Source organism: Novosphingobium sp. BF6 (assembly GCF_058273105.1).
The window spans coordinates 506,598-560,000 of record NZ_CM177776.1 but is presented as its reverse complement, the minus strand read 5'-3'; the positions used below and the strand labels follow the sequence as shown (position 1 = coordinate 560,000).

At 66.4% G+C, this 53,403-nt stretch carries 46 protein-coding genes (1 of these 46 cut by a window edge); 36 read left to right on the top strand and 10 right to left on the bottom strand.

Translation table 11 applies throughout. The features are described 5' to 3' along the window. The first annotated feature begins 2 nt into the window (after positions 1 to 2). The 8 genes from AC4D6D_RS17865 to AC4D6D_RS17830 all read left to right on the top strand — a co-directional run bounded on the left by AC4D6D_RS17865 (position 3) and on the right by AC4D6D_RS17830 (position 9,822). Entirely contained in the window at positions 3 to 662 is a 660-nt protein-coding gene (locus AC4D6D_RS17865) for a hydrolase (RefSeq protein ID WP_491328401.1), read from the top strand. Between the two features lie 168 nt (positions 663 to 830). Next, positions 831 to 1,103 (top strand): DUF1427 family protein, encoded by a 273-nt coding sequence (locus AC4D6D_RS17860; RefSeq protein ID WP_491327993.1) that lies wholly within the window; start codon positions 831 to 833, stop codon positions 1,101 to 1,103. A 107-nt stretch (positions 1,104 to 1,210) separates the two neighbouring features. After that, complete coding sequence (locus AC4D6D_RS17855; RefSeq protein ID WP_491327994.1) at positions 1,211 to 3,058, top strand: amidohydrolase; 1,848 nt, start codon at positions 1,211 to 1,213, stop codon at positions 3,056 to 3,058. A gap of 207 nt (positions 3,059 to 3,265) precedes the next feature. Next, positions 3,266 to 4,174 carry a glyoxalase gene (locus tag AC4D6D_RS17850; RefSeq protein WP_491327995.1) on the top strand — a complete coding sequence of 303 codons (909 nt, stop codon included), beginning with the start codon at positions 3,266 to 3,268 and terminating at the stop codon, positions 4,172 to 4,174. A 3-nt stretch (positions 4,175 to 4,177) separates the two neighbouring features. Next, positions 4,178 to 4,606, top strand: coding sequence for a DoxX family protein (locus tag AC4D6D_RS17845; protein WP_491328400.1), 429 nt, complete (start codon positions 4,178 to 4,180; stop codon positions 4,604 to 4,606). Beyond that, complete coding sequence (locus AC4D6D_RS17840; RefSeq protein WP_491328399.1) at positions 4,599 to 5,975, top strand: alginate export family protein; 1,377 nt, start codon at positions 4,599 to 4,601, stop codon at positions 5,973 to 5,975. The genes AC4D6D_RS17845 and AC4D6D_RS17840 overlap by 8 nt, the downstream gene beginning before the upstream one ends. Positions 5,976 to 6,090: 115 nt before the next feature. After that, positions 6,091 to 6,798, top strand: coding sequence for a YoaK family protein (locus AC4D6D_RS17835; protein WP_491328759.1), 708 nt, complete (start codon positions 6,091 to 6,093; stop codon positions 6,796 to 6,798). 114 nt (positions 6,799 to 6,912) lie between these two features. Continuing rightward, positions 6,913 to 9,822, top strand: a complete 2,910-nt coding sequence (locus AC4D6D_RS17830; RefSeq protein WP_491328398.1) for a sensor histidine kinase — start codon at positions 6,913 to 6,915, stop codon at positions 9,820 to 9,822. 7 nt (positions 9,823 to 9,829) lie between these two features. Here AC4D6D_RS17830 and AC4D6D_RS17825 read toward each other — a convergent pair whose 3' ends face one another. Next, positions 9,830 to 10,462 (bottom strand): response regulator transcription factor, encoded by a 633-nt coding sequence (locus tag AC4D6D_RS17825; protein WP_491328397.1) that lies wholly within the window; start codon positions 10,460 to 10,462, stop codon positions 9,830 to 9,832. A gap of 108 nt (positions 10,463 to 10,570) precedes the next feature. Between AC4D6D_RS17825 and AC4D6D_RS17820 the strand changes: the two genes are divergently transcribed. The 17 genes from AC4D6D_RS17820 to AC4D6D_RS17740 all read left to right on the top strand — a co-directional run bounded on the left by AC4D6D_RS17820 (position 10,571) and on the right by AC4D6D_RS17740 (position 27,107). Then, a complete protein-coding gene (locus AC4D6D_RS17820; protein WP_491328396.1) occupies positions 10,571 to 11,224 on the top strand; it encodes a response regulator transcription factor in 654 nt (217 codons plus the stop codon). A 228-nt stretch (positions 11,225 to 11,452) separates the two neighbouring features. Further along, on the top strand, positions 11,453 to 12,850 hold the full coding sequence (locus AC4D6D_RS17815) for an aldehyde dehydrogenase (protein WP_491328395.1): 1,398 nt from the start codon (positions 11,453 to 11,455) through the stop codon (positions 12,848 to 12,850). A gap of 28 nt (positions 12,851 to 12,878) precedes the next feature. Then, positions 12,879 to 13,355, top strand: coding sequence for a DUF3237 domain-containing protein (locus tag AC4D6D_RS17810; protein ID WP_491328394.1), 477 nt, complete (start codon positions 12,879 to 12,881; stop codon positions 13,353 to 13,355). Positions 13,356 to 13,649: 294 nt separating this feature from the next. Then, complete coding sequence (gene chrA / locus AC4D6D_RS17805) at positions 13,650 to 14,846, top strand: chromate efflux transporter (RefSeq protein WP_491328393.1); 1,197 nt, start codon at positions 13,650 to 13,652, stop codon at positions 14,844 to 14,846. Positions 14,847 to 15,599: 753 nt separating this feature from the next. Further along, entirely contained in the window at positions 15,600 to 15,791 is a 192-nt protein-coding gene (locus AC4D6D_RS17800; protein ID WP_147218102.1) for a Flp family type IVb pilin, read from the top strand. Between the two features lie 73 nt (positions 15,792 to 15,864). After that, positions 15,865 to 16,770 carry a Flp pilus assembly protein CpaB gene (gene cpaB / locus AC4D6D_RS17795; protein WP_491328392.1) on the top strand — a complete coding sequence of 302 codons (906 nt, stop codon included), beginning with the start codon at positions 15,865 to 15,867 and terminating at the stop codon, positions 16,768 to 16,770. After that, the gene (locus AC4D6D_RS17790) at positions 16,760 to 18,277 is read left to right on the top strand and encodes a type II and III secretion system protein family protein (protein WP_491328391.1); all 1,518 of its coding nucleotides are present in this window, start codon (positions 16,760 to 16,762) and stop codon (positions 18,275 to 18,277) included. The genes cpaB and AC4D6D_RS17790 overlap by 11 nt, the downstream gene beginning before the upstream one ends. After that, positions 18,267 to 18,569, top strand: coding sequence for a hypothetical protein (locus tag AC4D6D_RS17785; protein ID WP_491328390.1), 303 nt, complete (start codon positions 18,267 to 18,269; stop codon positions 18,567 to 18,569). The genes AC4D6D_RS17790 and AC4D6D_RS17785 overlap by 11 nt, the downstream gene beginning before the upstream one ends. A 19-nt stretch (positions 18,570 to 18,588) precedes the next feature. Beyond that, entirely contained in the window at positions 18,589 to 20,148 is a 1,560-nt protein-coding gene (locus tag AC4D6D_RS17780) for a TadE/TadG family type IV pilus assembly protein (RefSeq protein WP_491328389.1), read from the top strand. Positions 20,149 to 20,150: 2 nt separating this feature from the next. Then, positions 20,151 to 20,636, top strand: coding sequence for a TadE/TadG family type IV pilus assembly protein (locus AC4D6D_RS17775; protein ID WP_491328388.1), 486 nt, complete (start codon positions 20,151 to 20,153; stop codon positions 20,634 to 20,636). After that, positions 20,633 to 21,265, top strand: coding sequence for a TadE/TadG family type IV pilus assembly protein (locus tag AC4D6D_RS17770; RefSeq protein ID WP_491328387.1), 633 nt, complete (start codon positions 20,633 to 20,635; stop codon positions 21,263 to 21,265). The genes AC4D6D_RS17775 and AC4D6D_RS17770 overlap by 4 nt, the downstream gene beginning before the upstream one ends. 9 nt (positions 21,266 to 21,274) lie before the next feature. Then, on the top strand, positions 21,275 to 22,474 hold the full coding sequence (locus AC4D6D_RS17765) for a CpaE/TadZ family protein (protein ID WP_491328386.1): 1,200 nt from the start codon (positions 21,275 to 21,277) through the stop codon (positions 22,472 to 22,474). Between the two features lies 1 nt (position 22,475). Then, on the top strand, positions 22,476 to 23,858 hold the full coding sequence (locus tag AC4D6D_RS17760) for a TadA family conjugal transfer-associated ATPase (protein ID WP_491328385.1): 1,383 nt from the start codon (positions 22,476 to 22,478) through the stop codon (positions 23,856 to 23,858). Continuing rightward, positions 23,855 to 24,856, top strand: coding sequence for a type II secretion system F family protein (locus AC4D6D_RS17755; RefSeq protein WP_491328384.1), 1,002 nt, complete (start codon positions 23,855 to 23,857; stop codon positions 24,854 to 24,856). The genes AC4D6D_RS17760 and AC4D6D_RS17755 overlap by 4 nt, the downstream gene beginning before the upstream one ends. Position 24,857: 1 nt before the next feature. Beyond that, complete coding sequence (locus AC4D6D_RS17750; protein WP_491328383.1) at positions 24,858 to 25,829, top strand: type II secretion system F family protein; 972 nt, start codon at positions 24,858 to 24,860, stop codon at positions 25,827 to 25,829. A 1-nt stretch (position 25,830) separates the two neighbouring features. Continuing rightward, positions 25,831 to 26,640 (top strand): tetratricopeptide repeat protein, encoded by an 810-nt coding sequence (locus tag AC4D6D_RS17745; RefSeq protein ID WP_491328382.1) that lies wholly within the window; start codon positions 25,831 to 25,833, stop codon positions 26,638 to 26,640. Further along, positions 26,640 to 27,107, top strand: coding sequence for an A24 family peptidase (locus AC4D6D_RS17740; RefSeq protein ID WP_491328381.1), 468 nt, complete (start codon positions 26,640 to 26,642; stop codon positions 27,105 to 27,107). The genes AC4D6D_RS17745 and AC4D6D_RS17740 overlap by 1 nt, the downstream gene beginning before the upstream one ends. An 11-nt stretch (positions 27,108 to 27,118) precedes the next feature. Here AC4D6D_RS17740 and AC4D6D_RS17735 read toward each other — a convergent pair whose 3' ends face one another. The 3 genes from AC4D6D_RS17735 to AC4D6D_RS17725 form a co-directional block, all read right to left on the bottom strand. Continuing rightward, positions 27,119 to 27,457 carry a M23 family metallopeptidase gene (locus tag AC4D6D_RS17735; RefSeq protein WP_222614057.1) on the bottom strand — a complete coding sequence of 113 codons (339 nt, stop codon included), beginning with the start codon at positions 27,455 to 27,457 and terminating at the stop codon, positions 27,119 to 27,121. A gap of 577 nt (positions 27,458 to 28,034) precedes the next feature. Continuing rightward, positions 28,035 to 30,092 carry a TonB-dependent receptor plug domain-containing protein gene (locus AC4D6D_RS17730; RefSeq protein WP_491328380.1) on the bottom strand — a complete coding sequence of 686 codons (2,058 nt, stop codon included), beginning with the start codon at positions 30,090 to 30,092 and terminating at the stop codon, positions 28,035 to 28,037. A gap of 47 nt (positions 30,093 to 30,139) precedes the next feature. After that, positions 30,140 to 32,401 (bottom strand): TonB-dependent siderophore receptor, encoded by a 2,262-nt coding sequence (locus AC4D6D_RS17725; protein WP_491328379.1) that lies wholly within the window; start codon positions 32,399 to 32,401, stop codon positions 30,140 to 30,142. A 282-nt stretch (positions 32,402 to 32,683) separates the two neighbouring features. Here AC4D6D_RS17725 and AC4D6D_RS17720 point away from each other — a divergent pair, with 282 nt between their 5' ends. Both AC4D6D_RS17720 and AC4D6D_RS17715 read left to right on the top strand, forming a co-directional pair. Continuing rightward, the gene (locus AC4D6D_RS17720) at positions 32,684 to 33,016 is read left to right on the top strand and encodes a carboxymuconolactone decarboxylase family protein (RefSeq protein ID WP_491328378.1); all 333 of its coding nucleotides are present in this window, start codon (positions 32,684 to 32,686) and stop codon (positions 33,014 to 33,016) included. A gap of 81 nt (positions 33,017 to 33,097) precedes the next feature. Next, positions 33,098 to 33,646, top strand: coding sequence for a hypothetical protein (locus AC4D6D_RS17715; RefSeq protein ID WP_491328377.1), 549 nt, complete (start codon positions 33,098 to 33,100; stop codon positions 33,644 to 33,646). A gap of 294 nt (positions 33,647 to 33,940) precedes the next feature. Here AC4D6D_RS17715 and AC4D6D_RS17710 read toward each other — a convergent pair whose 3' ends face one another. Then, on the bottom strand, positions 33,941 to 34,528 hold the full coding sequence (locus AC4D6D_RS17710) for a helix-turn-helix domain-containing protein (protein ID WP_491328376.1): 588 nt from the start codon (positions 34,526 to 34,528) through the stop codon (positions 33,941 to 33,943). Between the two features lie 169 nt (positions 34,529 to 34,697). Further along, a complete protein-coding gene (locus tag AC4D6D_RS17705; RefSeq protein WP_491328814.1) occupies positions 34,698 to 34,985 on the bottom strand; it encodes a hypothetical protein in 288 nt (95 codons plus the stop codon). Positions 34,986 to 35,303: 318 nt separating this feature from the next. Here AC4D6D_RS17705 and AC4D6D_RS17700 point away from each other — a divergent pair, with 318 nt between their 5' ends. From AC4D6D_RS17700 to ppdK, 8 genes are all read left to right on the top strand, one after another. Continuing rightward, positions 35,304 to 35,723, top strand: coding sequence for a hypothetical protein (locus AC4D6D_RS17700; RefSeq protein ID WP_491328375.1), 420 nt, complete (start codon positions 35,304 to 35,306; stop codon positions 35,721 to 35,723). 263 nt (positions 35,724 to 35,986) lie between these two features. Then, positions 35,987 to 36,859 carry a MipA/OmpV family protein gene (locus tag AC4D6D_RS17695; protein WP_491328374.1) on the top strand — a complete coding sequence of 291 codons (873 nt, stop codon included), beginning with the start codon at positions 35,987 to 35,989 and terminating at the stop codon, positions 36,857 to 36,859. After that, a complete protein-coding gene (locus AC4D6D_RS17690) occupies positions 36,856 to 37,638 on the top strand; it encodes an AcvB/VirJ family lysyl-phosphatidylglycerol hydrolase (RefSeq protein WP_491328373.1) in 783 nt (260 codons plus the stop codon). Before AC4D6D_RS17695 ends, AC4D6D_RS17690 begins: the two co-directional genes overlap by 4 nt. Beyond that, entirely contained in the window at positions 37,635 to 38,060 is a 426-nt protein-coding gene (locus AC4D6D_RS17685) for a DUF2147 domain-containing protein (protein ID WP_491328372.1), read from the top strand. Before AC4D6D_RS17690 ends, AC4D6D_RS17685 begins: the two co-directional genes overlap by 4 nt. 5 nt (positions 38,061 to 38,065) lie before the next feature. After that, positions 38,066 to 40,657, top strand: a complete 2,592-nt coding sequence (gene mprF, locus AC4D6D_RS17680) for a bifunctional lysylphosphatidylglycerol flippase/synthetase MprF (RefSeq protein ID WP_491328371.1) — start codon at positions 38,066 to 38,068, stop codon at positions 40,655 to 40,657. 127 nt (positions 40,658 to 40,784) lie between these two features. Further along, complete coding sequence (locus AC4D6D_RS17675; protein WP_491328370.1) at positions 40,785 to 42,902, top strand: TonB-dependent siderophore receptor; 2,118 nt, start codon at positions 40,785 to 40,787, stop codon at positions 42,900 to 42,902. 222 nt (positions 42,903 to 43,124) lie between these two features. After that, entirely contained in the window at positions 43,125 to 44,417 is a 1,293-nt protein-coding gene (locus tag AC4D6D_RS17670; RefSeq protein WP_491328369.1) for an MFS transporter, read from the top strand. A gap of 179 nt (positions 44,418 to 44,596) precedes the next feature. After that, complete coding sequence (ppdK, locus tag AC4D6D_RS17665; RefSeq protein ID WP_491328368.1) at positions 44,597 to 47,275, top strand: pyruvate, phosphate dikinase; 2,679 nt, start codon at positions 44,597 to 44,599, stop codon at positions 47,273 to 47,275. Positions 47,276 to 47,475: 200 nt separating this feature from the next. Here the strand turns inward: ppdK and AC4D6D_RS17660 are convergent, their stop codons facing one another. The 3 genes from AC4D6D_RS17660 to AC4D6D_RS17650 form a co-directional block, all read right to left on the bottom strand. Further along, positions 47,476 to 48,363 carry a LysR family transcriptional regulator gene (locus AC4D6D_RS17660; RefSeq protein ID WP_491328367.1) on the bottom strand — a complete coding sequence of 296 codons (888 nt, stop codon included), beginning with the start codon at positions 48,361 to 48,363 and terminating at the stop codon, positions 47,476 to 47,478. Between the two features lie 62 nt (positions 48,364 to 48,425). Further along, positions 48,426 to 49,598: an amidohydrolase family protein gene (locus AC4D6D_RS17655; protein WP_491328366.1), complete on the bottom strand. Its 1,173-nt coding sequence runs from the start codon at positions 49,596 to 49,598 to the stop codon at positions 48,426 to 48,428. Next, on the bottom strand, positions 49,595 to 51,052 hold the full coding sequence (locus AC4D6D_RS17650) for an amidohydrolase family protein (protein ID WP_491328365.1): 1,458 nt from the start codon (positions 51,050 to 51,052) through the stop codon (positions 49,595 to 49,597). The genes AC4D6D_RS17655 and AC4D6D_RS17650 overlap by 4 nt, the downstream gene beginning before the upstream one ends. Positions 51,053 to 51,146: 94 nt before the next feature. Here AC4D6D_RS17650 and AC4D6D_RS17645 point away from each other — a divergent pair, with 94 nt between their 5' ends. Further along, a complete protein-coding gene (locus tag AC4D6D_RS17645; RefSeq protein WP_491328364.1) occupies positions 51,147 to 51,983 on the top strand; it encodes a LysR family transcriptional regulator in 837 nt (278 codons plus the stop codon). Positions 51,984 to 51,987: 4 nt separating this feature from the next. Here AC4D6D_RS17645 and AC4D6D_RS17640 read toward each other — a convergent pair whose 3' ends face one another. After that, on the bottom strand, positions 51,988 to 53,403 hold the 3' portion of the coding sequence (locus AC4D6D_RS17640; protein WP_491328363.1) for a PKD domain-containing protein. It continues 651 nt past the right edge of the window; the window shows 1,416 of its 2,067 coding nt (coding positions 652-2,067); its start codon lies off the right edge, out of view; its stop codon occupies positions 51,988 to 51,990.

Sequence of the window (53,403 nt, the reverse complement as noted above, 5' to 3'; positions counted from 1 at the left end):
CAATGACGCTCACCGCTACCGCAACCCCTGGCAAGTCGCTGATCTCGCCTGACAATCACGCGCTTGTCCTGATCGACTTCCAGTCGCAGATGGCGTTTGCCACCAAGTCGATCTCCGCCGAGCTGCTGCGCAACAATGCCGCCCTGATCTCGCGCGGCGCCAAGTCCTTCAACGTTCCCACCATTCTTACCACGGTCGCCGAGAAGAGCTTCTCCGGCCCGATGTTCGAAGAGATCACCGATGCGTTTCCGGGACAGGAACTGCTCGATCGCACCAGCATGAACACCTGGGAAGACGAAGCGGTCATCTGCGAGATCAACCGCATCGCCAAGCCGCGTATCGTCTTCGCCGGTCTCTGGACCTCGGTCTGCATCGTCGGCCCGGTCGCCTCGGCCATCGACCAGGGCTTCGAGGCCTATGTCATCACCGATGCCTGCGGCGACATCTCGACCGAAGCGCATGAGCGCGCCGTGGAGCGCATGATCCAGCTCGGCGCCGTGCCGATGACCTCGCTCCAGTACCTGCTCGAGCTGCAGCGCGACTGGGCCCGCACCGAGACTTACGACAGCACCACCGGCATCGCCAGGAAGTGGGGCGGCGCATACGGTATCGGCATCAACTATGCGAAGACCATGTTCGGCGCCTCAGAAGGCGGTCACTGATCTGAAGTTCGGGACCGGGGGTCGATCTCTCATCCGGCCCTCACCGAAGGCCTCCGGTCCCATTCTTCAACAGCTGATCTCACGCCGCTTCCCCCGTCACACTGGAAGATACTGAATTGCTCCCAGGGCGGGGGACGAGGACAATGGAATTCCGAGGAGACCTCCATCATGAAAGCCTACCTTTTCTCGATTGCCGCCGGGTTGCTGGTGGGTGTGGTCTACAGTCTCCTCGGCGTTCGTTCGCCGGCGCCGCCGATGATTGCCCTGATCGGGCTGCTCGGTATCCTGCTCGGCGAGCAGATCGTTCCGCTGGCGAAGAAGATCATGGCGCACGAGGAAGTCGCCCACTTCGTCCAGACCGATTGCCGCAAGCATGTTCTCGGCCGCTTGCCGGGAGACAAGTTCCCCTGCCGCACCGCCGACCACAAGAGCGAGGCGTGATTACCCGCCGCCAGACAACGCAAATGCTTATGGGGGCCGGAGCCGCCGCCACCTCGCTCCTGCCCTCCCTGCTGACCAGCCAGACCGCACGTTCCAAGGAAGCCCCCATGACCGATACGATCATCGTCAACGCGAAAGTGACCACTCTCGACCGCGAGAACCCGCAGGCCGAGGCGGTCGTCATCCGTGACGGCAAGTTCCTGACCGTGGGCAGCGAACAGGAAGCGCGCGAGGCCGCGGCGCCCGGCGCCGCCGTGATCGACGCCAAGGGCCGCCGCCTGATCCCCGGCCTGATCGACAGCCACATGCACATCATCCGCGGCGGGCTGAACTTCAACATGGAGCTGCGCTGGGACGGCGTGACCTCGCTGGCCGAAGCGATGGCGATGCTGAAGAAGCAGGTCGACAACACCCCCGCCCCGCAGTGGGTCCGCGTGGTCGGCGGCTTCACCGAGCACCAGTTCGCCGAGAAGCGCCTGCCGACGATCGCGGAACTGAACGCCGTCGCCCCCGATACGCCGGTGTTCATCCTCCACCTCTACGACCGGGCGCTGCTCAATGCGGCGGCCCTGCGCGTCGTCGGCTATACCAAGGACACCCCGAACCCGCCGGGCGGCGAGATCGTGCGCGATGCCGCCGGCAACCCCACCGGCCTGCTGCTCGCCCAGCCCAACGCGACGATCCTCTATTCCACGCTGGCCAAGGGCCCCAAGCTGCCGCCCGACTACCAGCTCAACTCCACCCGCCACTTCATGCGCGAAGTCAACGCGCTGGGCGTAACCGGGGTGATCGACGCGGGCGGCGGCTTCCAGAACTATCCCGACGACTACGACATCATCGAGAAGCTCCACGCCGACGACCAGCTGACCGTGCGCATCAGCTACAACCTCTTCACGCAGAAGCCGAAGGAGGAACTGGCGGACTTCTCGGGCTGGGTGAAGCAGGTCAGCCCCGGACAGGGCGACGACACCTATCGCCACAACGGCGCGGGCGAGATGCTGGTCTACTCCGCCGCCGACTTCGAGGACTTCCGCGTCGAGCGTCCCGACATGCCGCCCAGCATGGAAGGCGATCTCGAACCGGTCATCCGCCTGCTCGCCGAGCACCGCTGGCCCTGGCGCCTGCACGCGACCTATGACGAGACGATCGGCCGCGCGCTCGACGTCTACGAGAAGGTCAACCGCGACATCCCGCTCGAAGGCATCAACTGGTTCTTCGACCACGCCGAGACCATTTCCGACCGCAATATCGACCGTATCGCCGCGCTTGGCGGCGGCATCGCGGTGCAGCACCGCATGGCCTATCAGGGTGAATACTTCGTCGAGCGCTACGGCGCCAAGGCCGCCGAACGCACCCCGCCGATCGCCCGGATGCTGGCTGCCGGTATCCCCGTGGGCGGCGGCACCGACGCCACCCGCGTCGCCAGCTACAACCCGTGGGTCTCGCTCTCGTGGCTGGTCACCGGACGCACCGTGGGCGGCCTCTCGCTCTATCGCGGCGACAACCGCGTCAGCCGCGAGAAGGCGCTGCGCATGTGGACGCACGAGAACACCTGGTTCTCGAACGAAGTGGGCAAGAAGGGCCAGATCAAGGCAGGCCAGCTGGCCGACCTCGCGCTGCTCTCCGACGACTACTTCAGCGTGCCGGACAACGAGATCGTCCACATCCGCTCGATCCTGACCCTGCTCGGCGGCAAGGTGGTCCACGGCGAGGGCGACTATCGCCCGCTCGCCCCGGAACTGCCGCGCCCGATGCCCGACTGGTCGCCGGTCGCCACCTTCGGCGGCTATTACCAGACGCCGGAAGCCAAGCAGAAGCTGGCCTCGGCCTGCGGCTGCGCCAGTTCCTGCGGCGTCCACGGCCACGACCATGCCGCCGCGCTCGGTGCCAATGTTCCCGCTGCCGATGTCCAGACCTTCTGGGGCTCGCTCGGCTGCGGCTGCTGGGCGGTCTGATCCGATGCGGCCCCTTCCGGTAGGGAGGGGCCGCATCACCTACATTTCCATAATCTCGAACATGTCGAACGATATTATTCGGATCGATAGCTGTTCGTCTGCGCCCTACACCGCTCCCGGAAAGCCCGCTCCCACCGATCCAGGCGGGGCCGGACCGTCCGGGACGACGATGAAACGCGCCCCCCAGAGCTTGCCAGGAGACTTTCGATGAAGCGCTTTGCCTTCCTCTTCGCCGCCGCCGTGATCGCCGCCACCCCGATCGCCGTTCCCGCCGCCATCGCCAAGCCTGCCGCCGCCGCCGCGGCCGACTATGCGGTCGGCGCCCAGTACGACACCACCCACGTCTACGTGCCGCAGGACCAGTTCGACACCTTCGTTGCCAGCTTCGTCGCCACCTTCGGCGGCACCACCAGCAAGCAAGGCGAATTCCAGGTGACGCCGACCACGAGCCTCACCAAGTCGCAGCTCGTGCTGACGCCGGTGGGCACCGTCTCGGTCTTCGGCTTCAAGACGCCGATCCCCTATCCCTTCGGCGACGAGCGCACCGGCTATCTGGTGACCGACCTCGACGCGGCGGTGAAGTCGGCCCGGAGCCACGGCGCGGTGCGCCGTCTGGAAACCTTCCCCGATCCGATCGGCCGGGATTCGGTGATCCAGTGGCCGGGCGGCGTGAACATGCAGCTCTACTGGCACACCGCCAAGCCCAGCTACGCGCCGCTTGAGACCGTGCCGGAAAACCGCGTCTACCTGACCGCCGATGCCGCCGACAGCTTCATCAAGGGCTGGACCGGCTTCGCCCACGCCAAAGTCACTGCCGACGACAAGGCCGCCGATGGCGCCGAGATCGGCGAACCCGGCAAGACCATCCGCCGCGTCGCGCTCACCAGCGGCTACGGCAAGATGGTGGTCTACGTCTCGGACGGCCAGCTGCCCTGGCCCTATGGCCGCGACATGACCGGCTATGCGGTCAGCGACCTTGCCGCGACGCTCGCCAAGGCTTCGGCGGCAGGCGTGGAAACGCTGGTCGCCCCTTACACCACCGGCAAGCGCCAGTCCGCCATCGTCCGCTTCCCCGGCGGCTACATCGCCGAAGTTCACTCGGGCGAGGTGAACTGAGCCATGTCCGGCACCGGTACGCCCAAATTCGTTGCATCGGTGCTGGACTTCGCGCCGACGGCATTCCTTGCCCGCCTCTTGCTGGTGGGCGCCTACCTCGTCGGCGGGCTGACCAAGCTCACCGACTGGCAGGGCGCGGTCGCGGAACAGGCCCACTTCGGCCTGACCCCGCCCACGCTCTGGGCCGCCCTCACCATCGCGGTGGAGCTGGTCGGCCCGCTGCTGATCCTGACGGGCCGCCTCGTCTGGCTGGGCGCAGGCATGCTCGGCGTGTTCACCTTCTTCGCCGCGCTCCTCGCCAATGCCTTCTGGGCCATGCCCGCCGGACCCGAGCGCTTCGGCGCCACCAATGCCTTCTTCGAGCACATGGGCCTCGTCGGCGGGTTCATCCTCGTCGCGATCCTCGGCTACCGGGCGCAGCGCAGTGTCTAGGCTTCTTCCGCTTGCCGTTCTCGCGTCGGCCTTCCTGCCCACTCCGGCACAGGCCGAGCCTACCGAGGCCTGGCAGGCGCCGACCCTCTCGATCACCCGCTACGACGAGGACTGGTCCGACCTTGCCGACGCCGACACGCGCGCGCATCACTGGACCGGCCCGTTCAAGTACATTCCCATTACCGACGACGTCTGGCTCTCCACCGGCATCGAACTGCGCGTGCGCAACGAAAACCTCGAAAACAACCTCTGGGGCAGCGCCCAGGCTCCGAACGACAGCTATGTCTGGCTGCGCGCACTGCCCTATGCGGACCTGCATGTCGGCAAAGTGCGCGCCTTCGTGCAACCGATCGCCTCGACCTCGGCGAGCGTCGCGCCGTCCCCCGGTCCGGTCGACGGCACCGGCCTCGACCTGCTGCAAGGCTTCGTCGAGGCCGACCTCGGCCCGGTTACCTTGCGCGGCGGGCGGCAGATGCTCTCGCTCGGCACCGAGCGGCTGATCGGCACCCGCTACGGCCCCAACGTGCCGCTTGCCTTCGATGGCCTGCGCGCGAACGTAAAGCTGGGCGCGGCCACCGTCAGCCTGCTGGCGGTAAGGCCGGTGCAGGCGCGCAAGGGCGACTTCAACGACCGCACCTCGCCCGACAAGGCGCTGTGGGGCGCCTATGCCGCACTGCCGAGCCTCGACCTTTACTATCTCGGCTATCGCAACGAGGCCGCCCACTGGGGCACCCGCTCCGGCACCGAGACCCGCCACAGCCTCGGCGCGCGCTGGCACGGCACGCGGGATGACTGGCACTGGAACGTCGAGGGCGTCTACCAGTTCGGCCGCTTTGCAAATGGCCCGATCTCGGCCTGGACCTTGGGCACCGAACTCGGCCGCGCCTTCCCGGACGCCCCGCTGGCCCCCGATCTTACCGTCCGCGTCAATGTGGTGAGCGGCGACAAGGACAAGTCCGACGATAACAGCCAGAACAGGCGCCTCGGCACTTTCAACGCGCTGTTCCCCAAGGGCAAGTACTTCGGCGAACTCTCGCCGGTCGGCCCCTACAACATCGTCAACGCCTATTCCTCGCTGGGTCTGCAACTGGCGCCGGATGTCTCGGCCAGCTTCGCCGCCATGGCCTATTGGCGCTACTCCCGCGAAGACGGACTCTACGACATTCCCGGCAATCTGATCCGAGACGCCGGAGACAGCCGCGCCAAGTTCGTCGGCAAGGAAGTGGAAGCCACGCTCGCCTGGCAGGCGACGCCCGAACTCGAACTTTCCGCCTCGCTCTCCGCCTTCGCGCCGGGCGCCTTCATCAAGCAGACCGGTTCGGGCAAGACGATCCACATGCTCGGCCTCGAAAGCAATTTCCGGTTCTGAAGACAATTCAGGTTCATCGAACGAACCGAACGATCTTATTCGGATACCTGAGAAAGCAGCCGCCCCCTAGACCACCGGCATTCCCCCAATCCCCTCGGAGACCGACATGACCGTCATGCCCGCCAACGGCCCTGCCGCCCCCCTCAAGTCCAGCCTGCCGCACCTGCTGCTGCTGCTCTCCGCCACGACCGGCCTCGTCGATGCCGCCTCCGTCCTCGGCCTCGGCAAGGTCTTCACCGCCAACATGACCGGCAACGTCGTGTTCCTCGGCTTCGCCACAGCGGGAGCGCCCGGCTTCAAGGTCATCCCGGCGGTCATGGCGCTGCTGGCCTTCATGGTCGGTGCCTGGGGCGGTGGCCGCCTCGCCCGCGGGCACACCGACCTGCCGCTGCGCCGCTGGCTGCTCTGGGCCGCCGCGATCGAGACCGCGCTGCTATGGATCGCCGCCGCCATCTCGACGAAGATCGATATCGCCGCCCAGGCCCCCGAGATCGCCGTGCTCTCGGTGATCGTCCTCACCGGCTTCGCCATGGGCCTGCGCAACGCCACCGTCCGCTCGCTCAAGGTGCCGGACCTGACCACCACCGTGCTCACGCTCACCATCACCGGCATCGCCGCCGACATGACCGGCCGCGCCACTTCCCCCAACTTCCTGCGCCGCTTCGGTGCCGTGCTGTCGATCTTCCTCGGCGCCGTCGTGGGCGCGCTCCTGCTCCTCCACGCCGGCCTCGCGGTGCCCCTCGCCCTCGCCGGCGCCATGGTCCTCGCCGCCACTCTCTTCTTCACCCGCAATCCCGAAGCCGCACTGCCGCGTCGCGTCTGAGAGCTCCCATACAAACGTTTGCTTGTCGCGGGCGCATTGCCATGCAATGCGCCCGCGATGCGTTCGAACCGTGGCCTCCGTCGTGCTCTTTCCGGCCTTCCTTCCCTCGGGAAAATGTCTCTCGCCGCCGTTCTGGCGGCGGCGATCGCCGTGCCCGGCGCCCAGGCCTCGCCAGCAACGGAAATTCCCGGCTATGCCAGCCGTCACTGGTCGCTGGCGGACGGCGCCCCGCCCGACATCCGTGCCGTCGCCCGTACCCGCGACGGCTTTCTCTGGCTCGGCTCGGGCGACGGTCTCTATCGGTTCGACGGACTGAACTTCAAACGCATCGATCCCGAGGACTTCGACAATTTCCGCGCCCGCCAGATCACGGCGCTGGCGGCCGCACCGGACGGCAGCCTCTGGGTCGGCTACGCTTTCGGCGGTATCGCGCATCTCAAGGACGGCAGGCTGCGCGGCGCCAACCCGGAAAAGCCGCGCGGGCGCGTCACGGATATCATCGCGGCGCCGGACGGCAGCATCTGGGTGGCGGCTTGGAGCGGTTTCGGGTCGCAGATGCGCCATCTGGTGAACGGACGCTGGGATATCATCGATGTGGACGGCCCGCTGGTGCGCCTGTTCCGCCAGAGCAACGGGACCTTGTGGATCGCCTCCAATCCGGAACTGCGGCGCCTGCGCCCCGGCAGCCGCACGTTCGAGGTCGTGCCGGGACTGATGAATCTCGGCTCCGCCTTTCGCGAGGACCGCGCCGGAACCATGTGGTTCTTTTCCAGCGACGGTCTCCAGCGCCTCGGCCCACGCGGCTTCGTGCCGACCGGCGTGGCCTTCGGCGAGCCGCTGGGCGGCGGCGACGGCATCCGCAACCTGCTGTTCGATGACGACAACCTGCTGTGGATCGCGGGAAATGCTTCCGGACTGGCGACAGTGCCGGGCAGCGACCTCTCGATGAGCCGGGCGGAGACGTATCCCGTCCAGGTCTCTACCCTTCTGCGCGACGCCGAAGGCAACATCTGGGCCGGTGCGCCGGACGGCCTGCATCGCTTCGTGCGAACGCCGGTGGTTCGCTATACCGAGATCAAGGGCGTGCGTACCGGCATTGCAACGGGGCCGGACGGCTCGCTCTACATCGGCGGCGACGAGGGCCTGTACCGGATCGTCGACGGCAAGGCGAAGCTGATCCTGCGCTCCAGCCTCCTGGCGGAAGTCTGCTCGGTCACCGGCGTCGGCGCCTACGTCCTCACCTACCGGAACGAATATCTCGTGCGCGGGTCCACCGTTACCCGGATCATCGGCCCGCTCGAACGGGAGCGTCAGTTCGGCCAGGCCTGCGCCTCCGATCCGCAAGGGCATTTGTGGGAATCGGTTTCCGCCTCCGGCATGTTTCGACTGGAGGGGACGCGCTGGATCAAGGACGAGAGCATGCCGCCCGCCACCACGTTCGTCGCCACAGGCCCGAAGACCTTCATCGTCAACCAGCCGCTGCGTCTTCTCGCCCGCGTCCATGACGGCAGGACGACGCCGCTCTGGCCGGGAGACGACGAGGCAGGCAGCAAGAACGGCGTCGGCTTCGTGCGTATGCTCAAGCAGATGGACGGCAAGACCTGGATCGGCGGCGAGGCCGGCCTGGCCCGCTACGACGCCAGCTACGGCGGAGGCCGTGTCCAGCAGTTGAGTGCGCAGACCTACCCCTGGCTCGCGGGCGTCATGGGCATCGTGCGGGTTGCCGGGCATTACTGGCTGATCTCGGCCGGCGGCATCACCCGCGTCGCCGCGCGCGACCTCGACGCCGCCTTCGCACGCCCCGGCATGGCGATCCCCCGCGCCCGTTACGGCCAGAACGGCGTCATCCGGGCACGAACCGAGCCTTATTCCGCCAACGACGCCGCCGTCGATGCGCAAGGGCGCCTGTGGTTCGTGACCGGCACCGGGGTGGTGCAGGTCGATCCTGCCCGCATCCCCGCGCAGCAGCCGGACATGCCGGTTCACGTCTCCGGACCGGAAGTGGACGGGCACGCCTATCCGCTGACCGGCGCCCGCCTGCCTGCGGGCACCACGCGGGTCAGCCTGTCCTATGTCGGCCTCAGCCTCGCCGATGCGGAAGGGAACCGCTATCGCTACAGGCTGGACGGCGTCGACGAGGGCTGGGTCGATGCCGAAAGCCGCCGCCGCGTCGATTACGCCGGCCTCGGCCCCGGAACCTACCGCTTCCACGTCACCGCCGCGACCGCCGACGGGGCGTGGTCGAAGCGAGAGGCTGAAGTCTCGTTCGTCATCGCACCCTACTTCTGGCAGACCCTATGGTTTCGCCTCGCCGTGTTGGCCGGGGTGGCTCTCGGCATCTATGCGTTGTTCCGCTGGCGTATCCGCCTGGCCGTAAAGGCCCAGCGCGACCGTATCGAGGAACGCGTGGCCGAACGCGAACGCATCGCGCAGGACCTGCACGATACTCTGTTGCAAGGCTTCCAGGGCCTGATGTTGCGCTTCCAGACGGTGCTGCACCTGACGACGCCCGGCACCCCCGCCCATGTCGCTATCGAGGAAGCGCTGGAACGGGCCGACGACGTCCTTCTCCATGGCCGCGAGCGCGTGCGCGGCCTGCGCGAGGATGCCGAACCCAAGTGCATTGCCGATACCCTGCATGCCTGTGCCGAGCGCGTGGTGGGCGATGTACTGGCATGGGAAATCCGGGTCGATGGTCCTGCACAGCTTGTCGGCGCGCCCGTGGCCGAAGAGATCGAACTCGCGGTAGGCGAAGCCTTGGCCAATGCAGTCAAGCATGCAAGGGCGACGATAGTTAAAGTGGAGATCCACCACTCCCGCGACCGCCTGTCGCTGCGCGTGTTCGACGACGGCGTCGGCCTGCCCGAGGACATTCACGCCGCGGGCGGGCGCGAGGGACACTTCGGGCTTACCGGCATGCGCGAGCGCATCGAACGCCTCGGCGGTTCCTTCGCCATTGCCAATGCCGCCGGCAAGGGCACGTCGATCCGTATGACCCTGCCCGCAAAGATCGCCTATCGCTGAGCGCGTCTCAAAGTTCGATCAGCCCGTTACGCACGGCGATCGCCACCGCATGCGTGCGGTCCATGGCACCCAGACGTGCGAAGATCGCTTTCATGTAGCTCTTTATCGTCTCCTCCGAGAGCGACAGGCGCACCGCGATCTGCTTGTTCGAGTTGCCCCCCGCCGCCAGGTTCAGCACGTCGCTCTCCCGCGCGGTCAGCCGTTTTGCCTCGCGGTCGGCCGGTGCCATGACCTGCATGTCGAAATGGGTTCCGCCGCGATGGATAGACCGGATCGCGTCCAGCAGGTCCGTGCGCAGGCTGTTCTTGAGCAGATAGCCCGAAGCCCCCGCCTTGATCGCCTGGGTCGCGCGGCCGTCGCCTGAGTAAGTCGTCAGCACCAGGATGCGTGCTTCGGGAAACTCGCTCAGGATGCGTGTCATCGCCTCGATCCCGTCGACATTGGGCATCTGCAGGTCGAGCAGCATCACATCGGGCCGGACCTCGCGATAGAGCCGGACCGCAGCTTCTCCGTCATCGCCGACGCCGACCAGTTCCAGATCGGGCTGGGTCGCGAAAACCGCGATGATGCCGTCGCGCAGCAAGGGATGGTCGTCGACGACGGCGATGCGGGCGGGCGACGTGAAAGCCTGGGATTCCATGGCTCTCTGTAGGCCGGGCCGCCGGGCTTAGGCAATTCCCCTCAAAAGAGGGGATTGCCGGATGTGTTCACTCTCGACCATTTCCCTCCCCGTTACAGGAGCAGTGGAATGACCGATCCTACCCGCCGACCCAGGTTCGAATTCGCGAATGACAAGGCGCGACCGGGCCGCATCCTGATCGTCGATGCCGACGGCGACGCCCGTTCGCGGCTGCGCACCCTGTTAAACGACGAAGGCTATGCCGCAGAGAGTTTCGCCTGGGCCGGATCCCTGCTCGATGCCCCGTTGCCCGAAGCCCCGAGTTGCATCGTGGCGGACGTCGGCTCGCCTGCCGCCGAAGGCTTGGACTTGATCGAGCGGCTCAAGCGCCGGGGAGAGCCGCTGCCGGTCATATTCATCTCGGACTCCGCAGACGTCACGCTTTCCGTCCGCGCAATGAAGGCTGGTGCCGTGGACTTCTTGCCGCGTGCATTTGCGAGGCAAGACCTTCTTTCGGCCGTCCAGTGCGCACTGGAACTCGATACGAAGCGTCGTTCAAATGCGCAGCTTCGACTGGCAGTGACCCAACGCTTTGAAAAGCTCACGCCGCGGGAGCAGCAAGTCATGGACGGCGTCGTGCGCGGTCTGATGAACAAGCAGATCGCATGGGAACTGGAGATAAGCGAAATCACCGTCAAACTCCATCGCTCCAGCATGATGCGTAAAATGGAATTGCGGTCTGTACCGGATCTTGTTCGGGCTTCCCTGTCTCTGGCAGCCTGATCAAGCCTTATTCGTCTGACATATCCGATCAGGACTGGTCGCTGGTCGTACCTGACCTGACACTTCGGCACGATACGTTTCCGGGGTCGCGAGATGGTCGCCCATCATCGCGGCAACGGCAGCGCTTTGCCGGCAAGCAGTGCCGATTGTCGTTAACGCCGACCTTCCCCCTTGCATGGCATGATTTAATGCTACAATTGATAGCTAAATAATTGGAAAATCCATGCCATGAAGTTCGAGCGCATCAACCCGCTGACCGGAGATGTCGCGTCCAGCGCAGAGGCCATGACTGCCGGTCAGATGCCGGCCATCGCGGCGCGTGCGGGCGCCGCCCAGCCTGCCTGGGCCGCGCAGGGGCCGAACGCGCGGCGCGCCGTGCTGCTCCGGGCGGCAGATGCCCTGGAAGCGCGCAAGGACGCGTTCGTCGATGCCATGATGGGCGAGATCGGGGCGACGGCCGGCTGGGCCATGTTCAACCTCGGCCTCGCGGCCGGCATCGTGCGTGAAGCGGCTTCGCTCACGACCCAGATCGCGGGCGAAATCATTCCCTCGGACAAGCCGGGCTGCCTGGCGATGGCCATCCGCGAGCCGGTGGGCGTGATCCTGGGCATCGCTCCGTGGAATGCCCCGATCATCCTGGGCGTGCGCGCGATTGCCGTGCCGCTGGCCTGCGGCAATGCCGTGATCCTCAAGGCCAGTGAGCAGTGCCCGCGCACCCATGCCTTGATCATCGAGGCCTTCGCCGAAGCCGGTTTTCCCGAGGGCGTCGTCAATGTCGTCACCAACGCGCCTGCCGATGCGGGTGAAGTGGTCGGCGCGCTGATCGATGCGCCTGCAGTGAAGCGCATCAATTTCACCGGCTCCACCGCCGTCGGCAAGATCATCGCCAGACGCGCCGCCGAGCATCTCAAGCCCTGCCTGCTCGAACTGGGCGGCAAGGCGCCCTTCGTGGTGCTGCATGACGCCGATCTGGACGAGGCCGTGAAGGCAGCCGCCTTCGGAGCCTTCATGAACCAGGGCCAGATCTGCATGTCGACCGAGCGGATCATCGTCGTCGAGGCGGTGGCCGATGCCTTTGCGGAGAAGTTCGCCGCGAAAGTCGGCGCCATGGCGACGGGCGACCCGCGCGAGGGCAAGACCCCGCTCGGCGCGGTGGTCGATCGCAAGACCGTGGATCACGTCAACGCGCTGATCGCCGATGCGGCAGGCAAAGGCGCGCGGGTGCTGACCGGCGGCGAGGCGGACAGCGTGCTGATGCCCGCCACCGTGGTCGACGGCGTGACTGCGGCGATGAACCTCTACCGCGACGAAAGTTTCGGTCCGGTCGTCGCGATGATCCGCGCCCGCGACGAGGAACATGCGATCGAACTGGCCAACGACACCGATTACGGCCTCTCCGCCGCCGTCTTCACGCGGGACACCGCACGCGGGCTGGGCGTCGCACGGCGGATCAAGTCCGGCATCTGCCATGTCAACGGCCCGACCGTCCACGACGAGGCGCAAATGCCGTTCGGCGGCGTCGGCGCGTCCGGTTATGGCCGCTTCGGCGGCAGGCAGGGCATCGACAGCTTCACCGAAACCCGCTGGATCACCGTCGAGACCCAGCCCGGCCACTTCCCGATCTGACGGCGACGCAGGTATCAGGAGAGCAGGCATGGACAAACCGGCTTTTGCACGGCCGCCCGAACTGATCCCGGCTTTCACGGCCCATGTCGAGATCGGCCCGCCGGTCGATCTCGGCATGATCGAAGGCGGGCGAAGACGCTTCATCCCGATCCTCGGCGGGCGTGTGGAAGGGCCGCGACTGACGGCCGCGATCCTCCCGTCCGGCGGCGACTGGCAGACGATCCTGCCGCAAGGCATCACCCGCGTGGAGGCGCGCTACTTCCTCGAAGCGGAAGACGGCACGGCCATCGAATTGCACAACCCCGGTCTGCGGGTGGCCAGCGAAGATGTGACGGAACGGATCACGCGCGGCGAGCCGGTAGATGCCGGCGAGTACTACTTCCGAACCACGCCGCGCTTTACCGTCGCGCCCGGCAGGCATGAATGGCTTGCCGCCACCGTCTTCGTGGCACGGGGCACGCGCCTGCCGGACAAGGTGGTCGTCGAGTTCTTCGCTGTAGGGTGAGAGCGCCCTAACGCCGGAGACCACGATCCCTAAAACGGCTGACGGTTCCATGAAGCAGTCTCGTGCCATCGCGATCGCTGCCGTTGGCCAGCCTGCCGAGGGGGGCGACTTCAGCGTGCTGCCCCCACCGTGCTCTTCCGGCTGTAATCGGGGGTTCTGGCACGTAAGCAAAGCGTCATTGACGCTCCAGAGCGATGGATTACTATGCCAATGAACGGGCCTGATGCGGACGCCCGATCAGACGGCTTTCGTCCAAGTCCGCTCCATGGCTGCGCCAGCGGCGAAGGAGCGTTTATGGATGCCGGATTCGAAGCCGACCACTTTCCTCATATCACTCTGCCAGGTCTGTTCCTGAAATTCCTGCGCTTCGGATGCCTCGCTTATGGAGGGCCGGTTGCGCAGATCGCGATGTTGCGACAATCCCTCGTGGAGGACGAGCGCTGGCTCGATCGCGCACGGTTCAATCGGCTGTTGGCGGTCTTGCAGGTGTTGCCGGGACCGGAAGCCCATGAACTCTGCGTGCATCTCGGCATTATGGCACGCGGCCGCGTGGGCGGCGTGCTGGCCGGACTGGGGTTCATGCTCCCGGGATTCATTCTGATGCTCGTAGCCGGCTGGATCTATGTGACGCAGATTGCCGGGCATGTCGGATGGGCGGGCCCGCTCCTCGCCATTCAGATCGCCGTTCTGGCCATTATCCTGCGGGCCGTCGTGCGGATCGGACAGCATATCCTTGAGGATCGACTGACATGGATCGTGGCGGTCGCGAGCGGTGTGGCGACATTGGCGGGAGCGCCGTTCTGGCTGCCGCTCGTGGCGGGCGGCCTCGTCTATGGTCTTTCACACCGCCCCGTGGCGGCGTCCGTCATCGCGTTCTTCACGCTGATCGCTTCGGCCTGGCTAGTCCACGCTCCGCGCGTCCCGACGGTCGTCGCGATCCCTGACGCGGCCGCGTCGATCACTGTCGCTGCACTCTTCCTGGCAGGCCTGAAGGGGGGGCTGCTGACTTTTGGCGGCGCTTATACCGCCATCCCCTACGTCCGCGCCGACACCGTCGGGCGGGGTTGGCTGAGCGATGCGACATTTCTTGACGGCATTGCCGTAGCGGGCGTTCTTCCGGCACCCTTGGTCATCTTTGCAACGTTTGTCGGCTATGTTGCCGGCGGCCTGAATGGAGCGCTTGCCATCACGGCGGGCATGTTCCTGCCTGCCTTCGCCTTTTCCCTGATTTTCTTCGAGCGGCTGGAGGCGGTGATTGAGCACCCGGCCCTGCACAGAGCCTTGTCGGGCGTCGCGGCGGCCGTGGTCGGCATAATCGGAGCCACTTTCGTGCAACTCGGCATGGCGGCCTCGTCGCGCGTGTCGCAGCCGTTTCTTGCCATAGCCCTGTTCGGCGTGGCGCTCGTCGCGGTCTGGCGCTTCAAGGGCGCCTGGGTCATCCCGACGATCCTGGCGGTCTCCGCGCTGGCCGGGTTTTATCAGGCGCCGTGAAAACCACGTGCGGCGGCGCCCTGTCGGACTGACCGGAACGGCCTTTTCGCTCTTCGCGAGTCGCGCCGACCCGGCTCCTGAAACGGGGCCACTCCAGCCAGACGCAGCGGTTCTTCTGAATGGCTGGCGTCGTGACGGAAAGCAGGTGCGACTAAATTGGCAAATGCCGGTAATCCGAACGAACCCGCCTTATCGGCGGCAGAGATCGATGGCAGTTCGGAACAAAATCATCCTTGTTCAATACTTTGAAGTCTCGCGTCAGCCAAACTTCCGGACCTGCCGCCGGGATTTGAAAAATCATGCTCATGAGCGAAGTGCGAAAGTGCATGGCTCGGCTATCCGTTTGGCTTAGCAATCGCCTAATTTCCTGTCCGGTTTCGGGACGAATTGAGGCTCGCTAGCGCCGAAACGGGGAACTTTTCCTGTTTTTGATGAAATGTTGCCGGAATGGTACCGCTTACCTTCTGGTAACAAGTTGAATTTGTTTTTAAAAAATCAGTTCGGCTTTTCCCGTTGACGTTGGTCCGTTCACAAAGGATCATTGGTTCGTCTCTGGGGAGAGGCAAAAGACGATCGGGGCCAATCAGAACAAATACGGCATTGATCGCACAGAACCGCAGTTGCGGCTCGAAACATCTCTCGTCGAGACACGAGACGCCGCAGCGATTGCTTCGGACAACTGTACACCAACTTGAACCTTAAACCCTGTCGGCCTGTATCCGGCAGTGGAGGTCCTGTAACTGGGAGTCCGCCATGACCAAATTCATCCGCGATTTCGTTTCCGATCAGTCCGGCGCTTCGGCAGCCGAATATGCGCTCATCCTTGCCATCGTCGGGGCAGGTATCGGCACTGCCGCCTATGCGCTGGGTACTTCGATCAAGGGCGCCATGGACGGCGCGGCAACCAAGATCACCGCTTGCAGCAGCACCACCGGCTGCCCCTGATCCTTTCGCGTTCCCCGCCGCCCCGGCGGCGGGGGCTTCGCCATTCCTCTGGGGGCAACTTGGGAGAGGTGCCATGGCAAAAGGGCGCAATCTTTTACTCGTCGGCGCCGCGGTCACGATCGGCCTCGGAGCAACTTTCCTGGCGAATACCTACTTTTCCGGAGTAGAGCAGCGTCAGGCGCAAGTCGCACAGCAGCAACAACTGACCCGCATCGTCGTCGCCGCCACCGATCTTCCGTTCGGCACCGTGCTCAACGAGCAGAACCTGAAGCTGGTGGGCTGGCCCGCCATCTCGGTTCCCGCCGGAGCCTTCACGACCATCGCCGATGCCACCCGCGGCGGACAGGCCACCATACGGGCCGTCGTCCGGGGAGAGCCGGTGCTGGTCTCGAAACTGTCCGGCCGCCCGACCCTCTCCGCCAACCTGCCCAAGGGCCAGTTCGCGGTGGCCGTGCCGATCAGCGCCGCTACCGCCGCAGGCGGCTTCGTGCGGCCGGGCGACATCGTCGATGTCCTGCTCACCCGGCAGATGCCCGGTGACGGGGCAGGCAACCAGGACAAGATGACCGACGTGGTGCTTGCCGCGATCCCTGTCCTTGCCGTCGATATCGATGCCAACGACAAGAGCACCGATCCCGCAGTGGGCAAGACCGCGACGCTTCAGGTCGACACGCTCGGTGCGCAGAAGCTGGCGCTTTCGCAGCAGCTCGGCATTCTCAGCCTGGCGCTGCGCAATGCCGCCGATGCGACCGTGACGTCGTCCTCGACGGTGATCCCGCCGCAGCTGTCCGCTCGCAACTATCGGATCGGCGCGCCCCGTACGAGCGCGCCTGCCGTCCCCGCCGCCCGTATCGCCCCGATGCGCGTCAACCTGACGATGCCCCGGATCGACACGCCCGCGCCCCGCCGCGCCGGACTGCTGATGAGCGTGTTCCGCGGCAACGAACGCAGCGAATACGAGGTGCAAAGTGGTTATTGATCGCAACAGGGCCGCCGCCCGCGCCATGGCTTTCGCCATCGCCCTTGCCGCGCCCGTCTTCACCGCTTCCGGCGCCGGTGCGCAGACCGCCCGTTCCGCCGCGCTCGCGCCGTCCCTTCACGCCGGTACGCTCGCCGTGCCGCTCAACAAGAGCCAGGTCGTCAGTGCCGACCGCCCGATCGCCAAGGCCATGGTCGGCAGCGCGGATATCGCCGATATCCTGCCGGTCACCGATCGCTCGATCTATGTGCTTGGCAAGAAGATGGGCACGACAAGCCTGACGCTTTACGACGGCGGAGGGCGGGTGATCTCGATCCTTGACGTGGCCGTCGGCCCCGATGTCGAGGCGCTGGGCGACCAGCTCCGCCAGCTCGTTCCGGGCGATCCGATCGAGGCGAGGATATCCAACGACTCCGTGGTCCTGACCGGCATGGTCAGCAGCCCCGGCAATGCCGACCGCGCCATGCAGCTGGCCCGCGCCTTTGCCGGCGACAAAGTGGTCAACCTGCTGTCGGTCGGCTCCAGCCAGCAGGTCATGCTCGAAGTCCGCTTCGCCGAAGTGAACCGTTCGACCGGCAAGGAGATCGGCGTCAGCGCCTTCTTCCAGTCGCGCGGCGGATCGTTCTCGGGCGCGATCGGCAAGGGCGCACAACTGGTTCCGGGCGGTGCGACCACGACGACGACTGTTCCTCTACCGGGCGGCGGGTCGACGCAAGTGACCTCCACCAGCAATGCCGGTGTCCTTGGACTGGCGGCGATCACCGATACTTTCGGCATCTTCCGCAAGGTCTTTTCGCTGGGCGGGCTCGATATCGACGCGACGCTCAATGCCCTGGAATCGCGGGGGATGGCCAAGACCCTGGCCCAGCCTACGCTGATAGCCCTCTCGGGCGAGCGCGCCTCGTTCCTGGCGGGCGGCGAGTTCCCGGTGCCGGTGGCGCAGGCCAGCAGCAACTCCAGCAACGGCAACCAGGCGATCACCGTCGAGTTCAAGCCCTTTGGCGTCAGCCTGGGCTTCACGCCCACGGTGCTCAGCGACAAGACGATCAGCCTCGTCGTCGAGCCCGAAGTGAGCGCGCTCGATCCTTCCGCCTCGATCACCGTGGGCAACATCACCATCCCCGGCCTGCGCACGCGGCGGGCGAGCACCACGCTGGAACTGCGCGACGGGGAAAGCTTCGCGATCGCGGGCCTGCTCCAGAAGGACTTCCAGACGACAGTCAGCCAGGTGCCCATTCTCGGCTCGCTGCCGATCATCGGTTCGCTGTTCCGCTCCAGCGCTTTCCAGAAGGGTGAGACCGAACTGCTGATCGTGGTGACGCCGCATCTGGTGGCACCGATCAAGCCTTCGCAAGTGCGCTTGCCGACCGATCGTGTCGCCGATCCGGGCGAGCTGAACACCTTCCTCGCCGGGCAGGCCTATGCCCCGCAGCCGCTGGCGCCGACCGAGCATTCAGGCGCCCAACCTTCCACGACCCCGCCGAAGGGAGACGGCTATGACTTCTGACCGCAGGCTTCCCGCGCTCCTCTTGGCACTGCTCGTCACCGGGTGCGCCACGCCGGACGGCAAGTTCTACATGGGCGGCAAGGACAACTTCGGCGAGGCCAATCGCCAGACGATGGCCGCGCAGATCATCGATCCCGATCCGCACTACGACACCGCCGTGCCGGAGGGCAGCGCCGCCCACGCCGCCGCTGCCGTCGAGCGCTATCGCACCGACAAGGTGAAGCAGCCCGAACGCGTCCGCACCAGCCGCGATCTTGCCGGTTCCGCCGCCGGCGGGTCCGGCCCCAACTGAGTGCCCCGGAGCCCCGGCCATGATCAGCCCCGCGCCTTTCCACCGCTTCATCGCCGACCAGAGCGGCGCCGTTGCGGCCACATACGGACTGTCGCTTTTCGCGCTGATCATGGTCGGCGGCGTCGGCTTCGACTATGCCCGGCTTGCCGGGATGGACAGCGAGCTGCAGAACGGCGCCGATCAGGCCGCGCTGGCCGGAGCGACCCAGCTCGACGGCCGGAGCGGTGCCTGCTCGCGGGCCGCCGCTGCCGCGATCGGGCTGGTGACGAACGCCACCATCCTCGCCAGCACCCACACTATCGCGATCGCCAATGAAAGCGCCTGCGACGCCACCGGGACGGTACGCTTCTGGCAGAATCGTGCCGCCACCCAGGCCGCCACCAGCGACGCCAATGCGCGCTATATCGAACTCGATGTCGCCGCACGCAGTGTCGACTATGCGCTCACGCCCGTCGGCGGACTGCTCCACGGCACCGCGAAGGCCAGCGCGATGGCGGGAATCGGATCGTCGATCTGCAAGGTGCCGCCGGTCTTCATGTGCAATCCTGCCGAGGCGAGCGATGCCGCCTTCACCACCGCCAACTATATCGGCAAGGGCGTTCGCCTGATCGCCAACGACGGTGGCGGCAACTATGGGCCGGGGAACTTCGGATACCTTCAGTCCAACGCAGGCAACGGCGCCCAGGCCATTGCCCAGACGCTGGGTCGCAGCGAAATCCCCGGCGACTGCCTCGGCATCGACGGCGTCGATACCAAGCCCGGCGTGCAGGTCAGCGTGCTCGATGCGCTCAACACCCGCTTCGACGTCTATGCCAATGGCCTCAACCAGGCCTGCGGCAACGGCAACGGCCTTTGCCCGCCTTCCGCCAACACCCGCAAGGATCTGATGCACAAGGGCGGAACCGGCAACTGTGCGTTTCAGACCGGCAATGGCAACGGCTGGCACGAGGCGCCGCATCCCTATGCGCCCGGTTCGGCTTCGACCCCGCTGACTGCGGCGCAGATCACCGGACTCTCGCCGATGGGCTATCCGCGCGACATGTGCCACGCCGTCAGCCTGACCGGCAGCTGCGCCAAGGGGCAGATCGGCGACGGCAACTGGGATCGCAACGCCTACTTCAAGACCAACAGCGCCAATTACGCCGCGACTTTCGATATCGCCGGTGCTTTCGGCACCGCCACGCCGACCCGCTACCAGGTCTATCAGTACGAGGCGGCCAATGCCGGCTCCCGACTGCAGAACCAGGTCGACAGCGGCAATACCTCTCGCCCGCAGCCCTATTGCCAGGCCCCCGGCGTGCCGGTGGGCGGTACGGCGGCGGATCGGCGGGTGATCTCGGTAGCGGTGATCAACTGCCAGTCGCAGGGCATCGGCGGCGCGTCCTCGGGCGTACAGGTGCAGAAGTGGATCGACGTGTTCCTCGTCGAACCTTCGGTCGCCCGCAAGAACGGCTCCACCAAGCTGACCGAGCAGAGCGACGTCTATGTCGAAGTGATCCGCGAAACCTCGCTCGGCAGCGGCGGCGGCAGCACCGCCGCGCAGATGATCCGGCGCGACGTGCCGTACCTGGTGAAGTGACGATGCGCCCGCGCCCTTCCTTCCGCCGGGATCGCTCCGGTGCCGCCGCCGCCGAAATGGCGTTGCTGCTGCCGCTGGCGCTGATCCTCCTCTTCGCGGCGATCGAGGGCGGCTGGTACATGGTCTGCGAGCACCGCGTGGTGAAGGGGGTGCGCGACGCCGCGCGCTATGCCGCGCGCCTCGATTTCAGCAACTATGCCTGCCCCTCGACTTTCAGCGGCAACGGCACGGCGGTGAAGAACCTCGCGCGGACGGGGCAACTCACCGGCGGCTCGCCGACGGTACCGGGCTGGACCAACGCCCAGGTGACGATCGCTGTGACGTGTGCCTCGGGCACCGGCGGCCTCTATTCGGTGGTTTCCGGCAATGCGCCCAAAGTGAAGATCAGCGCGCAGGTACCCTATCCCTCGCTGTTCGGGACGCTGGGCTTCAGCGCGACTTCGCGCACGCTCAACGCTTCGGCGCAAAGCCCGGTGGCGGGCCTGTGAGCCGGGTTCGCGCCTCGATACGCGCCTTCGCACAGGATCGCAGGGCAGCGAGCGCGGCGGAATTCGCGCTGGTCCTGCCGCTGCTCGTGCTGCTGATCCTCGGCACGATCGATGCCGGTCTCTATGCCTGGCGCATCAACCAGGCGGAGAAGGCCACCCAGACAGGCGCGCGCTGGGCGGTGGCCACCGACATGATCGCCAGCGGCTTGCAGAGCTACAGCTTCGCCAGTTCCGGCGGAATCCCGCAAGGCACGACGGTGGGCGCGAGCGCCTTTCCCGGCGTTACCTGCCAGAGCAGCGGCACGAGCGCGAGCTGCACGTGCGCAGCCGGCGGCTCCTGCGCCTTCCCGCTGACTGCCAACAACACGGCCTTCACCACGCTGGTGAACCGCATGAAGCAGATCGACCCGCGCATCGCCGCCGGGAATGTCGTCGTGACCTACGGCTGGTCGGGCCTCGGCTTCGCGGGCGATCCCAACGGCCCGGACGTGGCGCCGCTCACCACCGTCAGCCTGCGCAATCTGAGCTACAAGCCGATCAGCACTGCGATCTTCGCGGTGCAGGTCCCCCTGCCAACCTTCGCCTACACGCTGACCATGGAAGATGGCAGCGGCACGGTCTCCAACTAGGCGCATCTCATGGGCAAGAACGTGCACCTCGACCAAGTGGACAGCCGGAGCAGAACCGGACGCGCCGCGATCCTCGTCGTCGCCTCGCAGTCCGCGATCGCGGCCTTCGAGGCCGACGGCAGGAATGAACGCGTGCTGGGCCTGCACCTGCTGGCGATGGCGCCGCACGCGCTTGTCCCGGCCCATGTCCTGAGCGACATGACGATGGCCGTAATCGAGGTCTGCCCCGAAGACCAGCGGTCCATCGCCCGTCTCACCCAAGTCTGCGAAGCGTTTCCCGATCTCCCGGTCGTCGCCGCGATCAGCGATGCCAGCGTGGCGCTGGTACGGACGCTGGTGCGCGAGGGGATCCGCGATGTCGTGGCGCTCCCGCTCGATCTCGACGAGATCCTCCAGATCTCGCTCGATACCGCCGCGCGCCAGCAGGTCCATGCCCCGCAGACGAGCACTTTGGCGCCGGTCGTCGCCGTGACCCGCGCCAGCGGCGGCTGCGGCGCGACCTCGATCGCCACCCATCTCGCAGCCGATCTGGCCGCGCACAAGGCTGGCGGCAGGGGCACGGTCATCGTCGATCTGGACCTCCAGTTCGGAGACGTCGGCCATTATCTGGGCGTCACCGCGCGGGGCGATCTCAACGATCTTCTGGCCGCGGGCGATCGCCTCGACGAGGAACTGCTGGCATCGGTCCTCGCCGCGGCGGGCGAGGGCCTCTCGGTGATCGCCGCGCCCGAGGCGATCATGCCGCTGGAGGCCGTCGATACCGACCAGCTCCTGCGCGTCGTCCACCTGCTGCGCCAGCGCTTCGACCATGTCGTGCTCGACCTGCCCGCGAACTGGACCAACTGGACCCTTTCCGCCGCCGCCGGTGCCGAAGCGATCGTGCTGATCGTCGAACTGTCGATTGCCAGCCTGCGCGAGGCCCGCCGGCGGCTGGACCTCTTCGCCTCGGTCGGGATCGAGCCGGAGGCGATCGCCATCGTCGTCAACCGCGCCGAGAAGCGCCTGTTCCGCACGATCGACGTTGCCGATGCCGCCCGCACGCTCGGTCACGAGGTGCTCGCCACGATTGCGCTGGATGCGCCGCAGGTCGCAGCGGCGCAGGGGCAGGGACGGCTCGTGGGCCAGGTCCAGCGCAAGAGCCGCTTTGCAGCCGACATCCGCGCGCTGGGCGAAGCTTTGAGGACGGAATTACTGCGAGGGGAGAACTGACATGTGGCAACTGCGTCGATCGCCCGGAGACCTCGACCGGACCGCCGAGCTGCCGATTCCGGGCACGGCGCCCGCAAAGCCGCTCGGCGAGCCCTATGAGCAGGCGGCGGGCCAAGTCTCCACGCTCAAGATCCACATCCACCGCCAGTTGCTCGATCGCATCAATCTTTCGGTGCTGGAGAAGATGCCGCGCGAGACGATCGCCGGCGAAGTCTCCGCGATCATCACCGAACTGCTGGAAGACAGCAGCGAGATGCTCAACCGCGCCGAGCGGCTGCTGCTCTGCGAGGAAGTGCTCGACGAACTGCTGGGGCTGGGGCCGCTCGAACCGCTGCTCAAGGACGAGACGATCAACGACATTCTCGTCAACGGACCCGATGCCGTGTTCGTCGAGCGGTTCGGCGTGCTGGAAAAGGTCAGCACGCGCTTTCAGGACAGCCGCCACCTGCTGCGCATCATCCAGAAGATCGTCAGCGCCGTGGGCCGCCGTGTCGACGAATCCTCGCCCTTCGTCGATGCCCGCCTGCCGGACGGCTCGCGCGTCAATGCCATCGTGCCGCCGCTGGCGATCGATGGCGCGCTGCTTTCGATCCGCAAGTTCTCCAAGAAGCCGATCGGCATGGACCGGATGATCGATCTCGGCAGCATGCCCCCGGCCATGGCGCAAGTGTTGCAGGCGGTCGTGCTCGCCCGGCGCAACATCATCATCTCGGGCGGCACGGGCTCGGGCAAGACGACCATGCTCAATGCCCTGTCGAGCTACATCGACAGCCACGAGCGGATCGTCACCATCGAGGATTCCGCCGAACTGCAATTGCAGCAGGAACATGTCGCCCGGCTGGAAACCCGGCCCGCCAATATCGAGGGCAAAGGCGAAGTGACCCAGCGCGAACTCGTCAAGAACGCCCTGCGCATGCGGCCGGACCGGATCATCCTGGGTGAATGCCGCGCCGGCGAAGCCTTCGACATGCTGCAGGCCATGAACACCGGCCACGACGGCTCGATGACCACGATCCACGCCAATACCCCGCGCGACGCGCTTTCGCGCATCGAGCAGATGGTCGGCATGAGCGGCATCGACATCGCGCCGCGCTCGGTGCGGGCGCAGATCGCCTCGGCCATCAATGTCGTGCTCCAGATCGGCCGCCTGCCCGACGGCAAGCGCAAGGTTCTCTCGCTCAGCGAGATCACCGGCATGGAAGGCGAGACGATCTCCATGCAGGAAATCTTCCGCTTCCAGCGCACCGGCCGCGAGGACGGCGGAACCGTGACCGGCCACTTCGAGGCCACCGGCATCCGCCCCCGCTTCATGGCCGACCTCGCCGCCCACGGCATCCATCTCGATCCGGAACTGTTCCGCCCGACCACAAGGCTGGAGGCATGAGCGCCGTCCTCGTCCGGCTCGTGACCATGGTCGCGGTCTTCGCGGCGGTGTTCCTCATCGCCCAGGTGCTGCTGCGCCTGAGCTGGCAATATCGGGCCGACCGCGCGGCGGTGAACGAGCGTCTGCGGATGCTCCATGCCGGGCACGACCGCGACCGCGTGGCCGATACCCTGCTCAAGAATGCGCCGCCGCGCCTCTCGCCCGATGCGGGATGGCTGGAAAAAGCGCATGTCGCCTTCGTGCGCACGCTGATGGTCGCGGCGATCCGCATCGATGCCCGGCAAATCCTGCTGCGCATGGGTCTCGCTTTCGCCGCCGTGGTGGTCCTGGCGCTGTTCCTGGTCTCGCTGTCAGGAAGGACGGTGACGCTGGGCGTGCTCCAGCTTGTCCTCGCTTTCGGGGCGTCGCTGGCCTTCGGCCTGCCGCTGCTGCTGATCAACCGCAAGGCCCAGAAGCGGCGGCGGCGGATGGAGGAACTGTTCCCCGTCGCCCTCGACATCTTCTCGCGCTCGCTCCATGCCGGGCATCCGATCGCCTCGGCCATCGCCCTCGTCGCCGAGGAAATGGACGATCCGGTGGGATCGGAATTCGGCCTCGTCTCCGACGAAGTTTCCTACGGCGCCGAACTCAACGACGCGCTCGCCGCCATGGCCGAGCGCTGGGACCTCGAAGACATCCGCATGTTCGTCGTCTCGGTCTCGGTCCAGAGCGAGACCGGCGGCAACCTCGCGGAAATCATCGAGAACCTGACCAAAGTGATCCGCGAGCGCGCCGCGCTGTTCCTCAAGGTCCGCGCGCTCAGTTCGGAAGGCCGCATGACCGGCTGGATGCTGACGGTGCTGCCGGTGTTCACCTTCGTCAGCATGTTCCTGATGAACCCCGCCTTCTACATCGAAGTCGCGCAGGACCGCATCTTCACGATCGGCTTCCCCTGCCTCTTCGCGCTCTACGCCATCGGCATCCTCGCCATCCGCCGCATCACGGACATCAAGGTGTGACATGTTGAACCTGCTCGTCGGCAACACTTTCGCCCGCTTTCTGGCACTGGGACTGGTCTTCGCGATCGTCGCGGGTCTCGTGCTCACGATCCTGCTGATGGTGAGCCAGCGCGCGACAGTCCGACGACAGCTCGATACCCTCGGCCGCCGCACGCTGGACGCGCGCATGCCGGTGTCGCTGCGCCGCTCCAGCGACGATGCCTGGTCGCGGCTGGCCGACCGGATCGAGAAGGCCGGTCTCAATCTCGCCGATACCAAGGGCGACGCGCTGCGCGACCTGATGGTCTCCGCCGGGTTCGAATCCCCGGCGGCGCCGCGGGTCTATACGCTGTCGCGGCTGGTCCTTGTCGTCGCGCTGCCGCTGGCCGTGATCGCGCCGCTGCTGCTCGGCGGCAGCGAGATGGGCTATCTCAAGCTCTATCTGCTCGGCGCGATCCTGGCTCTTGCCGGGCTCTACCTGCCGAACATCTATGTCCGTTCCCGCGCGGCCGGGCGGCGGCGCGACATCCTCAACGGCTTTCCCGACAGCCTCGACCTGATGCTCGTCTGCATCGAGGCGGGTCTCGGTCTGGAAGCGGCGATGGACCGGGTGGGTCGTGAAATGGTGGCATCGCATCCCGCCGTCTCGCAGCTTCTCGTCACCGCCACCCTGCACTTGCGGGCAGGCGCCTCGCGCGAGATGGCGCTGCGCAATATGGCAGAGCGCGCGCGGCTGGACGAGATCGCCTCCTTCGCAACGATGCTGATCCAGTCCGACCGGCTCGGCACCAGCATCGGCTCCACGCTGCGGGTCTATGCCGCCGAAATGCGCGAGAAGCGCAGGCTCCGCGCCGAGGAACGCGCGCATCGGATTCCGGTGCTGATCTCGGTGCCGCTGGTCGCCTGCCTGCTGCCGACGATGATCGGCACGCTGATGCTCCCGGCGGCGATCCGCGTGGTGCGCATTCTCATTCCCCAGATGGCAGGAGGCTGACATGACGATGAAGCCGGTCGCTACGCTCTGCATCGCAATCAGTGTCCTTGTGCCCTTGACGGGATGCAGCGGCACGCTGAAATTCCTGGGGCTGCGGCACGACAACCGCCCGGAGGTCGCGGTCCGCCCCATCGGCAGCCAACCCTTGCCGGACGGCGATGCCACCCGCCAGGGCCGCGAGGACCTCGCCGCCGGACGGATCGGCGCCGCGATCGCCCGGTTCCAGATCGCGCTGGCGGCGGGCGAACCCGTCGGCGCGGCGGCCAACGGCCTCGGCGTCGCCTATGCGCGGCTTGGTCGGTTCGAGCAGGCCCACCGTTTCTTCTCCGAGGCGATAGCGATCGAGCCGGACAATGCGAAGTACCGCGCCAATCTGGCGCTGCTGATGCGCTCGCCGCTGATGGCGGAGCGTCATGCGGCTGATTTCGCCGCGCAAGTCGCGCGGGCCGTTGCGCCTGAACTCGTCGGTATTCCCGAGCGGTCTGCCGCACTCACACGCGTATCGCGCGGCGCAGTTGCCTTGCGCACGTCCGGCGGCGCAATTTTTGGACGCGGTCCCTTGCCGCGGACGGGAGCCTCCGGCAGCAAGGGCTTCCAGCCGCTCGTCCGCATCGAGTTCCCGGAGGTGACGGAACAAGCTCCGGCAGCACCTGAAACCGCACCCGTCGCCCCGGCGCCGCAGCCTGCGCCACGACCTGCCGGGACGGCCGGCCACGCGGTCCATTTCACCGCCGATGCGCGCGGTTTCAAGCCGCTCATCCATATCGAACTCGGCGGCGCCGCCGTTTCCTCCAGCACGGAGCAAAAGTGATGGCAGTGACATTCTGGGCCAGTCTCGCCCTGCTTCTTCCGGCGTGCCTCCATGCAGCATGGTCCGACCTGTTCCGGCGCCTGATCCCCAACATGCTCTGCCTGGCGACCGCCCTGACCGGCCTTGCCTGCGCAGGCGTGACCGGCGGTGTCGATACGCTTGCCGACCATTGCGCGCATTTCCTGCTGGCGCTCGCCGGAGGGATGCTGCTGTTCCGGCTGGGCATGATCGGCGGTGGAGACGCCAAGTTCTACGCGGGTTGCGCTGCCTGGTTCGGCTTGCCGCAGGCGGTGAGCCTGCTGGTCACCGTGACCCTGGCCGGTTTCCTGCTGTTCCTCGGCTGGTTCGTCATCCGCCGCATCCAGCGGCGCCCGATCCGCGCCGCTTCAGATCGTCTCTTTGACCGACTGCCTTACGGCCTGGCGATCGCGGGCGGCACCTTGCTCCTGGCGTTCCAGGTCGTCTGAAACGATCTCCGTCAGCGCCGGAAAGTCGCCAATGGATCGACCGGCCGTCCGAAGCGTCGCAGTTCATAGTGGAGATGAGGGCCGGTAGAACGACCGGTTGAACCGACCAGACCTATCCGTTCCCCTGCTTCTACGTCCTCTCCGGCAGCAACCCCCAACCGGGAGAGATGCGCATAGCGCGTTTCCAGCCCGCCGCCGTGGTCGATCGTCACCGCAAGACCATAGCCGCCGCTCCATCCCGACTGGACGACCCGCCCGCCCGCGGTGGCGAAGACTTCATCGCCCTGCCGCGCGGCGAGATCGACACCGGCATGAAAGCGAAGGCCGCCGAGCAGGGGATGCTGGCGCATCCCGAACCGACTGCTCAATCCACTGGTGCGCAGAGGAGAACCCGCAGGTGCGTGCGCCGGTCCGGCAGCCGGACCTCCCGAAGCCAGGGAAAAACGCGAAACTCGAAAAGGCTCGATCGCTGCCTGCCCGTCCGCCAGCACGTAAGTCGCCCCTGGGCCGCTGGAAGAGCGCGAGAAACGAGGAGTGGCTCGTCCGGCAAGGTCCTGTTCCCGTCCTATCGTAATGTGGGATGGGGCGATCATTTCCACCGGGCCGACAGGCGCAACTGCCTCCGCGAAAACTGCATCGGGGAGCAATAGGGCGGCTCCGACGCATATCCCTGTTATCAAGTTGCTGGTCATATGGGCGACATTGCTTTGATGGAGCATCAAATATTATAGTATTTCTAGTTAAAATCTATCGGTTTGATTTTGTAATTTGTGCCATGGCGGTGCAAATATATGTGTGCCATACTCATTTTTGATTTCTGATTGCGATTTAGGATTACCCGGCCGCTGTGATGGGTGCGGCGGCAAGGCTACCCGAGCATCTGCGCGCGATGCCGATTTCGAAAACGGTCGGGCAGCGGCCGGGGGCTCAGAAGGAACGCGCCAATGCCAGCGAGAAGACGGCGCCCGATTGCTGGTTGCGCCGTTCGCTGCCGCTCGGCGCACCTGCCCGGCTCGGCGTGTAGAATGCGCGCAGGCGGTAGTCGTCGGCACCGTTAAAGGCCGTGGCCCGCAGGGTCGTCTTGAAACCGGCGAACGCGGTCGTCTCGACATAGGCGCCCCACAGAGCGCAATCGTGCCAGCGCAGGACTTCGCCGGTGTAGAAGACCCTGGCTTCCTCCGGCGCCGTCCAGGTCACGCCCCAGGACGACTTCAGCTGCGGAAGATCCTGGCGGAATTCGGCCGTCAGGCTCTGGGAGGGGATGTCGTCCATTACGCGGTTCCGCCCGGTAATCGGATCGTGCAGGCGGGAGCCGCGCCAGGTGCCGTCGACGGTGAGCCGGGCGCCCTTCAGCACCCGGTCGAGCGGCAGCGTTCCTTGCGCGGTGACGCCCCATTGCCGGGCATTGCCGATCGTTCCCAGCGCCTCGTCGCCGCTGGGCAGGACGAGATATCCGAGCAGGTCGGTGTGCCATTGATGATAGGCTTCCACCGCGATTGCGCCGCCCTTGCCCCAGTGGTGGTCGAGGCGGGCGAGAGTACGGGTCACGCGGGCCGGGCGCAGCCCCGAATTGCCGCCGAGCGGCCGCCCGTCGGCCTGGTTCACGGATGCCGCGAAGTCGCCGAAGTCCAGTTGGTCGACGGTCCTGCGGGCGCCGAGACGAAGCTGGGTGCTGCCCGAAGGCGACCAGACCAGCGCCAGCGAGGGCTTGAGATAGGACAGGCTCTGCTCCTGCGCCGCCTCTCCCGTCACCCGGATGCGGGAGAACTCCACGGCCATGCCGGATTCGAGATTGAGATGGCCGGTGAGCCGGACGGTGAGGTTGGCGAAAGCCTCGCCGCGCATTTCCGACACGCGGGTGCGGTCGTTGGCGAGCGGGATCGCGATCAGGCCGCTGCCGGTGTCTTCCGCATAGTCCAGTCGGCTCGACAGGCGGTTGTAGGCGATCTCGCCGCCGAACTCGGGACGGACGGGATGATTGCCCTCGCGGGTGACGGTGGTGCGGGCGACGAACTCGCCGGGCTTCTGAAGGCGCGAGGAGAGGCCGCGATAGCCCGCCTCGATATAGTCCTCGTCGGTGGTGTAGCGCTCGATCCGGCCGAGACCGACGAGCTTGGCGGACCAGCCCGAGCCCAGACGGCGGGTCCAGTCGAGGCCGAGTTCGCCGCTGCGGCCCTTTTCATCATAGGCGATGTCGCGCCGGGCGTCAGGAGTGTCGTCTGCGGGGCCTTCGAAGATGTCGATTCCGCGCTTGGAGGAATAGCCGTCCTTGTTGAGCCGCAGGTTCACCGTCAGCGTGCCGCCTGCAAGCGCGCCGGAAGTGCTCAGCGCCATTCCGTATTCGGGCGCCTTGCCCGCGATATGCTCCTGCCGGGTGCGGTAAAGGCTGCCCGCGGCGTCGCGGTCGAGATAGGTGCCGTCGGTGGGGAAGCGCACCATCTCGCCGGAAAGCTCGATATTGGTCTGCCACCCGGCGATGCGCCGGGCATGGCTGATGCGCGCGGAAGGCGAGATGCGGCCGTCCGCCGTGTGGCTCATGGTGAGCGAGGCATTGCCCGATCCCCCGCCATCGGCGCGCAGGATCAGGTTGGCGACCAGCGTCTGTCCCTGCGCTTCGGCGGCGTCGGTGCCGCGCAGCAGGACCACGCGCTCCACGCGCGACGCGGCGATGCGGCGCAGGACTTCGGTAATGCCGCCGCCCTTTACCGTCGGGCGCTGGCCGTCGATCAGGACATTGCCCGCGGCCCCGCCGAAACCGCGCACCGAAGTGCCTTCACTAAGGAGGAAGCCGGGGGTGCGTTCGAGCATGTCGAGCGCGGTCTGGGGCTGGAACGGCTTGTAGAAATCGGCGGGATAGACCGGGTCGGGGCCGACCGGCACGATGGCGGGCGGCGCTTCCTGGCCGAGCTTTTCCAGCGGGCGGGTTTCATCAGGGGGCGTGGCCGTTGCGGCCACGCCTGCAAGCATCACGGAAAAGGCATTCATCAAAGCGGACTCAGCACCCATTGAAAAATGAAAGCAGGGCTGCGGCATCAGAATTTTCCGCGCAGCGAGACCATGAAGTTGCGCGGGTCGCCATAGAAATTGCCGTAACCGGGGTATCCGATGGTGACGTAGTACTTCTTGTCGAAGATGTTGTTGAGGTTCGCGCTGACCGAGAACTGTTCGCTCACCTCGTATTCGGCGCGGAGCGACCAGACCGCATAACCCGGCGTCCTGAACTGGTATTCGTAATAGGGACCGTCGTAGAGACCGGTCGCCGGGTTGAGTTCCTGCACGAAGCCCGAGCGGAAGTTGCTGCTCTGCGCGGTGACGCCGCCGCCGAGGCTCAGGCCCTTGAGCGAACCTTCGCGGAACCTGTAGTCGGTGAACAGCTTGAACAGGTGCTTGGGCGTGATTTCCGCGAAACTTGCATCGCTTTCGCGCCGGTTCTGGTTTTCGTTGTAGGTATAGCCGAGCGAGAGCTGCCAGCCGGGCAGGATCTCGCCGTTGATCTCCGCCTCGAAACCCTGGCTGCGGAGCGATCCGTCGCGGACGTAGCAGCAGTTGTCGGTCGTACCGGCCGGAGGATTGCTCGGATCGACGGCATAGGCGCCCTTCTTGCGCACGCGATAGACGGCGAGCGAACCGGTCAGCTTGCCTGCGAAGAGTTCGCCCTTGATACCGGCTTCGTAGTTGGTTCCCGTCACCGGCGCGAGCGGCGTGCCCGGGCGCGGCCCGGACATGTAATTGGCCTGCGACTGGTAGATCTCGGAATAGCTGGCGTAGAGGCTGACCGCCTTCGCGACGTCGAGGACGGTGGCGACATAGGGCACGAACTTGGTGTTCTGGTCGATCAGCGAGGTGACGGCGCCGGTCGCGAGATTGCTGCCCTGCGTGCGGTCCTTCAGCACCAGGCGGCCGCCTCCGATGAGCGAGAGCGGGGCGACGGGCCGGATACGCAGCGATCCGTAGAAGCCGAGGCGCTTGGTATCGGTGCGGCCCTGGTAGCCCTGGCTCCATTCGGACGGATAGGCGACTTCGGGCGGATAGACGGGATCGAACACGTTGCCCGGCCCGTAGTAGGTCCAGAGGCTGCGGTTGTCGGTCCGGTTGCGGGTGTAGTCTACGCCGATGACCACGTCGTGCTTCTGGCCAAAGGCCTCGAAGCTGCCGGTGGTGTTGAAGTCCAGCGTCAGTTCGCGGGCTTTCGAGCCTGCCTGATAATACCACCAGTCGGTGCCGGAACCGTCCACGGGATCGACCGCGTTTTCCATTTCCGCAGCGTTCGTGCGGTCGTTCGAACGGGTATGGTTGGCATTGAGGCGGACCGTCCAGTTGCTGCCGATCGCCTGCTCGATCCGTCCATAGGCGATGTCGATGTCGCGATCGATCGAACTCCACGGCGCCCCTGCGTTGGCGCTGCGCGGGAAGCCGATGTCCTCGCCGTTGCGATAGCGCGGGAGGCTGGCGTTGAACCCGTCATGCCTGTCGGTCTGGTGGGTGAAGCCGGCCAGCAACAGGGTGTCGGGCGCCGGGTTGTACTCGATCGAGCCGTGCGCCAGCCAGCGATCGTCGGTCTTGAAGTCCTGGAACGAATTGCCGATGTCGTAGACGCCGATGGCGCGGGCGCGCAAGTTGCCGTCGCTTGTGAGGGCGCCGGTGATGTCCGCATCGACGCGCGCCCGGTCCCAGCTGCCGAAAGTCATCGCCGCGCGGGCCTGCGGATCGGCCAGCGCGCGCTTGCGGGTGAAGTTGATGACGCCGCCCGCCTCGCCCGCGCCGAACAGGCCGTCGGCACCGCGGATCAGGGAGATCGAGTCGAAGATCGCGGTGTCGAGGTCGCCGGTGGTGGAGGCCGTCTGGGAGCTGGCGCCGCCATCGAGGCGATAGTTGGTGATCGTCAGGCCGCGCGAGGTATAAGTCGAGGAAAGCCAGCCCCGGTCCACCGTCACGCCGGTCATCTGCTGCATCACGTCCTCGACGCTGAGCAGGTTCTGGTCCTCGATCCGCGCACTGGTCATCACCGTCACCGACTGGGGAATCTCGCGCAGCGTCTGCGCGGCCTTGCCGATGATGACGGCACGCGGAGCATAGCTGTCGCTTCCCTCGGTCAGCGTCGGATCGCCGTCGGGCCTGCTGCCCGTGACCGTGATGTTGTTTTCGCTCTGCGCGTCGTCCGTGCCGGTGTCGTGCGTCGCCGGATGCTGCTGGGCGAGCGCCGGGTGCGGCAGGGCACAGCTTGCCGCCAGCATGGCCGCAAGGCGCAGGATGCGCCGAGGCGCCTGGGCGTGCTTCGAGATTACGTCCCTCATTGTTTCCCCTTGGTCCGGCGCATCGTTTCGGAATTGCCGGGATAAGCTTCATGGCTTGGTGTTTCTTGCGCGGCGCCCTAATGCAAATGCAACCGACTCGCAATATCATTTATGGGGGGTAGGGCAGGGCGCTTCGACCGGCATGGTCCCGTGCCAAAGTCTCGCATTCTCTAGACCAGGGTTTGCCTGTCGATCGGCGTTTCCGCGCCGATATCCGTGGCGGCGTCGCGGCGGATCCCTGCTGTCGATGCCGCCCATGGATGACGATGTGGAGTAGCGAGCATGACAGTCACCGACGTGACCAGCCCACGGGAAGCGGCACGGGCATTTACCCCCCGGCTGACGGGCTATGTCGAGGATCCGTTGTTCGGCAAGGTCTGGGAAGAACCCGCCCTGAGCAAGCGTGATCGCAGCCTCGTCACCGTTGCCGCACTGGTTGCGCTGCGCGCTTTCGAGGAACTTCCGGCCCATCTGCGGCGCGGCATCGACAACGGCGTGACCAAGCAGGAGTTCAGCGAACTCATCACGCATCTGGCGTTCTATGCCGGTTTTCCCGTCGCGATTTCCGCCTCGGTGCGCGCCGCCGAGACTCTCGGTCCGGTGGGCGAGCCATAGGCGAAAGCCGGTTCCTCCCCTTCGACCGATACTTCCTCTTCCACCAGCATACCAACCCGCTACCGCCGAAAGGAAAGAGCTATGAAAGTCCTCACCGATACGATCCTGTCGCAGTCGGCCTTCAGCGCCGATATCGATGTTCCGATCGAGAAGATCGATATCGCCGACTGGCTGTTCAACCTCGCCGAAGCCGAATACCAGCGTTGCTGCCCGCCCGACCACATCGCCGCCGGGAGCACCGTGACAGACGATGGCCGCCGCATGTCGATCAACGTCGAGATGATCGGCACGGGCCTTGTCGTGCAGCACTATGCTGCCGAGGTAGCGACCCCGACATACTGCCGCATGAACTCGATCTCGGACGTGTTCACCGCCAATGGCCGCACCCAGGTCAACGTCATCTGGGAACTCAAGGCCGAGGCGATCGAGGGCGGCCGCACGCGCTATACCAATGCCGTCACCGCGCATCCGACCGATGCCTTCATGGCATTCATCGCCGAGCATGGCGTGCGCTACGAAGATGCCGCCGCTGCGCGCCAGGCGGCCGGCGGGGACCACAACAGCCGCGAAACCCCGCTGTTCGCCGCCAGCATTGCCCGCAAGGCGCTGGGCCAGCCCAACCCGGCCTGAAGGGCGCGATCGAAGGGCGGCAGTCGATCCTGCCGCTCCTTGCGCCGGGCGCAGAAAGCGCGGGATCACCGCCACCGAGGCCCGCGGAACAGCCCTGAGCCAGACAGCCGACCGGCCGGGAATTCTTCCTTTGGAGAGTTCCCGGCCGTTTGCGTGCAAGGGGCAGGGGCGCTGGCGGGATCGACGGAAGCTCTGCAAAAAATGACCGAGGCAGCGGACTGCCTCGGCCAAGGATTGCCTGTCCGCCGGGGGGAGAGCGGAACGGGTCGTGTCGGCGCAGGGCGCGCGGAACGACTATTGCGCCGCCGGGCGCTGTGCCGCGCGGCGCCAGGCGGTCGGCGTGGCACCCACGGCGGCGCGGAACAGCCGGGCGAGATGGGCCTGGTCGGTCAGCCCACAGGCGCAGGCTATCCGGGCGAGGGAATCTGGGGTTTCGAGCATGAGGATCTGTGCCCTGCGCACCCGCTGGCGGACGAGGAAGACATGCGGCGTCTCGCCGACGCTTGTCTTGAAAGACCGCGTGAAATGCCCGGCGCTGAGGCCGACGAGCGCGGCCAGGTCCTCCGCGAGGATCGGTGTTCCAAGGTTTGCGTCGATGTAGTCGACGACGCGGCGTTCCTGCCAGGGGGCGAGGCCGCCCTTGCGCCGGTTCGGCCGGTCGGCGATGCCGCTGGGAAGAACGCTGGCGGGGAGGAGGTCCCGTTCGTGTTCGGCAGCTTTGGGTTCGGGATGGAGAAGCGCTTCGAGGCGTTCCAGGTAGTGGCGTGCCAGTACCGGATCGCGCTCCAGCGAGCGGCGGACTCCCGCGACCAGGGTCATGGCCAGGGAGCGCGTATCCGAAACGGTATGGCCGATGTCTGGAGTGATCGTCTGATGCAGCATGTCCCGTTCCCGAATCTTGCCGGAACAGGTTCGCCGATCGGGGAGCGAGAGGAAATCGAACGGCAGGCGAGTTCGCCTATCGCTTTGGGCTGAGCGTTCTAAACCATGGTTTATAGCCGCAGGAGCCGCCGCGACGGGTGGCGGCTGCTGCGGCATGTCGGGGCGGGCCTTATTTGCGCTGGAGGCAGGCGTCGCGGCGCTGGGCGGTGCAGCGCGGATAGGACGCGGCCGGAAGCGGCGGCGGATAGGCGCTTGCCGGCGCGATCGACGCGGCCGTGATGATCCTGGCGTCGGCCGGTGTACCTGCGGGAAGCGGCGGATTGGCGGGCTCGTAACCGCCGGACGTCTCGACGGCACGGAACCCGTCGGGGTCGGTGAACGTCCGGTCCTGGGCATGTGCCTGGATACCGATCGCGCCGATCGCGGCGACGAGGGCAGTGAGAATTGTGCGCTTCATGGGATAGCTCCTTTCGGGTTGTCACAGTCGGGGAGGGACAGTCGCCGTTCGCATTCCCGGTCCTGTCGATACGGGAAACCGCGCCTGTCGGGATGTAACTTGGGGTCGCAATCGGAGACGTGAAGGCAGTCCAAGGTATGGAACGGGCAAACGTCCGGTTGGCGCGGGCTTTCGATACGACTTTCCCGGCCATTACCGATCCGAATGGCCCAATGTTCTGCCGGGCTATACTTTGGCATGACGCTACCCTCGTATAGTTCACCGGCATCGCATCGATCTCCACACTGTATTCGTCAGTAAAGGTGAAGGAGAATTCTCATGCGTAAGTCGTTTATTGCCTGCGTCGGCCTTGTCGGTGTCGCCGCTTCACTTGCCGCCGCCGTTCCGGCATCCGCGCAGCGCCTGGAAAACAGGGGGGCGGACATCGACGATCCGATCATGCTCATGGCCCAGCAGGACCTTCCCCGGAACCAGTTCATGCTCGACAGTTCCAGCGACGTCGAACTCGTGCGCTTCAAGAAGCCGCACGATCTCGAACTCTGCAATGCCCGCGCCGATCGGGACTCGGTGGACGGCACCCGTCACGCTTACGCGATCCAGGCCTCCTGGGACAACGACGTGGCCGTCATCATGCCGGGCAACTGCCTCGCTTTCGATGCCCAGCGCCTGAAGGTGAAGGCCGCCGGAAACCTGCCCGACGATGTGGTCCTGACCGGCACGGTTCGGGTCATTCGCTGAACTGGCTCGGCCCGCTTCGGCGGGTCGGCAGCCTGTGACGATCGGGGAGCAAGGACGATGTTGGAAAGTGTTTCGAGGGTGCCGTCCGGACGCGCCTCGGCGACCCGTCTGCGGGGGCTGGTGGCCTGCGCGAAGGAGCGGCACACGCCGTCCGGTACGGGCCGTCCGGACGAGTCCGGGGTCCGGCGGACCACCTGCAGGATCTGCGGCTGCGCGCTGGTCAGGTCCGGCGTGTCGCGGTGGTATCGCTCGGGATTGATGGGATGAGCAGATACGCGCTCCTCTGTGCAGCCGGCCTTGTCGGCATCGGTGCCTGTCCCGGTGCAGCCCTGGCCGAAACGAAGGCGGATGACGGGCAGAACGCGCCTGTCAGCATGCACGACCGCGTGACGGCGGGCGTGGGCCTGGCCAGCGTGCCCAGCTACATCGGCTCCGACCAGAACGTGATCGTGCCGATGGCGGCGGCGCAGGGGCAGGTCGCCGGTGTCGGCTTCGCGCTTGAGGGCACCTCGCTCTCGCTCGATTTCGTGCCGCACGGCGATGCCGGGGGCTTCAAGATCCAGGCGGGGCCGGTCGCGTCGCTGCGGCTGGACCGCACGACGAAGATCCGGGATCACGCCGTCCGGGCGCTCGGCGAACGGTCCACGGCGGTCGAACTCGGCGGCTGGATCGGCGTGCAGAAGACGGGGGTGCTGACCAGCCCTTACGACACCCTGTCCGCCAGCCTGTCCTACCAGCACGACGTGGCAGGAGCGCATCGCAGCTACATCGTCTCGCCGGAAATCGATTACGACACGCCGCTGTCGCATCGCCTCTATGCCTCGTTGTCTGTTTCGGCGGATTACGTGGGCCGCCGCTTCGGCGCCTATTACTACGATATCGATATCGATGGCGAGGGCAGCCGGGCGAGCGGTTTGCCGACCTATTCCGGTGCCGACAAGGCGGGCTGGAAGGACTGGAACGCCAACCTCATGGTGGCCCGTTCGATCACCGGCGATCTCACCCATGGGATGAAGGTCTTTGCCAGTGCCGGCTATGGGCGGCTGCTGGGGCGCTATGCCCGCTCCCCCGTGGTCGCGATTGCCGGACGCCGGGGCCAGCCCAGTTTTGCCATCGGGATGGGGTACACGTTTTGAGACGGCGCTGGATCATCCCGGCAGCGATCTCGCTGCTGCTGCTGCTGCCGCTTCTCGGCGTGACCGGATACTGGGCCTGGCTCGGCTATTTCAGTTCCGATCCCTTCGTACCCGTGCCCGCGACCCGCGCGCCGATCCCCGCCCGCAAGGGCGTGGTGGCGGTCATTCTCTCGGGCGACATGGGCTTCAGGATCGGCATGGGGCCGAAAGTCGCGGCCCGGTTGGCGCAGGACGGCATTCCGGTCGTCGGCGTCAATTCGCTGACCTATTTCCGGCAGAAGCGAACCCCACGCGAGGCTGCCGCACTGATCGAGGAAGCCATGCGGCGCGCCCTGGCGATGGAGCAAGGAGGTCCGGTTCGGCGCGTTGCCCTGATCGGCCAGTCGTTCGGCGCCGACATGGTCAATGTCGGTTCCCCGAAACTGGCGCCGGACTGGCGCGACCGGGTGCTGACGACCGAACTGGTCGTTCCGACCGACACGATCAACTTCCGCGCCTCGCCAGCCGAACTGCTGAACTGGACGCCGCCGGACGCTTCGGCGCTGCCTTCGGGACGGGCGCTCGGCTGGGTCCCGACGGTCTGCATTTACGGCCGGGCAGAGACCGAAAGCCTGTGTCCGCACCTCCATCAGGCAGGCGTACGGGTAGTGCCGCTGCCGGGCGGCCATTTTCTGAACAAGGACGTGAATGCGGTCCACGCCGCGCTGCTGAAGGGCATCGACGAAGCCCTTTCCGCACCGCGCCGCACGACGACCGCGCATCGGGAGATCGCACGATGAAACCTGCCGCTTCGATTCTTTTCGCTGCCTTGTCGCTGGTCACGGCGATCGCATCTCCCATGGCGCAGGCCCAGACGACCGCCGCTCCGGGCGAACTTTCCGGCACCTGGGTCAATCCTCGGGGCAGCGTGAAAGTGAAGACCGGTGAATGCGGGACCGACGTGTGCGGCTGGATCGTCTGGGCCAACGACCAGGCCACCTCGGACGCGCGCGAGGCCGGGGTCGACAAGCTGGTCGGCACGATGCTGCTGAAGGACTACCGCACGGTCAGCCCGGATCACTGGGAGGGGCACGTCTACGTTCCCGACATGGGCGGCACCTATTTCTCGCGCATGGAGCGTCTCGATCCCGAGCATCTCAAGATCAGCGGATGCGTGCTGGGCGGCTGGATCTGCAAGTCTCAGGTCTGGCTGAAGGACTGACGCCCATGCAACTTCCCTCCTGCGTCCGGACGGCGGCTTCGCTCGCCGCGCGCCATCGCATGGCGCTCGGCGTGGCCGGTGTGCTGCTTTTGGCCCTGCTGGGGCTGGGCGCTCTGCGGACCCTGCTGCACAGCATCAGGGCCGCCGATATTCGCCATGCCTTCGATGCCATCGCGGTCTGGCGGATCGCCGCGGCCCTTGCGCTGACCGGCGTGAGCTACACGGTCCTCACGTTCTACGACGTCTTCGCCCTGCGTGCGATCGGTCGGCCGCTGCCGTACCGTACCGCCGCCCTGGCTTCGTTCACGAGCTATTCGCTGAGCAACAATCTCGGCCTGTCGGTCCTGACCGGCGGCTCGGCGCGCTACTACGTCTACAGCGCTTCGGGGCTGACGGCGGGCGAAGTCGCGCGGGTCGTGGTGATCGCCGGGCTGACCTTCTGGTGCGGCATCGTCGCCCTGGCCGGGGCGGCGCTCGCCTTTCATCCGGTGGACCTGCCGGGGGTGTTGTCGCTGCCGCACTGGCTCCAGACGTGCGCGGGAGTGGCGATCCTGATCCTGCTCGTCGCGAGCCTTGCCGCCACCCGGCAGATGCGCAAGCACGGCTGGGACCTCTGGGGCCTGCCGAAGCCCGAGCCGCGCACCGTGATGACGCAGGTCCTGCTGGCGGCAGCGGACCTCTCGGCGGCGTGCGGGGCGCTGTTCGTCCTCGTGCCCGATCTCGGCCCGGCGATGTTTCCGGCGCTGCTGCTGGCCTATATCGTCGCGATCGTCGCCACGCTGATAAGCCATGTACCGGGCGGACTGGGGGTGTTCGAGGCGGTGGTCATCGCCCTCATGCCGGACATGCAGCGCGCCGATCTCGTCGCGGCGCTGCTGGCCTATCGGGCGATCTACTACCTCCTGCCGCTGATCCTGGCGGCACTGGTGCTGCTGGTCTCGGCCCGCCGCCGCTGGGGCGCGCCGGTTGCTGGAGCGGTCAATGCCGCACAAGGCCTGCTGCGCCAGATCGCACCGCCGCTGCTCTCGGCGCTGTGCTTCTGCGGCGGCGCGATCCTGCTGATTTCCGGTTCGGTCCCTCCGGCGGCGACGCGGCTGCACGCCTTGCGCCACATTCTGCCGCTGCCTTTCGTCGAAGCCTCGCATATCGCCGCGAGCCTCGCCGGAACCGGATTGCTGCTGCTGGCGCCGGGCCTTTATCGGCGGCTCGACGGGGCTTTCGTCGCGGCACGGGCGCTGCTGGTCGCGGGCGCCGTCTTCGCGCTCATCAAGGGCCTGGATGTAGAGCAAGCCGTGATCCTGCTGGCGATCGCCGCGATCCTTCAGGGCGCGCGCCGGGCCTTCTATCGGCGTACCGCGCTGGCGGCGGGGTTCTCGGCGCAGTGGGTCGCGGCCATCGCCGTGGTCGCGGCGGTCATGCTCTGGGCGGGCTTCTTCTCCTACCGCCATGTTCCCTACAGCAACACGCTCTGGTGGCAATTCGCCTGGCGGGGCGAGGCTTCGCGGTTCCTCCGCGCGAGCTTTGCCGTCACCGTGCTGCTGGGCGTGGTCCTGCTGGCGCGCCTGTTGCGTCCGGTGGGACCGGTCGACCGGGCCGAGGGCATGCAGGACCGGGACATCCGCGTGCTCGCCGGGGCGGTGCGGACCGATGCGATGCTGATGCTCACCGGTGACAAACGGCTGCTGCGATCTGAAAGCGGGGAGGCCCTGCTGATGTACCAGGTGCAGGGCCGCAGCTGGATCGTCATGGGCGATCCGATCGGCCCGGTCGAGGAATGGAGCGCCCTGCTCTGGCGCATCCGCGAACTGGCGGACGCGCAGCAGGGGCGGCTCCTGCTCTATCAACTCAGCGCGAGCGCCCTGCCGGTCGCGATCGATCTGGGATTGCAGCTCATCAAATATGGCGAGGAAGCCCGCGTCAGCCTCCCCGCCTTCTCGCTCGACGGGCCGGGCGCCAAGTCCCTGCGCGCGGCGGCGCGCAAGGCGGAGCGGCAGGGCATCACGTTCGAGGTCGTGCCCGCCGCGCAGTTGGGTCCACTGCTGCCGAGCTTGCGCAGGGTCTCGGATACGTGGCTCGCCATGAAGGGCGGACACGAGAAGTCCTTCAGCATCGGCCGCTTCGATCCCGGCTATATTGCCCGTTTCGACTGCGCGGTGGTGCGCTGTCACGGCGAGATCGTGGCCTTCGCCAATATCTGGAAGACCGCAACGCGCGAGGAGCTTTCGGTGGACCTGATGCGCCATGTCGGGACGATGCCGAACGGGACGATGGACTACCTGTTCATCGAACTGATCCGCTGGGGGCAGGCGCAGGGCTATCGCTGGTTTACACTGGGGCTGGCGCCGCTGTCCGGCATCGAGGCCCGCCCGCTGGCGCCGCTATGGGCGCGGGCGGCGGGCTTTCTCTATCGCCATGGCGATGCGTTCTATCGTTTCGAGGGGCTGCGCGCCTACAAGCAGAAGTTCTCGCCGGAATGGGAACCGCGCTACATTGCCGCCGGCGGCGGCCTCGGATTTGCGCGTTCCTTGCTGGATTTGCAGACTTTGGTCGGCGGCGGCCGGGCCAGTGCCGCCAATCGCTGTGCCGGGTTCACATGAAGGGTCCATGGCCCGACTGTGGCCTCGCAGCCACAGGTTGGCGAATTTTCGGCGTAATATTGCGAATAATTCCTAATAGCGTTAACGGCGGCGCAATCCGATCCGAGATTGCAAAAAAGGAATTCCGATGGCCTCCGCTCGCGCGCTTGCCCTTTGTGGCGCGGCGATTTTCGCCGTTTCGATGATGACTGCCGCCCGCGCGGAGGACGCGCGCCCGGACGCCGCCGACAATGCCGGTGGCGAAGCCGACAGCATCGTCGTTACCGCGCCCACGGCCGGCACGAAGACCGAAACGCCGATCGTCCAGATCCCGCAGCCGCTCACCATCATCACGGCGGACGAGTACCTGTCGCAAGGTGCCATCAGCATCAGCGATACGGTCAAGTATGCGGCAGGCGTCCTGGCCAGCCCTTACGGCCGCGATACCCGCGTGGACGGGTTCAACGTTCGCGGCATCGACGCGCTCCAGTTCCGCGACGGCATGCGTGACATCTTCTCCTATTACGCCAGCATCACGTCCGACCCCTACAATTTCTCCCGCGTGGAAATCGTGCGCGGTCCGGCGTCGGTGCTGTTCGGGCAGGGTTCGATCGGCGGCCTCGTCAATCTCGTGACGAAGACCCCGGACTTCAAAACCGGTGGTGAAGTGAACCTCGTCTACGGCAGCTACGACCGCAAGGAAGCCCTGGGCGACGTCAATGTCGCGCTGGCGGACAATCTGGCGATCCGCGCGGTGGCGCGCGTCCGCGATGCCGACACTTATGTCGATCACGTTCCCGACGACCGCGTGATGTTCGCGCCGTCGATCCGCTGGCAACCGACGCCGGATACGGATATCGTGCTGACCGGTCTTTATCAGGAAGACGATACCGGCTCGACCTCGCAGTTCCTGCCGATCGTCGGCACCTTCCGGCCCAACCCCGGCAATCCGTCGGGCAGGCTCGATCCTTACACTTTCGTCGGCAAGCCGGGCTGGGACCGTTACGCGGGACGCTCGCTCCAGGGCGGCGGCTCGGTCGTCCACAAATTTTCGGACAATGTTCGCCTCAGCGTCAAGGCCCGCTACATCGACAGCGACCTCGACTATAACTATCACGGGGTGAACAGCTATTATAATCCCGGCGTCCCCGGTTTCACGGAAAATTCCCTTTTTCCGACGAATCCTTACGGTCCGGACGGCCGCACGGTGATCATGAGTTCGTCCGCCAGCCAGGCGCGGATGAACGTCTTCTCGACCGACAACAATCTCCAGTTCACCTTCAACACCGGCCCGAATATCGAGCACAAGCTGCTGGTCGGTATCGACTACAGCTGGAACAAGGTCGGCAAGCGTTCGGCCAGCGGTGCGGGCCAGCTGGTTGACCTCTATGACATCGATCGCGACGCGCTGGACGAACCCGTCGCCACCGGTCCCTATGCCTATGAATCGCAGAAGCAGCTCGGCGTCTACGTTCAGGACCAGATCCGTTTCTACGACCGCGTCTCGGTCGTGCTGGGCGCGCGCCGCGACCGGGTGACCAGCTCGGCGGGATCGAAGGACAAGGCCACGACTTTCCGCGCGGGCATCATCGGCGAACTGGGCTGGGGCTTCTCGCCCTTCTTCAGCTACACCGAGAGCTTCCTGCCGATTGCCGGTTCGGTACAGGGGGCGGGCGGTGTCGTCCTCTCACCCTATCGCCCATCGACCGGCACGCAGTATGAAGTCGGTATGAAGTGGCAGCCGGAGCCCAACACGCTTGTCACCGTCACCGCGTTCAAGATCAAGGAGCAGAACCGCGTCCTCTATCTTGCCGACAACGCGACCACCCAGTCGGGCGTGCTGAACACCAAGGGCATCGAGGTCGAGGCCAGCCACACCCTGCCGGGCAATTTCGAACTGCTCGCGAACTACGGCTACAATAAGCTGAAGTCGGAGACGAACACCAATCTCGACTATATGCCGCGCCATACTGCATCGCTCTGGTCGACCAAGACCTTTGGGCTGTCCGATGCGGCGCAGCTGCGCCTGGGCGGCGGCGTGGTCTATAGCGGCAAGAGCATTTCCACCAGCTCGCTCTGGTCGATCGTAACCCCTTCGCGCACCACGGTCGACGCGCTGGCGGAAATCACGCGGGACAACTGGCGCTTCTCGATCAACGCGACGAACCTGCTGAACAAGAAGCAATTTGCCTCCTGCCTCGCCCGCGGCGACTGCTTCGTCGCCGCCCCGCGCAATGTCATGGGAACGATCGGCTATCGTTTCTGAGCGGTGCGATGGCAGCAACCGCTGCCGGGATATCCGAATAGAGCCGGGGGGCGGGATCTTTTCGAGGTCTCGCCCCCTGGGCATTCCTGGCGCATGAGTTGACCTTTCGTCTCGCCTGCGGCGGGCCGGAAGCGAGGCATCCCCTTCGCAGTTTGCCAAGCCCGGCCGGGCCGGTATCATGCGGTTCATGTCGCTGGTAAATCGCGCGGGCCGCAGGGGCCGATGAAGGCAGACGCCGACTTCTCCGGCTTTCCGTTCGGGCAGAAGACGTTGTCGAGGCGCTCGATGGCGGTCGCGGCGTTCTCGACGATTGTCGAGTGGTACGATTTCACGCTCTACCTCTATCTTGCAACGGTCCTGTCGCGGGTCTTCTTCGGCGGTGGCGAGGGGGCTCTGGCCACCGTGCTCGGCGGTTTTGCCGTCGCCTACCTGATGCGGCCGCTGGGGGCGGCGGTCTTCGGACATATCGGGGATCGCCATGGGCGGCGGCGGATGATGCTGCTGTCGATGGCGCTTATGACGGCGGCGATGCTCGCCACGGCGATGATGCCGACTTACGCGGTGATCGGTCCGGCGGCGGGGTGGCTCCTGCTGCTCCTGCGCTGCGTCATGGCCTTCTCGGTGGGCGGCGAATATACCGGCGTGGTCGCCTACCTGATGGAAGGTGCCCATCGTAATCGGCGCGGCCTGGTGACCTCGTCCGCTGCCGCGGCAAGCGAACTGGGCGGCTTGCTGGCGGCGGGGGTTTCGGCCCTGACGGTCAACGCGCTGGCACCTGAGGCGCTGGACGCCTGGGGTTGGCGCATTCCCTTCCTGTTCGGCGCCGTGCTCGCGGGAATGGTGCTGCTGGCCCGCGCCACCCTGGAGGAATCGCCCGAGTTCGAGCGGCAGGTGATCCGCCGCAGCGTGCCCGAGCGGCCGTTGCGACAGGTTCTGGCTCGTCACCGCGCGGCGATCGGACGGGGTTTCGCGATATCCGCGCTGGGCTCGATCACGTACTACGTCGGCATCACTTATGTTCCCGCCTTCGTCACGGAATCGGGCGTCATGGTGGAGAGCGAAGCGCTCTGGCTCTCGACGGCGGCGGCGTTCATGGTCATCTTCGTCACGCCTTTCGTCGGTGCTTTGTCCGACCGTATCGGCCGCCGTCCGGTCCTGCTCTGTGTCGGCGTACTGGCGGTGCTGGTGCCGGCCGCCTCTTTCGCGGCGATGGGCGAGGGGTCTTACGGCGCCGCGCTGATCGGCGCGCTCCTGCTGGCCTCGCTGGGCGGAGCGGTGAGTGCCGTCGGCGCAGTGGCGACCGCCGAGCAGTTCCCCGGCGAAGGCCGTCTGTCCGGTCTCGCGCTGGGAGCGACCGCGGCGACGGCGGTGTTCGGCGGCCTTGCGCCGTTCGTGGCGCAACTGCTGGTGGAGGGAACCGGCTGGCAGGCGGTGCCGGGCATGATGATTGCCGTGGTGGCGGCCTGCGTATTGCCCGTTTTCGTGAAAACCCCGGAGACTCGGCCGAGAGACTGAAGGGCTGAACGACGAACAGCCCTACCCTTTCGACAAGTGCTAGATTTCACGAAATGCGAAATCCGACTTTGCCATTTGTCGATGGCAGCCGTGCTCGAATCGCGGCATTTACTCCGTCAGATTGCAGCAGATCGCCGAATCCGGTTCGGCTCCTGCCCTATGACGAGGTATTTCGATCCATGACGGCTTTGACTGAAACGCAGTACGTCTATCGCTTCGGTGGCGGCGTCGACGACGGCGGCAAGGGCGACAAGAACCTCCTGGGCGGCAAGGGCGCCAACCTCGACGGCATGGCCGCGATCGGCCTGCCGGTTCCTCCGGGCTTCACCATCACCACCGAGATGTGCACGCGCTACTACAACGACGGCGGCGTCTATCCCGAAAGCGTGAAGGCCGAAGTGGCGCAGGGCCTCGCCCATGTCGAGCAGATCACCGGCAAGACTTTCGGCAACACTGCCGATCCGCTGCTGGTCTCGGTCCGTTCGGGTGCGCGCATCTCGATGCCGGGCATGATGGACACCGTGCTCAACCTCGGCCTCAACGACGAGACCGTGGAGGGCCTCGCCGCCACCTCGGGCGACGAGCGTTTCGCCTGGGATAGCTATCGCCGCTTCATCCAGATGTATTCCGACGTCGTGCTCGAACTCGACCACGGTGCCTTCGAGGAAGCGCTGGACATTGCCAAGGAAGATCGCGGCTACGACCTCGACACCGAGATGACCGCCGCCGACTGGAAGATCCTGGTCGCCGAGTACAAGGCGATCGTCGAAAAGCTCTGGAACAAGCCTTTCCCGCAGGACGTGAACGACCAGCTCTGGGGTGCGATCGGCGCCGTGTTCGGATCCTGGCAGTCGGACCGCGCCAAGGTCTATCGCCGCCTGAACGCGATCCCCGGCGAATGGGGCACTGCCGTCAACGTGCAGGCCATGGTCTTCGGCAACATGGGCGAGACTTCGGCCACCGGCGTTGCCTTCACCCGTGACCCGGCCACCGGCGAGAACGCCTATTACGGCGAATACCTCATCAACGCGCAGGGCGAGGACGTCGTCGCCGGCATCCGCACCCCGCAGTACCTGACCAGGGCCGCCCGCGAGCGCGCCGGGGCCAAGCCGCTGTCGATGGAAGAGGCGATGCCGGAGACTTATGCGGAACTCGCGGGCGTGTTCGAGATCCTCGAAAAGCACTACCGTGACATGCAGGACATCGAGTTCACGGTGCAGCAGGGCAAGCTCTGGATGCTCCAGACCCGCTCGGGCAAGCGCACTGCCAAGGCGGCGCTGAAGATCGCCGTCGACATGGCGCGCGAAGGCCTGATCGGCGAGGAAGAAGCCGTCGCCCGCGTCGATCCCGCCGCGCTCGACCAGCTTCTGCACCCGACCCTCGATCCCAAGGCGCCGCGCGACGTGCTAACCAAGGGCCTGCCCGCCTCGCCGGGCGCGGCTTCGGGCGCGATCGTGCTCGATGCGGATACCGCCGAGAAGCTCGCCGATCAGGGCAAGGCGGTGATCCTCGTCCGCGTCGAGACCAGTCCCGAGGACATCCACGGCATGCATGCGGCGCGCGGCATCCTGACCGCACGCGGCGGCATGACCAGCCACGCCGCCGTGGTGGCGCGCGGCATGGGCCGCCCCTGCGTCTCCGGCGCGGGCAGCCTGCAGATCGACAATGTCGCCCGCACCATGCGCATCGACGGCCGCGTGCTGAAGGAAGGCGACACGGTCACCATCGACGGCGCGACCGGCGAAGTCATGGCTGGCGAAGTCGCCACCGTGCAGCCGGAACTGGCCGGTGACTTCGGCACGCTGATGGAATGGGCCGACAAGGTTCGCCGTCTCAAGGTCCGCGCCAATGCCGAGACTCCGCTCGACTGCCGCACGGCGCGCGAATTCGGCGCCGAGGGCGTCGGTCTCTGCCGCACCGAGCACATGTTCTTCGACGCCGCCCGCATCACCGCCGTTCGCGAGATGATCCTGGCCGAAGGCGAAGCCGAGCGCCGTGCCGCGCTCGCCAAGCTGCTGCCCGAGCAGCGCGACGACTTCGCGGAAATCTTCACGGTCATGGCCGGCCTGCCGGTGACGATCCGCCTCCTCGATCCGCCGCTCCACGAGTTCCTGCCCCACGCCGAGGCGGAGTTCGAGGAAGTGGCCCGCGCGGCCAATGTCAGCGTCGAAACGCTCAAGCGCCGTGCCGGTGAACTGCACGAGGTCAACCCGATGCTCGGCCATCGCGGCTGCCGTCTGGGCGTGACCTATCCGGAAATCTACGAGATGCAGGCCCGCGCGATTTTCGAGGCGGCGCTCATCGTCAAGGAGAGCACCGGCGAGGCGCCGATCCCCGAAGTGATGATCCCGCTGGTCGCCACGGCCAAGGAACTGGAGCTGATGAAGGCGATCGTCGACCGCGTCGCCGCCGAAGTTTTCAGCGAACGCGGCGCCACGGTGGACTACCTCGTCGGCACCATGATCGAACTGCCGCGCGCCGCGCTGAAGGCGGGCGAGATCGCTGAGCTGGGCGAGTTCTTCTCGTTCGGCACCAACGACCTGACCCAGACCACCATCGGCATCAGCCGCGACGATGCGGGCAAGTTCCTGACGCAGTACGTGGACAAGGGCATCTTCGCCCGCGATCCCTTCGTCAGCCTCGATGTCGACGGCGTGGGCGAACTGATCGAACTCGCCGCCGAGCGCGGCCGCAAGACCCGTCCGGACATCAAGCTCGGCATCTGCGGCGAGCATGGCGGCGATCCGGCCTCGATCGCGTTCTGCGAAAAGATCGGCCTCGATTACGTCTCGGCTTCGCCCTACCGCGTGCCGATCGCGCGTCTCGCGGCGGCACAGGCGGCTCTCGCCGGGAAGTAAGAGTACAACCGCGTCGGGGAGGAGGAGCTACCTGACCGGGAATGCGGATCGCGCGCGAATGCGTGCGGTCCGCATTTGTTTTTTGGGCTGTCGTTAGGCCTCGCACTCCGCTCATCCTGAGCTTGTCGAAGGATGGGAGGCGTGGCGCCCCGTCTCGTGGGGCTTCGACAAGCTCAGCCGGAGCGGGTTGGAGATGGGCGTTACCGCCCGGCCGAGCGCTCCACCAGGAAGTCGATCAGCAGCCGCGCCGGGCCGGTGAGGCTCGCGCCGTTGGCGGTCAGCAGCATTTGCCGCTCGGCCCAGGCTTCGTCGAGTTCGACCAGCTTGAGACCCATCGGGACGATGAAGTTCTTCGCCGCCTCGCTGGGGAGCACGCCGATGCCGAAGCCCGCCTGGATCATCCGGCAGACCGCGTCGTAGCTGTCCACCGCGGCGCGCAGGCGAAAGGACCAGCCCTGTTCCTCGGCAGCGCGCGCGAGCAGGCGGGTATTGGCGGTGTCGTAGCCCATCTGCACGAATTCGTGCTCGGCCAGGTCCTGAAATCGCACCGAATGGGTGCCGAACAGCAGATGCGGCGGGGCGACGACGGCAAGCCGGTCGCAGCGGTATTTCCAGGTATCCAGCCCGACCGTGCCCGGTTCCTCCAGGATGACGCCCACTTGCGCCTCGCCCGCGCGCACACGCCCGACGATCTCGGAGGAATAGACCTCCTGGATGTTGAGCCGGATCTTGTCGTTGGCATGGCCGAAGGCGGCGAGGTCGGCGGGGAGGAACTGGGTGATCGCCGCCGTGCAGGCGAGAATGTCGACGCTGCCCTTGAGGCCGTTGGCGTAGTCCGAGAGGTCCGAGACCGCCAGCCCCACTTCGCGCATGATCCGCTGGGCATGGGCGAGCAGGGCATTGCCCGCCGCCGTCGGCATGACCCCGCGCCCGTTGCGGACGAGGAGCTGGACGCCGAGGTCCTGCTCCAGCTGGGTCAGGCGGCGGCTGATCGCGCCGATCGCGAGATTGGCATCGTCCGCCGCGCGCGACAGGCTGCCCAGCTCGGCAACCCGGATGAAGAGTTGCAGCGTCGTCAGGTTCAGCATCGGATGTCGCGCATATCGGCCATGAACCGGCCTCTATAATTCGCAAGCGACGCGGCGAACAGCTAAGAAGTCAGGGTCAGGGCCTTGCCGCGCCGGAAGACGCGCCGGTCGGACGGCGGTGCCGCGACCGCAGCGGCGGCACCGGCGGCGGGGAGTGCGACGAAGCTGGCCTCCGCGCCCACGGTCAGCCCGCCTCCTTCGAGGCCGAGTGCCAGAGCGGATTCCGTCGTCGCCATCGCCAGCGCGACGGCAAGGTGCTCGTCGGTATAGAAGCCCGAGCGATAGCCGATCAGCATCGCCCGCTGGAGCATGTCGCCATTGCCGTAAGGCCACCAGGCATCGCGGATATTGTCGTTTCCGGCAAAGACCCGCACGCCGTGTTCGCGCAGGCGCAGGACCGGCGGGAAGGCGCGGTCGCCCGGCGCATTGGTCATGATCGCAACCCCGGCGTCGGCCAGCGCGCGGGCCACCGTGTCGAGCACCGGTTCCTTGACGTCGCCCAGCGCATAGGCATGGCTGACCGTTACGCGCCCGCCAAGGCCCAGCGCCTGGGTGCGCGCGGCGATGCGGTGCAACTGTGCGATCCCGGCAAAGCCCGCCTCGTGGAGATGGATGTCGATCTTCGCGCCGCGCCTTTCGGCAATGCCGAAGACGACATCCAGATGGCCGTCGGAATTGCCGTCCATGTCCTCGGGGTCGATGCCGCCGACCACTTCGGCGCCTTCTCGGATCGCGGCGTCGAGAATGTCCGCCGTGCCGGGGCAAGTCAGGATGCCCGCCTGCGGGAAGGCGACGAGTTCGATATCCACGCGGTCCCGCCATTTCTCGCGCGCGGACATGACCGCGTGGAGGTGTGAAAGCCCGGTCGTGGCGTCGACATCGACATGGCTGCGCATCGCCACGGTGCCGAGACCGGCGGCCTGTCCGATCAGCACGTCGGCGCGGACGGCGGCGGGGCGCACGTCGGCCAGCATCGCCTTTTCGACGGCGAGGCGCTCGCGCAGGCTGGCAGCGGGGCGGTGGGGCTGCCAGGGTTCGCCGAAGAAGCTCTTGTCGAGATGGATATGGCCGTCGACGAAGCCGGGCAGCACCAGCCTGCCGCCAAGATCGACCCGCTCGGTGCCTTCATCGGCCGCGAGATCGCGCCCGATCGCCGAGAACCGGCCGCCCGCAACCGCGAGATCGGCGGCGCTGCCGTCGGGCAGCAGGGCATTCGTGAACAGCGTCTCGATCATTGCGCGGGGCTCTTTTCGGCAGCATTCCACGCCGCGACTTTCGCCTTGGTGTCCGCGAGCATCGCATCGAGCGCGGTCCGGTCGTAGAACGTCCCGTTCATCACCACCGCGCGGATCGCGCGGGTGGCGGCGATGTCCTTCAGCGGATCGCGGTCCAGCAGCACGAGGTCCGCCGCCTTGCCCGGTTCCACCGCGCCGTAGCGGTCGAGCTTGCCGAACCAGGCGGGACCGGCGCGGGTGGCCGCCGAAAGCGCCTGCGCCGGGGTAAGACCCCTGGCGACGAACAGGCTCAACTCGTCATGCAGGCCGATGCCGGGATAGTTGAACGAATTGAGGAAGCCTGCATCGGTGCCCGCGATGATCGTGACCCCGGCCTTTTCCAGCAGCGGCAATACGGCGGCCATGCGGTCGAAATGCTCGTGGCGGGCCTTGACGGCGGCGGCATCGGCCTTGGCGGCGCGCTCGACGCGCCAGTCGTAAGTCTTGCGCAGCTTCGGGCCGATGTAGGCGAGATAGGGATCGTTCGCATGATCGTCGGCATCCAGCCAGGCGATCACCCGGCTGCCGTTGAGCGTCGGAGTGACGAAGACGCCCTTCTCGGCGAAGCGGCGATAGGACGCCATGGCGGTTGCCGTATCGAATCCGGTGTCGAGGCGGTGGTTGGCCTCGGCGCGGTCGATGCGGCCCGCCGCGAAGTCGGCGGCGATCGCCGCTTCGTCCTTCACGCCGGCCTTGTAGGCATAGTCGAGGTGTTCGATCGAGCTGATCCCGGCATCCACCGCCTGGGCGACGGTGAGGTCCATCGGGATATGCCCCGAGGTCCGCAAGCCCCGCGCCTTGGCCTGCGAGACGGCGTAGAGGAACAGCTGCGGGTCGAGCGTGCTGTCGGTGATCTTCACGAAGTCCACCTTGTCCCGCTCCTGAAGGCGGGCGAGCGCGGCATCGACATCGGCCTGGCTGCCGACTTCGATGGTGCCCTTCCAGACCGGCTTGATGCCCTCGATCTTCGCCCCGGAGGTCAGCAGGCGCGGGCCGAACAGGGTGCCTCCGGCAATCTCGCCGCGCCATTGCAGCACTTGCTCGGGAAGGTCGCCCGAACAGTCGCGGATCGTGGTGATGCCGTGGGCGACGTAGAGCGGCAGGAGGGCCTTGTTCTCCTCGATCAGCGCCGGTCCGCCGCCGAAGTGGACGTGCATGTCCCAAAGGCCGGGGATCAGGAAGCGGCCCTTGCCCTCGACCACGCTGCGCGCCTGCCACGCGCGGGCGATCTCGCCGTCCTTGCCGACCGCCACGACATCCTTGCCGCGCAGAACCACCGCCTGTTCCTTGACCGCGCGGGCATGTTCGACGTCGATCACGGTGACATGACGGATCATCACGTCGCCCTGATCGGCGGCCAGCGCGGGCGTGGTGGTGGCCATGAGAGTGGCGATCAGCGGGGCGAGAAACTTCATCGGCGGTGCTCCTTCGAACACCGTTTTACGCCCGAAACAGGGTCATTCACAAATTAGATGTTGGCATAATTTTCATTCGATATAGGAATGATGAATGCTCGATCCCCGGCTCCTCCGCAGTTTCGTCGCCATTGCCGATACTGGCCACTTTACCCGCGCCGCCGAGCGACTGGGCATGACGCAATCGACGATCAGCCAGCAGCTCGGGCGGCTGGAGGAACTGTCCGGCCATCCGCTGATAGACCGCGCTGCCCGTCCGGTCCGCCCGACCCCGCTGGGCGAGCGGTTGCTCGGCCATGCCCGCCGCATCCTCCAGCTCGACGAGGAAGCGCAGAGCCTGCTGCGCGATCCGGCGGGCACTGCGGCGATCTCCATCGGCCTGCCGGAGGATCTCGCGACGCTGGCGCTCGCACGGGGGCTGGCCCGCTTCGCCGCGGGTAGCAGCCGGATCAGGCTCGACGTGGTGACCGGACTCAGCCGCGATCTCGCCTCGCGCTACCGGCAGGGTGAATTCGACATCGCCGTGGTCAAGGAGGAGCGGCCCGGCCCCGATTGCCGCGCGAATTTTCCGGAGCCGCTGGGCTGGTTCGCCGCGCCGGAGCACGAAGTCGAGGCCCGCGATCCGCTGCCGCTGGTGACGTTCCCGACCGGCGGGCTCTACCGCGATACAATGTTTCGCGAACTCGAAGCGGCCGGGCGGCGCTGGTACGTGGCTTTCTCCGGCAGCAGCCTGCAAAGCGTGCTGGCGGCGGTCTCGGCGGGCATGGGCGTTTCGCTGCTGCCGCTGGCGGTCACCCATGGCCACGGGGTTCGGCGGCTGACCGGAATGGGCGAGGCGCCGCCGATGGTCGTCTCGCTCTATGCGCGCGAGGAGCAGGAACCGATCGCCGCCCTCGTGCGGATGATCGGCACGGCATTGCAAACCCGCTAGGATTTCACTCCACGACGATCCGCGCCCGCGCGAGGTTCTGGATCTGCGCAAAGGGCGTGTTGCGATCACCCTCGCGCTGCGACGCGGCGCGCAGGACCGCGAAATACGTGCCCGGCCGGGCATAGGCGTGGCTGGCGGTCAGCACGAGCTTGGCCTTGTTTCCGGCAGGGATCGTGGCGGGGATCTCGAAAGTGCCGTCGCCATCGAAGTCCCATGCGGCAGCGGTGATCGATCCGGCACCGGGCGGCACCTCGATCGTTGCCGTCAGCTTGACGGGCGCTCCGGCTTTGACCCTTGCGAGCGCACCGCCGTTCGCGACAAGCGTCACCACCGGCTGGATGCCCTTGCGCGCGGCGGCATCGGCGGGGACCACGACCTGTCCGTCCTCGATGCGATAGGCGGTGGAAGCGGGCGGCGCCTTGCCCTGCTCGACCCAGGCGGCGAGATCGCGCAGGGCCTGTTGCAGCACGCCGATGTAGGAGACCACCCGCGCGGGATCGTCCTGCACGCTCTGGTCGCCGTGCAGGGCGCGGTCGGTGTACCAGATGCGGAACCTGTCGTCCGCCGCCACTCCGGCATGGGCCTTGACCCGCGCGCGATACCAGTCGCCCTGCCAGGCCAGGGCCTCGCGGTCCCAGAGATTCTCGACGAGGATGACTTTGCCGTCGAACTTGCCGGTCGGCACCGAGCCTGCCGCATTCTGCGTAAACAGGGGGCCGAGCAGCATCGGCCGCTGGGCATGGAGCGGCTTGCCCCCGGCATCGGTGAACTGCTTCCAGACCGGGTACTCGGCCAGGTCGGGCACCTGATGGCGGTGATACTCCTGCACCGCCAGGATATCGCTGTTGTCCACCCGCACGGCGTCACCCAGCTTGATCGTGGCGAGGAGGCGCGGATCGTTGATGCCGAGCATCGCGATGTCGCCGTGCACATCCGACAGCACGACTTTCCTGCCCGAGGGAAGCACGAGATCGGACAGCAGAAGGGCCTTCGAGTTCGGACTGTTTGACAGCCTCACCGCGACCGGCATCTCGCCTGCCGAATGAAGGCCCATGGCCTGCCAGGCAAGGTCTGCGGTGCCTTTGGCGGTGCCGGGGGTGTGGCCGAGGTCGATGCCGAGGCTTCCGGCTCTGTCGGCGCTGATGACTTCCAGGACGCGGGAATCGAGCTGGACGCGGTCGGTCTTGTAGCGGCCGGGACTGTGGTGCCCCTCGTAGCCGGGCTTGGTCCAGAAATCGGTGAAATAGGCGGCATCGGCCATGCGGATGCCGCCGAAAAGCAGGGCGAAGGCATGAGGCCCCATCGTGCGCCAGGCGTACCAGGACTGAGGCTGGAATCCCATCGCGGTCACTTCGCGCAGCGCTTCCTTCTGCTCCTCGCTCAGGCCGGCATAGGGATTGCCGCTGCCGCCTGCGTCCAG

Bases quoted from the DNA above. Each gene is read 5' to 3' on its own strand.
- chrA (WP_491328393.1), top strand. From the start codon at position 13,650: ATGGATGCCGGATTCGAAGCCGACCACTTTCCTCATATCACTCTGCCA.
- AC4D6D_RS17645 (WP_491328364.1), top strand. From the start codon at position 51,147: ATGCTCGATCCCCGGCTCCTCCGCAGTTTCGTCGCCATTGCCGATACT.
- AC4D6D_RS17835 (WP_491328759.1), top strand. From the start codon at position 6,091: ATGCCCGCCAACGGCCCTGCCGCCCCCCTCAAGTCCAGCCTGCCGCAC.
- AC4D6D_RS17725 (WP_491328379.1), bottom strand. From the start codon at position 32,401: ATGAGGGACGTAATCTCGAAGCACGCCCAGGCGCCTCGGCGCATCCTG.
- AC4D6D_RS17670 (WP_491328369.1), top strand. From the start codon at position 43,125: ATGAAGGCAGACGCCGACTTCTCCGGCTTTCCGTTCGGGCAGAAGACG.
- AC4D6D_RS17775 (WP_491328388.1), top strand. From the start codon at position 20,151: ATGCGCCCGCGCCCTTCCTTCCGCCGGGATCGCTCCGGTGCCGCCGCC.
- AC4D6D_RS17705 (WP_491328814.1), bottom strand. From the start codon at position 34,985: ATGAAGCGCACAATTCTCACTGCCCTCGTCGCCGCGATCGGCGCGATC.
- AC4D6D_RS17845 (WP_491328400.1), top strand. From the start codon at position 4,178: ATGTCCGGCACCGGTACGCCCAAATTCGTTGCATCGGTGCTGGACTTC.
- AC4D6D_RS17700 (WP_491328375.1), top strand. From the start codon at position 35,304: ATGCGTAAGTCGTTTATTGCCTGCGTCGGCCTTGTCGGTGTCGCCGCT.
- AC4D6D_RS17820 (WP_491328396.1), top strand. From the start codon at position 10,571: ATGACCGATCCTACCCGCCGACCCAGGTTCGAATTCGCGAATGACAAG.
- ppdK (WP_491328368.1), top strand. From the start codon at position 44,597: ATGACGGCTTTGACTGAAACGCAGTACGTCTATCGCTTCGGTGGCGGC.
- cpaB (WP_491328392.1), top strand. From the start codon at position 15,865: ATGGCAAAAGGGCGCAATCTTTTACTCGTCGGCGCCGCGGTCACGATC.
- AC4D6D_RS17695 (WP_491328374.1), top strand. From the start codon at position 35,987: ATGAGCAGATACGCGCTCCTCTGTGCAGCCGGCCTTGTCGGCATCGGT.
- AC4D6D_RS17720 (WP_491328378.1), top strand. From the start codon at position 32,684: ATGACAGTCACCGACGTGACCAGCCCACGGGAAGCGGCACGGGCATTT.
- AC4D6D_RS17655 (WP_491328366.1), bottom strand. From the start codon at position 49,598: ATGATCGAGACGCTGTTCACGAATGCCCTGCTGCCCGACGGCAGCGCC.
- AC4D6D_RS17650 (WP_491328365.1), bottom strand. From the start codon at position 51,052: ATGAAGTTTCTCGCCCCGCTGATCGCCACTCTCATGGCCACCACCACG.
- AC4D6D_RS17785 (WP_491328390.1), top strand. From the start codon at position 18,267: ATGACTTCTGACCGCAGGCTTCCCGCGCTCCTCTTGGCACTGCTCGTC.
- AC4D6D_RS17710 (WP_491328376.1), bottom strand. From the start codon at position 34,528: ATGCTGCATCAGACGATCACTCCAGACATCGGCCATACCGTTTCGGAT.
- AC4D6D_RS17675 (WP_491328370.1), top strand. From the start codon at position 40,785: ATGGCCTCCGCTCGCGCGCTTGCCCTTTGTGGCGCGGCGATTTTCGCC.
- AC4D6D_RS17745 (WP_491328382.1), top strand. From the start codon at position 25,831: ATGACGATGAAGCCGGTCGCTACGCTCTGCATCGCAATCAGTGTCCTT.
- AC4D6D_RS17800 (WP_147218102.1), top strand. From the start codon at position 15,600: ATGACCAAATTCATCCGCGATTTCGTTTCCGATCAGTCCGGCGCTTCG.
- AC4D6D_RS17740 (WP_491328381.1), top strand. From the start codon at position 26,640: ATGGCAGTGACATTCTGGGCCAGTCTCGCCCTGCTTCTTCCGGCGTGC.
- AC4D6D_RS17830 (WP_491328398.1), top strand. From the start codon at position 6,913: ATGTCTCTCGCCGCCGTTCTGGCGGCGGCGATCGCCGTGCCCGGCGCC.
- AC4D6D_RS17685 (WP_491328372.1), top strand. From the start codon at position 37,635: ATGAAACCTGCCGCTTCGATTCTTTTCGCTGCCTTGTCGCTGGTCACG.
- AC4D6D_RS17850 (WP_491327995.1), top strand. From the start codon at position 3,266: ATGAAGCGCTTTGCCTTCCTCTTCGCCGCCGCCGTGATCGCCGCCACC.
- AC4D6D_RS17730 (WP_491328380.1), bottom strand. From the start codon at position 30,092: ATGAATGCCTTTTCCGTGATGCTTGCAGGCGTGGCCGCAACGGCCACG.
- AC4D6D_RS17755 (WP_491328384.1), top strand. From the start codon at position 23,855: ATGAGCGCCGTCCTCGTCCGGCTCGTGACCATGGTCGCGGTCTTCGCG.
- AC4D6D_RS17825 (WP_491328397.1), bottom strand. From the start codon at position 10,462: ATGGAATCCCAGGCTTTCACGTCGCCCGCCCGCATCGCCGTCGTCGAC.
- AC4D6D_RS17855 (WP_491327994.1), top strand. From the start codon at position 1,211: ATGACCGATACGATCATCGTCAACGCGAAAGTGACCACTCTCGACCGC.
- AC4D6D_RS17735 (WP_222614057.1), bottom strand. From the start codon at position 27,457: ATGCGCCAGCATCCCCTGCTCGGCGGCCTTCGCTTTCATGCCGGTGTC.
- AC4D6D_RS17815 (WP_491328395.1), top strand. From the start codon at position 11,453: ATGAAGTTCGAGCGCATCAACCCGCTGACCGGAGATGTCGCGTCCAGC.
- AC4D6D_RS17780 (WP_491328389.1), top strand. From the start codon at position 18,589: ATGATCAGCCCCGCGCCTTTCCACCGCTTCATCGCCGACCAGAGCGGC.
- AC4D6D_RS17750 (WP_491328383.1), top strand. From the start codon at position 24,858: ATGTTGAACCTGCTCGTCGGCAACACTTTCGCCCGCTTTCTGGCACTG.
- AC4D6D_RS17660 (WP_491328367.1), bottom strand. From the start codon at position 48,363: ATGCTGAACCTGACGACGCTGCAACTCTTCATCCGGGTTGCCGAGCTG.
- mprF (WP_491328371.1), top strand. From the start codon at position 38,066: ATGCAACTTCCCTCCTGCGTCCGGACGGCGGCTTCGCTCGCCGCGCGC.
- AC4D6D_RS17760 (WP_491328385.1), top strand. From the start codon at position 22,476: ATGTGGCAACTGCGTCGATCGCCCGGAGACCTCGACCGGACCGCCGAG.
- AC4D6D_RS17765 (WP_491328386.1), top strand. From the start codon at position 21,275: ATGGGCAAGAACGTGCACCTCGACCAAGTGGACAGCCGGAGCAGAACC.
- AC4D6D_RS17865 (WP_491328401.1), top strand. From the start codon at position 3: ATGACGCTCACCGCTACCGCAACCCCTGGCAAGTCGCTGATCTCGCCT.
- AC4D6D_RS17715 (WP_491328377.1), top strand. From the start codon at position 33,098: ATGAAAGTCCTCACCGATACGATCCTGTCGCAGTCGGCCTTCAGCGCC.
- AC4D6D_RS17860 (WP_491327993.1), top strand. From the start codon at position 831: ATGAAAGCCTACCTTTTCTCGATTGCCGCCGGGTTGCTGGTGGGTGTG.
- AC4D6D_RS17810 (WP_491328394.1), top strand. From the start codon at position 12,879: ATGGACAAACCGGCTTTTGCACGGCCGCCCGAACTGATCCCGGCTTTC.